This is a genomic window from Domibacillus robiginosus, from assembly GCF_000966195.1.
In the GTDB taxonomy this organism is placed as follows: Bacteria; Bacillota; Bacilli; order Bacillales; family Domibacillaceae; genus Domibacillus; species Domibacillus robiginosus.
Genome location: NZ_LAHL01000034.1, coordinates 1 through 57,671 on the forward strand (window position 1 = coordinate 1; position 57,671 = coordinate 57,671).

The window sequence follows — 57,671 nt, forward strand, 5'->3', positions numbered from 1 at the left end:
GTTTCACTTGACAGTTACACACGGAGGAAAGCACAGTAGGCTTTGCGCAAAACGATAACCAGGCGTCTGCAGATATGTTTGATTTTTTATTAAAAAGCGGGGCGTATTATCTTATTGCACAGGAACATAACTTGATAAAAGGGTGGATTTTGATTGGTCAAGATTTCAGTACACTCAAACCTGTTCAAACGGCAGGCATATTCAGTTTGTACGTAAGTCCTGAATATCGGTCTTCAGGTATTGGAAGAAAATTAATAAACTATGCCCTTACGGAGTTAAAACAGCAAGGCTATCAACAAGTACAGCTATATGTATTCACTGGCAATCCGGCAAAACGATTATATGAACAACTTGGTTTTAAAGAGATTTGTACGCTGATGTCATTAGAGATAAAGTAAATTCCTTGTGGATGAAACAAAACTACCTGTAGATACCGAATTTAAAATGAAGAATTTGTCTACAATCTGAAGAGTCCATGTAAGGATTCTTTTTAGAGCGCCTGTCCCGAATTTAAATGTTCCCGCAGAATAATGGGGGAGAATACAGGAAATTGCAAAGCATAAGTTAGTCGGATTTCCAAAAAAACTTGATATAGCAATGTTTTTTGGTTCTTTCTTAGATATTTTACAAGCTGCTTTGACTATAGGTTATAATAGTAAAAAACATCTGTCTGTATAGGATAGATGTCTTTTTAAATGAAATACATAAAAGGATTGGTGAATAAAATGGCTATCGTCGATGTAACGGTTATTCCTGTCGGCACACAGACGCCAAGTGTCAGCAGCTATGTAGCGGATATTCAAAAAGTATTAAAGCAATATGAAGAAAAGGGGGACATTCGTTTTCAGTTAACACCGATGAATACGATCATTGAAGGTGACCTACCTAAATTATTTGAAGTGATTCAGGCAATGCACGAAGTACCTTTTGAAAAAGGTCTTGCCAGAGTTTGCACGAATATTCGAATTGATGACCGTCGTGATAAACAACGTAAAATGGAAGATAAAGTAGAGCGGATAAAAGGTTTGCTTGAGGAATAAGAATTTCTCGGCAGAGTGTATAGAAAGACAGGAGAACGAAGCAGTTCTCCTGTTTTTATTTTACCGCTTTAATGGCTAAAGCAAAGAAAAGCGGGTCCCTTACGATTCGTTTAAAATTCTTCATATACCGCAGGATCCTGATCGTTAATTCTGCCGTCAGGACGGGTTAAACCTGAAATCAGGCTCAATTCCGTTTCGTCAAGAGAAAAATCAAAAATAGAGATGTTTTCAAGCTGCCGCACCGGGGAAGCGGATTTTGGAATCGAAACGGCTCCCAGCTGATAATGCCAGCGTAACACAATCTGCGAAATAGACCTGTCATGGCGACGGGCTATTTGTTGAATGGTATCATCCTGCAAAAGATCCTTCCCCCGGAATAACGGACTCCACGATTCTGTTACAATATTATGCTCCTGATGCCACTTTCTTTGTTGTTCCTGATTAAAAAATGGATGCAATTCAATCTGGTTGACGCTTGGCTTAACGCCCGTTTCTTTTTTTAAACGCTCAATGTGCTCGGGCAAGAAATTGCAGACACCAATGGAACGAATAAGGCCCCATTTCCTGGCGTCAATTAAGGCCTGCCAGGCTTCTACATATTCATCCTGTTTCGGGTTGGGCCAATGAATCAAATATAAATCATAGTAATCGAGGCTCGCGCGATATAAGGATTCCTGGATTGTCGTCACTGCTTTGTCATAACTATGATAGCGGCCTGGTAGTTTAGAAGTAATTCTCAATTCTTCTCTGGGAACGGAGCTGCGTTTAACAGCTTCCCCTACAGTTCCTTCATTTTCATAATTATAAGCAGAATCAATAAGTCGGTAACCTGTATGAATGGCATTTTGAATCGCACTGGCACCCGCATTTCCGTTAAGCGCGTATGTACCTAACCCTATCACTGGCAATGTGAGTCCGTCATTCAATGTAATATCCGGAATTTTGACCATTATCTATCACTCCTTTAAATATTATTATACTACCATTATTAGGAATAGGCGTCAGTGATTTGGGGTGAAGCAGCCACACTCTTTTTCTTTTCAAAGAGAGGTGAGTGGAGGCAGCTTTATCAATAAATACTCTAACCTTATTTTGTTACCCATATATGTTTTAAGGAAACTATTTTATTAATGTCAGGTCTTTTGCTTATGCGCTGCATAATCAGTTGATTGAATCGCTCAACCATCGTCGTCCATGATTAACGGTCCTCATCCTAATAAATACCATAGTTAATTAAGCTTTTAATATAAGCATAACCGCAGTATTCATAATAGCAGCTTTAAATATGGATATTTTTTATTTTGAAATAAATCTTCTTTTCTTTCTGTTATACTGTATCATATATCAATTATTGGTAAAATTTGTTAATAGGAGTAAAGGGGGATAACAGATATGAAAAAGCTTTACAGCATACTAGCTGCAGCTTTACTTACAGGAGCGGTATTTGCATCCGCCAGCCCATCAGCGGAAGCAGCGAGCTTCGATCCCATTTTAGCAAAGCCTGTAAGCTCATTTCCTTTTACGGATGTGTCTGCAGAAAGCAAGGAAATGGTTTCGGCTCTTTATCAAAATAAATTTTTTAATGGAATCAGCGCCGATATGTTTGAGTGGAACCAGACGATCAAGCGGGTGGATGCTGCCGTGATCGCTGCACGAGGGATGGGTTATAGAAAAGATCAGCGTCCTTTACGAGAGGAAACATTGACGTTTACAGACATTCCAGAGCGTGCCCAGAGCGCGCGGTCGCCCTTCTTCAATTTTATGGAGTAGTAAATGGCAAAACGAAAACCATTTTCGGGTCCAATGATACGATTACAAGAGGTGAAGCAGCTATCATTCTTTCAAGAGCTTATAATGATGTATTGCTGCGTCCGACTGAAACAGTGCATCATTTTAAAGATGCAACAGGCCGATACGTGGAGGCTATCAACAGGCTGGTCGCGACAGGCATTACGCATGGAAAAACAATTGGCCGGTTCGGCACCAATGACCCGGTAAAACGAGGAGAGTTTGCGGTGATGGTAGCCCGGCTGAGTGATCCTGCTTTGTCTCCGCCCTCTTCTTACAGTGATCTGCTTTCTACACAAGGAGGCTTGACCATGAAAGCAGAGAAGGAAAACAATCGTTTATTGTTTGATTCAGCTGTTCGCCTGACGCTTATTCATACTGCTGATTTCAATTATATTTACAATCGTATTTATATCCTGGAAAAGAAACAGGGGAACCAATGGCTGGAGATAAAGTATAACAACGGGCTATCTTTTTTTGCCGATATGCTGGCAGTAGAAGCAGGTAAAAGCCAGGAAGTTACCATTTCGTTTGACCAATTTAAAACATTGATGACACCAGGGAAATATAGAGTAAGGCATACATTTTATCCCTCAAAGAATGGAACGGTGAAAGAGCGTGCGTTTATAGCGGCAGAATTTACTATTACTGAATAAATTATCGTTTATACATTGCTTATAATCAATCTGTAATGATAGATGCACTCACCGGTGTTTTTTCTATGCAGAACATAAAAAACTTATAGACTGTCTTTTTCTAATAGCTTGTTTTAAAGTTAGGGAGAAAAAGCTGCTTCTCCAACTGTCAGTTGTTCAATGTGGAGACGCAGCTTAACTTACCATAGTCATTAATAGTTTCTTTGTATACAGCTTGGCAAAGTGAAACGCTTCAGATCAAAGCGTGGCAGAGTAAAGAGTGCCCATAAAAAAGACCAGCATGAGCTGGTCAGAGAGTGGAGATAAAATAAAAAAGCAGGCTGATTGAAAACGTCTGTTCTTCCAAAAGCGTCGCCAGCTGAGAAGTGGCGTGACCTTTTTTTAGTTATGAGCATTCACAGCTGGCAAGTGACGCCGATAGCGTGCGTTTGTCAACAGCCTGAGACCAGCTAAAGCTGGTTATCCATGTTCAATAAGGCTGATCGGCAAGATGATGGTCTCTTGCCATCCCTCAAAATTAAAATCACTCTCGTTGCTCCACTTAAAGATACCTGGATCCCAGTCATCTTCATCAACAATAATACTTCTCATCATTTCTTCATAAGTCACGGCTTGCGTGACTTCTTTTCCTATGTTATTCCACAGGCAGTATAAATCTGGGGCATTTGTAGATCTGAGTACTTTCAATGAAACTAACTCCTCCCGCTTAAATTGCGTCTTCAATCTTTTGATAAGTTCGCCTTTCGGTTAGCTCAAAAATATTATACCAATAGCGATTTGGTTTAGTTTGTCGAAATTTGTCTTGGAAACATTTAATTACATACAATCCTGTTATATGTATGGGTATTCAGAAATAAATATGGCAAAAAGTTTGATCAAGCTAACAAGGAACAAATATCATTGGCGGGCAGTACGGGTCGTGTTGATAGGAGAAAGTCGAGTGCCTCAGCAGGTGCTGCAGTGATTCGTACAGCTTTATATACCAAGAAAAATAACGCAAAAGGGTTGAACGTTCATGAAAAATGCTACATAAGGGCTCTTTTGTTTTAAACGTCTGTCTTAAAATGAAAGGTTCGTCAAAAGCTTTCCAATTAACTGGGGATAGAATACAGGAAGCTGAAAAGCACAAATTGAAATAAAATAATGCGAACCTTTATACATCAATGTTCGGCGGTTCTTTCCAAGAGATTGTATATATCATTTGGCTTATTCGTTATAATCATCATAGAAACAAATAATTGATATGATGTAAGAAAGGTTAGTGAATATGAAAAAGGTTATAGTAGTCGGTGCTGGAATTCTTGGCGCATCAGCAGCCTATCAATTAGCAAAAATGGGTGCCGAAGTCTTGATTATAGACCGCAAAGATAAAGGACAGGCGACTGATGCAGCTGCAGGTATTATTTGCCCATGGTTATCACAGCGGCGCAACAAGGCCTGGTACCAGCTCGCAAAAGCAGGGGCACGTTTTTACCCTGAGCTGATCGAAGAACTGAAAAGGGAAGGCGAGACGGAAACGGGCTATGCCCGGGTCGGCGCTCTCAATGTTCATCACGACATAGAGAAAATCAAGAAAATGGCAGAGCGTGCCGAAACACGAAGGGCAGATGCACCGGAAATCGGTGAGATTGTTTTGCTTGATGAAAAAGAAACCCGGGATCGATTTCCACATCTTTCTGAACAATACCAGTCTGTTTATGTGAGCGGAGGCGCCCGTGTGGACGGCCGTGCGCTGCGCGATGCGCTGTTGCGTTCTGCACAAAGAAACGGTGCCGTCCTTGTAACGGGGAATGCTGTACTTCAATACGAGGCGAGCCGGGTAACAGGAGTCAAGGTCGGTAATGAAAGCTATTCAGCTGACGAGTTGATTGTTTGTGCAGGTGCCTGGGCAAATCAGCTGTTAGCGCCTTTGGGCATCGATTTCAAAGTAAGCTTTCAAAAAGCACAAATTTTGCATCTGGAGGTTCCAGACGCGTCGGACACAAGCACATGGCCTGTCGTCATGCCACCTTCTAATAAATATCTTTTGGCTTTTGATTACCAGAGGGTTGTTATAGGGGCGACGCATGAAGATCCTGTAGATGGCTATGATACACGCATCACGGCAGGCGGGATGCAGGAGCTCCTGGAAAAAGGCTTAGAAGCAGCGCCTGGTTTATCGAATAGTACATTTCAAGAAGTAAGGGTTGGTTTTCGCCCCTACACGGCTGATTTTCTCCCAGTGATAGGTCCTATTCCGGGATGGGAGGGCCTTATCGTGGCAAATGGTCTTGGAGCGTCTGGTTTAACGACAGGTCCATATCTCGGGAACCAGCTGGCAAAGATAGCGCTCGACATGGATGTAGAGATCGATATCAGTCATTATGATATTCAAAAAGCAATGGAGAACAATTAAGCCTCCATTGCTTTTTATCTTTCAAGAGAGATACCTGATAGAGTGAACGCGTAAGCTGATCGGAACTGACATATATTCAGCCAGAATAAGCTTTTTGTGTTGGGATTTGCAAGGACAGCGGTTGAAAGGTTTAATACAACGTAGGAATTTATGTAATGTTCAGTGAAAACCATCCACTTCTTCTCAAAGTGGATGGTTTTTTAATTTTATTTGTTTATTAATGAATACCTAACAAAAGGGAAGACTACACAAAACAGTACATCTTTAAGAGGGGTAATTATGAAAACATTGTCAAAGAAACTCGGGAATATACAATGCAACAATGAATATGAGGAATTGCGCCGGGTGATTTTATGCGAGCCTCAATTTATGACTATACGGGATGTGATTAATGAAACGCAGGAATATTATAAACATGAAAATATTAATATTAACCGTGCAATACAGCAGCATACTCAGTTCTGTCAACTTCTTAACGAACACGGAATAGAGGTGATTAAGCTTTCACCTTCTCCACAGTATCCGGAGCAAGTCTTTACTAGAGACATCGGGTTTACAATCGGCCAAAATATTTTTATTGCTGAAATGGCCGCGGACATCCGGCAGGGAGAGGAACATGAGCTGAAAAAATGGCTTGAATCGGAGCAAATTTCTTATCACGCCCTAAGCGAAAATTCGATTGAAGGCGGGGATGTCATCGTTGATGGACACAATCTCTATGTCGGGATCAGCAGTCGAACAAATAAAGCATCCATTCAAGAACTTACACGTTTATTACCGGAATACGAGATCCTCCCTATTTCTTTAAATCAAAGATATTTGCATTTAGACTGTGTTTTTAATATTATTTCGCCGGAAGAAGCATTAATTTTCCCGGAGGCCATTGATCAAATTACAGTAAATATGCTTTCATCACGATTCGATTTAATCGAAGTGACTGAAAAAGAGCAATTTACACTTGGAACAAATGTACTTTCAATTGGACGGAAAAAGGTGTTTAGTCTAATGGGAAATCATAATGTAAACACTCGGCTCAGGGAGCGGGGGTATCATGTAATTGAGGTTGATATCACAGAGATTATTAAATCCGGAGGCTCTTTTCGCTGCTGTACATTGCCGATTCTGCGTGGATGAGACAAAAAGCTTTAACGGATAACAAGCAGGTACGGTAAAGTCACTTATCATGGCAAATGGGCTTGGGCGCGTCTGCTTTAAGGTTGGGTCCATATCTTGGGAACCAGCTGGCAAAGATGGCACCCGAAATGGATTTAGGAATAAATATAAATCATTATGATATTTAAAAAGCAATGGGGGTAGTGAATCCTCCATTGCTTTTTGTCAGTTCAAAAAACTATTTCCTTATTTAGGAGAGGGAGCTTTCTTTTATCCAAGTTTTCATATGGAGTTTGTTACTGCGATCCTCTTATATATCCGTATTTAATAGAGCAAGCTGGTCGTCGGGCAGGGCCTTGGTTTTACCATCACTGTTGAGAACATGGCGCCATGTATAACGCGGCTCATAGCCAAGGACCTTCCGGGCTTTATCAATGGCCATAAGAGTCTCATGTCCTTCTACAGGCCTCTTTAAAGAAACATCCGGAAAAAATTTATCCACCAGTTCCTGACTTGGTTCTGGAAATATGGTGTCCGGCGCCGTTATATGAAATATGTCAAATCCTAAATTATCCTTTTCGATCGCAAGCAGGCAGGCTCTTGCAGCATCTCTGACATCACAATAAGCCCATGCATTTTTCTTTTGGACATCTCTTTGTCCTTCTTCACTCCAATGCATGATAGGGATTTTCTCGTATTCATCCGGCTCATACATATTGGCAAAGCGAAGCGCCACAATTTGTGTGTTCGCAAGTTTGTGGAACATTTCGGAAAGAATTTCAGTCAGCCGTTTTGCCATTGCGTATGAGGACTTCACGATGGACGGGTGTTCTTCGTCCACAGGCAGGTAACTTAAATCTTCCGCCACGAAAGGGTATCCCAGAACAGTCTCACTTGATGCCCACACAACCTTGGGGATTTTAAGGTCTTTACAAGCTTCAAGGATATTAAAATTAACGAGCATATTATTTTCAAATATGGCCTGGGATGTATTCCGTACATCGGTAGGAATATTCCCCAGGTGCACGACTGCATCACACCCTGCTAAAAGCTGGCAGACCTGGCCATAATCACGTAATTCGGCCTGGATAAATTTTTTTGATTCAGATTCTTCCCTTAATTTTCTATCTGTAGCAATAACGTCATGACCAGCTTCTAATAAGGTTCTTACAGTCCATCGGCCAACTTTTCCTGCTGCACCTGTTACCACTACTTTCATCATTCCACGCTCCTGTTTTTACATTTCGATATCAGTGTAATACAGTAAAATTTTGTTGTAGAAATGTGATTAGAACACAGTAAAAAATACCGAAAAGCGGCTGTCTCCTCAGCAAGTTACATCCAATATCTTTGTTAGAATTCCCTGTTGCCACTGTTTTATTAGCAGGAGGTCTATATAGAAAATAATGGTGAGCAGGTGCTTATCGTACAGACTGGAACCGGTATCTGAAAATGCAAACCACAGCGAAGTGCTTCTGCTGCGGTAACATTAACCGTTAATAGCCGGAATCTTCTGAGGCAAGATTGTCCAGCATGCGATGATCGTCTCGCTGTAATGGTTTTTCAGCTGGACCTTCAATTACTTTTCCTGTATATGAAAACCTGGAGCCGTGACATGGGCAATCCCAGGTACGGTCACCGTTGTTCCATTCGACTTCACATCCTACATGGGTACAGGTGGTATCTACAATATATAGTTTTCCTTCCTCGTCTTTATAAGCGCCTTTTCTGTGTCCTTTGACAGTAATTACGGCACCTTCACCGTTAGATAAGTCTTCAGCACTCTTAGCAGGCAAATCAAGTTTTCCGTTGATTAAATGAGTGGCAACACCAGCGTTCTCTACCAAGAAATTTTTGAGACTTGGATGTGCATGGAATCGCGAGGGTGTATATAAATCTTGATAAACATTCTTTTTGTCCAAAATCATATCGCGAAACAGCAGAGCTGCAGCAGTGCCATTGGACATCCCCCAGTTTCTATAACCGGTGGCGATTAAGATATTTGGCTGGCCGAGGGTGATTTGTCCGATATAAGGAATGTTATCTAGTGTGATCAAATCCTGTGCTGACCAGCGGTATATCATTTTATCAAGTCCGAAAACCTGCTGACCGAAAATCTCTAAAGCTTTATAATGTTCCAGCGTATTCCTTCCCTGGCCAGCCTTATGACTCTGACCACCAATAAGCACGATTTCCTCTCCGTTAATGGTTGCAGAACAGAGTGAACGTGTAGGCTGGTCGGCACTGATATACATTCCGCCAGGATATTCTTTCTTTGTCTTAATGGCAAGAACGTAGGAGCGAACGGCATGCATTCTTGCAGAATAAAATCCCAGGCCTTCGTAAAATGGAAAATGCGAGGAGACAAGAACGTGGCTGCCTGTGGCACGCAATCCCTCACGAGTAAGAACGGCTGGCTGCTGCCCGGTTTTAATATTAACTGCCGTTGTGTTTTCAAAGAGAAGCCCACCTTTTTCCATGATAATTCGGATAAGATGGGCCAGGTATTTAATCGGATGAAATTGAGCCTGGTTTTTCATAACCAGCCCATTTTGTATGTCTATTCCGAAAGGAACCTTGTTAATCAGTGAACCGTCTATACCGATATTTTTATAAGCTTCTGCTTCTTTTTCAATCCTGCGGGCGTATTGATCCGTAGCAGCATATATACAAGCATCCTGAAGGCTGAAATCACAAGGGATTTGATGTTGTTCTACAATTTTTTTTATGAAATGAAGGGCTTCTATATTGGCTTCATAATATAACCTCGCCTTACTCCTTCCGAAATGGCGAATGAGTTCATCGTATATGAGCTCATGCTGGGCAGTAATTTTAGCCGTAATGGTTCCCCTTGGGCCGTTCAGCAGTTTCCCCGCCTCTAAAACGGCAACCTTCAGGCCTTCGTTTGCTAAAAGGTAAGCGGATGTGATTCCAGTAATACCGCCTCCTACAATAATCACATCTACATGAATATCTTTTTCTAAAGAAGGGAAATCCGGCAAATCAATAAAACCTCTCCAATCTGGCTCAGGAACCTGCGGTAGTTTTCCGCTCTCCTGATCGTTGTCAGTCATAGAAAAAATCCTCCATACGGTATTTCGATTATAGTAGGATTTCCTTGGATGAGAGAAGTATACATGGGCTATAATCAGCGAAATGCAGCTATGATCAGGTCAATGAGATAAGCACGATTTTTGTGATAAGATGGATTGAACAAGGTGGTGTATGGATTGTTAACGCTGGAGGACACTATTCAAGAAGCGCTGAATAAGTTAACGGAAAAAAAGTTGGAATCGATTGAAATTGTCGATGAGAATCAAACGGTCATTGGCATGATTACAATAGAAGAAATACGAGTAGCGATTCGGAATGGGCATGTACTGATGAAATTGAGAGAATTTTTTAAGCAGCCTTTTTTACATCAATTTCTCCGGGAACAGGAGCCGGGCGGGTTTCATGAACTGCTGATGGGCAAAATGTTTTCGGACATGATCAACTCGTTGTATGACGGTGTATACATAACAGATGGGAATGGCTTTACAGTAAAAGTAAATACGGCGTACGAGCGTATTACAGGGATTTCGTCAGAGAAAGTAATAGGTTTTCATATGAAGGATGTAGAAAAGGCCGGCTATATATCAAAATCGGTTTCTATTCAGGTTATTCAAGAGAAAAAAACGCTGACGCAAATGCAAGAGCTGGCGAACGGGCGCAAAGTGATTGTCTCGGCAAGTCCTGTATTCGGTCAAGATCAAACCATTTTATATGTGGTTAGCAGTGTACGCGATATTACTGAACTGATCCGGTTGAAAAATGAAGTGGACGAATTAAAAGATAATCGATTGGAAACGGTGGACGTAGAAACGGATCATATTCCATTTTTGGCCGAAGAAGCGGAAACGTTTTTCACACTCGCACGCAAAGTAGCCCGCAAAAATGTAACGGTCTGTTTGACAGGTGAAAGCGGCGTAGGGAAAACAATGACGGCTTCCTACATTCATTATCATTCTGCTCGGAAAAATCAGCCGTTTATTGAAGTGAATTGCGGCGCACTGCCGGCCAATTTAATTGAAGCAGAATTATTCGGCTATGTAGGCGGTGCTTTTACAGGGGCACTTTCCAAAGGCAAAAAAGGGCTTGTAGAAATGGCTCATCGCGGAACACTATTTTTAGATGAAATCGGAGATATGCCCCTTGAGCTGCAGGTGAAGCTATTAAAAGTGCTTGATGACTTCACATTTACACCGGTTGGGGCAACGGAGGCCAAACAAGTAGATATTCGGGTAATCGCAGCAACCAATCAAAAATTAGAGGAACTCGTGAAAAAGGGACTGTTTCGGGAGGACTTGTTTTACCGGCTGACAGTAGTGCCAATGCACATTCCGCCGCTTCGTGAGCGTACAAAAGAAATCCCCAAATTAATTACACATTACTTGGATCAATTTAATACAGCACATGAAACAGCTGTAGAGTTTTCAGATGAAGCTCTCCGCTGCCTGAGTTCATATGAATGGCCGGGTAATATTCGTGAGCTTAAAAACGTGATTGAATACATAGTCGTCACGTCATCTTCTTCTAGCATAGAAGTGGAACAGCTGCCGGTTAAAATTCGCCGCGCTCCATCGTTTGTAAGTTCGTTTGGAGAAGATGAAATTATTCCATTGAAGGAAGCAACCGATATAATAGAGAAACAATTGATCAAAAGAGCCATGCAGCTTCATAAAACAACTCGAAAAGCAGCGAAGGCACTTGGCGTAAGTCAATCTACGATTGTAGCAAAAATGAAAAACTGGTCTGATTATAATTCTGATCAACATTGAGTAATTTATCGATCAATAGAGCATTCAACGCCTTCTTTTTCGGCTTTTTCTTATTGGCACGGTTCTTGCAATAAGAAAAGAGAAAAGAAAAAGGAGGATTTTTTATGACAATTTCAACATTTAAGATTGCCAATAAATTAATTACTGGTGACGGGGCGACGAGTGAGCTGCGAACTGAAGCGGCCCGGTTAGGAATAACGAAACCACTTATCGTGACGGACCATATCATTCAGCAAACCGGAATGCTTGATCAAATCCAGGAAAAATTGGAAGGGCTTACAGTTGGTGTGTTTTTAGGTGTAAGGCCGGAGCCGGAATTTTATGTGGTGGAAGAATGCCGGCAAATGTTTTGTGATGGGGGCTATAACGGACTGATTGCCATCGGGGGCGGCAGTGCGATTGATACAGCGAAAGCGGTATCTGCTTATGCCAAGTATGAAGGTGCGCTTACCGATTTAGTAGGCACGGATCGAGTGGAAGAAAAAGGATACCCGCTCATTGCCATCCCAACCACTGCCGGTACAGGATCGGAAGTCACTAATATTTCTATTTTATCGGACAAAAAAGAGCAAGTGAAAAAAGGGGTTGTAAGTGACTACCTGCTGCCGGATGTTGCGATTGTTTCTCCAGAAATGACGTTAACGATGCCAGCCGGTGTTACGGCAGCAAGCGGAATTGATGCGCTCGTTCATGCAATTGAAGCGTATATTTCTGTTCATGCGTCTCCCATTACCGACGCTTTAGCAATAGGTGCAATGAAAATGATTGCAGTGAATTTGCCCAAAGCATATGCAAATCCAAGTAACGTAGAAGCACGCGAGCAAATGGCTACAGCCAGTTTAATGGCAGGCATGGCCTTCGGAAACGCCGGGGTCGGAGCGGTCCATGCGCTGGCGTATCCGCTCGGAGGCCGTTTTAATATTCCGCATGGTGTGAGCAATGCTCTTCTCCTGCCATATGTCATGGAGTGGAATAAAATCGCATGCCTTGAGCGTTTCAGAGATATAGCGGAGGCGCTGGGAGAAAAGGTCGATGGTGCAACAGACAATGAAGCAGCTGAAAAAGCGATTCAGGCAATGAGCCGGCTTTGTAAAGCGGTTCGGATTCCAGATAGTTTAAAAGAGCTGGATATTGAAGAAAATGATTTAAACCGGATGGCAGAGGATGCAAGTAAAATTGACCGTCTGCTGAAAAACAATCCGCGGCTTTTACATAAAGCCGATATTTTAAAGATTTATCAAGCTGCTTATAAAGGAGGAGAGAGCGATGCCGTGGAAAAATAGAGCACATGGCGAGGAATCGCCATATCTGCCCTTGGGGCCATTTAAACTGCGGCTTCCTTTTATTCATTATCGTTTTGAATGGCCGGATTATGTGCAGGGCCTGTTAATGTGTGCAGTTGACCTGGCAGCGATTCCATTATTGATAGAGCTGCTTGGCATGCCGTTTGAAGCGGCACTGGCTGTTGTTATGTTAAACGGCCTTTTGTATTTGACCCATCACCTGCTGGGAGACCCGGTCGTTCCTGGGTGGATCACACCGGCGATCCCGCTTATTATGGCATATGTGCAGCAATTTCCAGAAGGGGAACAGCGGGTATATGCCCTGATCGCTTTTCAGTTAACACTTGGGATCTTTTCAATTTTTCTCGGTGTTACAGGACTTGCCGGAAAAGTAGTCAGCCTTGTACCCAGTGCAATTAAATCAGGAATTATTATCGGGGCCGGAATTGCGGCTGTTACTTCGATCTTTGCAGTCGGAGGCCGATTTGAATCGTTTCCTTGGACAATTTCGATTGCAGTCGGGATTGCGTTTTATTTAATCTTTTCAAAACACTTCCAGGTGATAAAACAGCGAAATGCATTTTGGGCGTTCCTTTCAAAATTAGGCATATTCCCGATTATTATTTTAGCCGTTGTGATTGCGCCTTTGTTTGGGGAAGCGCCATGGCCGAAAATCGAGTGGGGCTTTACGAATCCGGATTTCGCTACTTTATGGAATGAATACACCGTATTTGGCCTTGGCATGCCGCCGCTTGCTTTATTCATCAGTGGACTGCCTACTGTTCTCGCAACTTATATTGTATTATTTGGCGATATTTTGCAAAGCAAGGCGATTATTGATGAAGCAGATGATATTCGCCAGGACGAGAAAATTGACTATAATCCGAACCGTGCACATTTAATTTTTGGTGCAAGAAACTCGGTCATGAGCATTCTTGGTCCGGATGTAACCATGTGTGGCCCGATGTGGGCAGCGATGCAGGTAGTTATAGTAGAGCGTTACAAAGAAGGCAAAAAAATAATGAACTCGATCTTTGGCGGGTCCGGGTCATTCCGCTGGGGAACAAATACAGGTTTGCTTTTAATGCCCATTGTGAGTTTGGTTGAACCGATTCTAGGCATTGCGCTTGCTCTGACTCTTTTAATTCAAGGGTATGTCAGTGTTCGCGTGGGGATTTTAGAAGCAAAAAGTCAGCGCGATTTAGGCATTGCTGGTATTATAGCAGCAGTACTGGCCATTAAAGGAGCCGCCTGGGCGTTTGCGGTTGGGATTATTTTATGCTTCCTGATCTACGGCAAAAATTTCTTTGTTGGTGAAAATGACGGAACATTTACAAAAGATGTGGAGGAGAAAATCGGATGAAGAATTGGCGTATGTATATAAATGGAGAGTGGCTCGATACAGAGGAGAAAATTGAGGTTATAAACCCGGCAACGCTTGAAGTCATTGCCACTGTTCCGAAGGCGGGGGCCAGGGAAGCGAAAGCAGCGGTTGATGCAGCGAGTGAGGCCCTTCCGGCATGGAAATCAAAAACAGCAGCAGAGCGCGGTGCCCTGTTGATGAACTGGTTTCGCTTAATTGATGAACAAAAAGAAGAAATTGGCCGGATTATGACAACAGAACAGGGAAAGCCGCTGGCGGAAGCCATTGGAGAAGTCGGGTATGCAAACAGTTTTATTTCCTGGTACGCAGAAGAAGGAAAACGGATTTACGGTGAAACCATTCCCGCTTCTGCACCGAACAAGCGGCTTTTCGTATCAAAACAGCCGGTAGGCGTCGTAGCAGCCATTACACCATGGAATTTTCCAGCGGCAATGATGACGCGTAAAGCGGCACCTGCTCTGGCAGCGGGGTGCACAATTGTGGTGAAACCAGCCGAACTTACACCGCTCACCGCATATAAACTGATAGAATTGGCAGAGGAAGCTGGTATTCCAAAAGGTGTTATTAACGTGATTACCGGTGACGCGGCAGCGATTGGAGAGGTGTGGATGGCCGACGGTCGCGTCCGTAAAATTTCCTTCACCGGCTCTACAAAGGTAGGAAAGCTGTTAATGAAACAAGCGGCGGATACAATGAAAAAAGTATCTCTGGAGCTTGGCGGGCATGCACCGTTTATTGTAACGGAAAATGCCGATCTCGATAAAGCTGTTGCAGGCATGATGGCTTCAAAATACCGCAATGCAGGACAAACATGTGTCTGTGCCAATCGTGTATTTGTTCATGAATCGGTTGAAGAGGAATTTGTAGGGCGTTTGAAAAAAGCGGTCGGTGAGTTAAAAGTAGGCAATGGTCTGAGTGATGGTGTCCAAGTTGGGCCGCTGATCAATCAAGCCGCTGTTGATAAAGTGAGAAGCCAGCTGGATGAAGCGATTGAAAAAGGAGCACGACTTGAACTGGGCGGTGAAGGGTTTCCGAGTGAAAAAGGATACTTTATTACACCGGCGGTTTTAAGCAATGTATCGGATGATATGGTGTGCATGAATGAAGAAACATTTGGGCCGCTTGCACCGGTGTCAACATTTAAAACCATTGAAGAAGTAATCGAGCGGGCAAACAACTCGCCATATGGACTTGCTGCATACGTTTTTTCAGAAAATATCTCCGAGGCCATCACGATTTCGGAAGGTCTTGAATACGGCATCGTCGGATTAAACGATGGACTTCCTTCTGTTGCCCAGGCTCCTTTTGGTGGAATGAAAGAAAGCGGCCTTGGCCGTGAAGGCGGACATTTTGGAATGGAAGAATTTTTAGAGATAAAATATATTTCATTGGGTATGTGATAAGAAGCTGTCCCGGCGGATGCCGGGGCGGCTTTTTCGCTTTATACAGTTTGCCTGCAACAGCGAAAAGGCTATGCTGTCTCATTTTATCAGTATCCTTTCCATTTAGCAGTGGGAGTGTCGGGAAACATTTAAAATATGATTGTGACAGGCTTTTTTTGATCCTGCGTTTTGACAAGGTGAAAATTCGGGTATGCGGAAAAGAATAGAAATGGAAATCAGGGATAGCATGTGCTTTTTTCTGTTATCATCTGTTTCTTATTTTTTGTGTCAGGAGGGAAATCCGCTTATGCCATATGCTCCTATCCGTGAAGGTCTTTCACTGTACTATCATATAAAAGGGGAAGGACTCCCAATTGTCTTTATTCATCCATTTGTGATGGGCCACAATGTGTTTAAACATCAGGAACTCCTCGCTGACAGATATAAAACCATCTTTTATGACCTCGCAGGTCATGGCCAGAGCTCGAAAGGTACAAGTCCTTTATCCATCGAGCTTCTTGCGGAGGACTTGAAGAAACTGCTCGATCAAATCGGTATTGAAAGGGCGGTGGTCTGTGGATATTCACAAGGCGGCCTGGTTGCCCAGGAGTTTGCTTTAACATATCCCGAACGGACACTGGCAATAATCTTGTCCGGCGGTTTTTCTGAAATAAATAGCCTCACGCCGAAAATTTTTATTAAATCGGTGATGGCTCTGGCGAAAATCCGGCAAATCGGCCTTGCTGCAAAACTCCAGGCAAAACTAAATAAATGCTTTCCGGAAGATGAGAAAGAGATTTATGAGCACGCCCGGAAATCAGATGCTGCGCGTTCATATGAATTTTGTAAAGCAGGGCTGCATTACAAATCAACAAACGCCCTTCATCGATTAAACATGCCGATCCTGCTCGTCTACGGATCTCTGGAAAAGCCGATGCATCATTACCGGATTCCTTTTCAGCAGGCGGTGCCTCAAACTGAAGTGGTATACATACAAAACGGAACCCATCAGATTCCGCCAAGATCTTTTTCGGAGTTTAATGCAGTCGTGGACCGCTTTTTACAGCCGATCAAAGAAAGTTACGTGGAGGAGCAGAAAAGGGAAGAAACGGAGTCCTCATAAAAGGAAGGAAGATAAAACAGCTCCAAAAGAATTAAAAAGGATCTGTTTTTATCCATCAGACAGCTGGCCTTTTGGTGAAATAGGAATGTCAGCAAAGCAAATACAAACCAAAAACAGCCTTGGGGGTTGCAATGAAGAATTTCGTGCGCTTAATAGGACCGTCTTTAATGATTTTAATTGGACTGCAACTGCTCGAAAGTGTCGTTATTACATTTGTGCTGTTTTACAGCTGGCTGCTGGCTATGCCGCTCATTGACAAAGCTTTTCCAAGAGAAAGAGTACAGGTAACAAAACAAGCGGTTATTTTAGGGCTTGGAAGCGGGCTGCTGTTTTTCCTGTTTATTTTCGGAGGCCTAAAATGGCTGCATACCTACCTTCTCAATATTGGTGAGCTCCGTACTCTGCTTATGGAATGGGGATTTTCTGGCCCTGGAGAGATCGGACTGGTCCTGGTGCTTCTCCTTGCAAATCCAATCCTGGAAGAATTGTATTGGAGAGGGTATGTGTATGAAAAGCTGAGAGCAAACGGAAAAGCGATATACACAATTTTGATAACTGCCTCGTTCTATACGCTTTATCATCTTCTTTCAGTAATCCCGATATTTCAGGGAGGATCCAGCGTTGCAGCCATTCTACCTGTTTTGATTGCTGGACTTTTCTGGGGATATACAAGAGAAAAAACAGGCTCCATTGTCGCAGCCATGATTGGCCACATATTGGGAGACCTCGGTATTGTCACGTCTTACTGGTTTATTATAAGGTAAAGGAGGACAACAATATGGCCAATTTGAACTGCGGCCCAGCTATGCAGCGGCTGACTGGGAGGTGTCTTCCTTTGCTGGAGGCAGCTGTCTTTTGATTTTTAAATCCTGAGCCAAAAAAGGGATCTAAGGTCGGTTTTAGTCTGTGGTCAATGTTTGCTTTAAAAACTTCTACAGACCCAGACAAAAAGGTTCACAGTCCTGTAAATGGAAAACCGCCTGCTGATCAAATGGCAGACGGTCGCGGCTTAGAAAAATATGTCCTGTTTTTTTCAAGAAGGCCCGAGTCAAGCTTTGTGATAGGCTCAGGATTCTTCAAAGGCCACGGATACTTTGCGAAATTCTTCTTCATCTTCAATAACGGAAAATTGCTCTTCGTCCTCTATTTTAAGAAAAAAGACGTTGATTTTTTCTGTCGTATTTTCCTGAATATCTTCTACAAACCCGGCGGCTGCGTAATCTGTTCCTTCAAGACTTAATGTTTCGAATACTTCAATTTCCCGCTCTTGATCATTTTCATCTACAAATGTAATGATATCGCCGGCTGCAACTTTTTCCATCGCTGTTTCTCCCCCTTGGTATTCTTTTACCTTCATTGTCTCTGTTATGTTACCCAATGGTTATCAAAAAAATCTTCTGATGCACCAACAAATCTTAAAGCGCCGTTTCTTTTTTTATTTTTCAGCTTTATCTGATACGCGCAAAGTTCCTTTTGCCCAATGGCTTTTAAGCATTCTTTTGCAAGATGGGTAAATCCTTAAGCTGCGTGGCTGTTATCCAAATTAAAAGCAATATTCATCTGCGTTGCAAGCGGAAGTACATGAGTGGGACAAATCGCAGCTTGCTTTAAACTCCTCTGTGGCTAAACCATGGAACAAGCATATTGCTTGGCAGATTTAGCTAAACCATCTACTCTGTAAGAAGAGGATATCCAGCTTCAAGCTGGAGAAGTGAAATAAAGGAGGCAGCAGGATGAAAATTACATACCATGGACAGTCAACCATCTTAATTGAAGTAAACGGAAAATCTTTGATTATTGATCCATTTATTAGTGGAAATGCTGCAGCAAAGGTGAAGGTCGAAGATATTAAAGTAGAAGCTGTTCTTTTGACACATGCTCACGCTGACCATATTCTGGATGCAGCACCGATTTCCAAGGCCAATCATGCACCAGTCGTGTCCAATCCTGAATTGGCTGCGTACATGTCCTGGCAGGGTGTTGAAACAATTGGGATGAATATTGGCGGTACTCTGGATCTTGACTTTGCAAAAGCAAAAATGACCCATGCTTTCCATAGCTCGGGTATTATTGATGAAGAAAACAAAAATATTCTTTATGGCGGCATGCCGAGCGGGTTCATTATTGAAGCGGAAGGAAAAACGATCCTTCACGCTGGAGATACAGGGCTCTTTGGGGACATGAAGATGATCGGAGACAGACATAATATCGATATTGCTTTCCTTCCAATTGGCGATCACTTTACAATGGGGCCGGAGGATGCAGTGCAGGCTGCTGAATGGTATAAAGCTAAATTGATTATTCCGATCCACTACAATACTTTCCCTGTTATTGAACAGGACGGGGATGCATTTGTCAGAGCTTTGGAAGAGCGCGGTATAAAAGGAAGAGTGCTTGAGCTCGGGGAAAGCATAGAATTATAATAAAATAGGGAAAGCTGCTTTCATTGAAGGCAGCTTTTTTCTTTTAAAAATATGCCAGTATGTAATCCTCTCAAATGCTAAAATATTAATTTTAATGCTTTTTTCATTTTGCGTATGTTTTTGTAATCCCAGGCTCCAGAACGCTTCAAAAAGAATTTTCTGCTGTTCTTTGTTGCCTGGTGACATCTGGTATATTCCTGCTCCGTACTGTTCCCCTAATCGTACTATTTAATACGTTCCTCTCTTAGCAAAAATGGATAACCCATACACAAGTTGTCCAAGCACATATTGTCGTTTTCTTATTCCTGCCACTGAGCAGTGAGCATTCATTTCCTGGTCATCCGGAAGTGTTCCGGAAGTTTTATCCCATTTATTGGTCTGCCTCATCATAAGCAACATGCTTTCCACATGAGTACGGTCAATCCATATTTTGAAATCCTTTCATGGATGGATTTTATTGATTGATGCAGTCTAATAAGCGGAGGTGATTTGAATGCTGAAAAACAGAAGCGGAAAAGGCGGCGTGCCGACTGGAGGCAATACCGGTGGCATTGGCGGCGGCCATACTGGTAAAATGGGCAAATCGGACACGGAGTTTTCTGCTGAAAACATCGTGAAAGAAGAAAAAAAACAAAAGAAATAACGGTGGTATCGAGAGCTTTGACATTACACACAATAAAGGGGATGTAAATATGCCATTCGGTGCTCACGAAACGTTGGAAGTACATGAAATTCTATTAGAAAAAGTTAATATGATTACCCATTTTAACCTGTATCTGCAGGAAGCACAGGATCCTGAATTAAGGGATCTTATTATGCGCCACCGGCAGGAGGAAATCCGGTCATATGACGAAATTGTAGCTTATACACATGATTACAACACGGCAGCGCCAGTGTCTCCGATGGCACATGTGAAGAGCGTATCTCCGCAAAACATTCAATATGGATTAAATAATCCTCCGCAGGTTGAGCCGCGTACCGGGGCTGCATTAGGCGATACAGAAATTGCTTCGGCTGTGCTTTGCGCGCACAAAAATGCCGGAAAAAATGGAATGTGGGCTGCCCTTGAAACGGCAGATCCTAATCTGCGCCATATGCTGCTTAACAGTGCGACAAACTGTGCAAACCATGCGTATGAAGTCTTTTTATTCATGAACAAGCAGGGGACTTACCAAATTCCTAAAATGAGCAGTCATACGGCGAAGACATACCTGCATGCATACCAGCCTGCCGGCCAGACTTTCCAAAATCAATATTCCGCTCAACCAGGCTTTAGCGGCCATACACCAGGTACAGGCGGAGGGATAAATCAACACTTTAACACGGCTTCCCAGCAGGGCACTGTATACGGGGGATTACAAGGTAACAGAAATGCGCAGTATGGCATGAACGGAAACCTCCCAAATCAAGGCATGCAAGGTTATAGTAAATAGCAATAACAAAAAATTGCTAAACAACCCTGCAAATTCAGGAGAAACGTTTCGCCATTTCGCAACAACTTTTATATAGATGACATAATATAATAAAATGTGGGAACAGAAGGCCACTCATCAGTCACTATTGCGACTGGCGAGTGGTTTTTTATGTAGTCTATTGCTTCAATGTTCGCTCGGTCACGTTCCAAACAAATATATCACTAGCTGCAACACTGCCAGCAGGATATTTTGTTGGCTGTTATAAAAACAATAATTCCGTTAATAAGACTTGATATTCAATTAGCAGCTACTTAAGTAGAATAAACATTTTAAAGATTGATTCTCTACTTCAGGAATTAGCTTTTTTATTTCGATGAATCACAAGTATGAAAGCGGAAAGTTCAAGAAGCTGGATTGCTATTGAGATAACTCCCTTCAGATGAATTCTAAACAGAATACTCTAGGTTATAACAAATATTGGGTGAAAATGAATTTTAACTTTTTGTTTGTGCTGATAATTTAACTGAATTTTCACTTTTTATCTCTACAATCAATTCATCAAGTAATTGAGAGGAGAGATAAAAAGGTGAACGCAAAAACAGAAAAAGCCCTTTTATGGGCAGCTGTAACCCTTTCAACTTTTGCGGGGATCGGCTTTTTTCTAAGCCTTTTTGAGAGCCCTGAACGACATGAATATTCTCATCAAATGGGAAGGGGACATAGAGGAGGGGCAGAATTCTATCCAGCGCATCATGGTAGTGACTTTTCATGGATCGGAATATGGCTGTTCCTGGCTGCGGCAGGAGCGGTAGTCATATTTGTATTTAGATGGTTTAAGAAAAAGGGCAAGGTGGATGCGTTTCAGAAATTTGTGACAGATGCTCCTGTTTCAAATACAAGCCCGCCGATAAACAAAAGTAATGCTGATATTTTAGATAACTGGGAGAAAGAACAAACAGTAGAGGAAGGAAATAACGAGCATGGGGATGCTTAAACGAATAAAAATGATTGGCAGGGCCCGAATAAACGGGTTACTCGACAGCATAGAAAATCCCATTGCGATGTTAAATGAATATATAAGGGAAATGGAGCAGGAACTTCAAAAAGGAGAGCCGGTATTAGCACATCAAATTTATCTTGAAAAAAAACAAAACGCGTTAATTGGTGAAACAGAAAGCCTGATTGCCAGGAGAAAGGCTCAAGCAAGGCTGGCGGTGAAGCAGGGTGAGGACTTTATAGCAAAACTGGCTTTGCAGGAAAAGCTCATTCATCAGGAACAACTTAATCTGTATACTGGGCAGCTGGCCATTCTTCAATATCAGACGCAGACACTTTATGAGCAATTGGATGAACTAAAAAGGCTCTATCACGAACTGCAACATAAAAGATTGCTGCTGATTTCCAAGGCAAATACAGCTCAGTCAATCAAGCAAATGCAAAAAACGATTGTAGCGTTCCACTCCGAGACAATCGCTAATGGGGTGTCCCGGGCAGAAGACCGTATCTTCATGATAGAGGCTGAAGCGCAGGCAAGTAAACAGTTTATGGCGAATCCCTATACAGCTGTAAAAGGATATATTGATCCAGGGCTTGAACATGAATTGGAGCAAGTACTGCAAGTCGTAAAAAAAGAAGCCAAACCTATAGAAGACGCCCGTTAATAAACATCCTATCAGGAGCTTGCTTGGTACAGCAACCGCCTTTAAGCAAACACCTTTTTTTTAAAAAAGAAGCGGTTTATTGAGCCGGTTTTCTATAAAAGAATGAAGCCAGCTCTTCACATTAAAATATTTTCATCGATCACCTGAAGTCGATTCCATTCGTTGGAAATCGGCTTTTTACTTATGCGAAATAAAAATTTTCTATAACTTATAGTTATGATTTTTCAAAAAATATTGAATGATAAGCCAATAAGGTAGCGCATGATTGTTTAAATGTTATATAATTATCAGATAATACTAGATATTTTACCCTTTAAATAATTATAATAGATTATGAAAAGATTATAATTGAGATAGAAAAGGTGTGCTTTCATGTGGCGCCTGCTTTTTGTAACACCGAAGCTTTTGCAAATACAAGGGGATAAGGAAGGTTATAATGAGCAATACACAGAAAAAAACAGACGTTATCTTAATTGGTGCCGGAGTTATGAGTGCGACTTTGGGATCTTTATTAAAAGAGTTAGCACCGGAGTGGGAAATAAAAGTGTTTGAAAAACTCGCAAACGCAGGAGAAGAAAGCTCGAACGAATGGAACAATGCGGGTACGGGCCACGCTGCATTGTGCGAGCTTAACTATACCTCCGAAAAAGCTGATGGCTCTATAGATATTAGCAAAGCAATAAACATTAATGAACAGTTTCAAGTTTCCATGCAATTTTGGTCTTATCTTGTAAAAAGCAATTTGATTCGTAATCCACAGGACTTCATTATGTCATTGCCTCATATGAGCCTGGTGCAAGGAGAACAAAATGTAGCATTTTTGAAAAAACGTTTTGAAGCGCTATCAAAAAACCCTCTTTTTCAAGGAATGGAGTTTTCCGACGATTCGAAAAAGCTGATGGAATGGATACCGCTTATTATGCAGGGCCGTACCTCAGATGAACCAATAGCAGCAACAAAAATTGATTCTGGAACAGACGTTAACTTTGGTGCTTTAACACGCATGCTGTTTGACCATTTAAAGAGTAAAAATGTTGATATCAACTACAAGCACAGCGTAAAAGATATTAAACGTACGAGTGACGGCTTGTGGGAAGTAAAAGTTCAGAATCTTGACGGCGGCACTATTGAACATCATACAGCCAAATTCGTCTTTATCGGGGGCGGAGGAGGAAGCATACATTTATTGCAAAAATCCGGTATTCCTGAAGGAAAACGTTTTGGCGGGTTCCCGGTAAGCGGCATATTTATGGTGTGTAACAACCCAGAGGTAGTAGCGCAGCACCATGCAAAAGTATACGGAAAAGCGAAGGTGGGTGCTCCACCAATGTCTGTTCCGCATCTTGATACACGATTCATTGACAATAAAAAGTCACTGCTGTTTGGCCCATTTGCCGGATTCTCGCCTAAGTTCTTAAAAAATGGTTCAATGCTCGATTTGATTACGTCCGTAAAACCGGATAATCTCTTAACCATGCTTTCGGCAGGGGCTAAAAATATGCCTTTAACAAACTATCTAGTCCAACAAGTAATGTTATCAAAAGAAAAGCGCATGGAAGAGTTACGTGAGTTTATCCCGAACGCTAAAAGCGAGGACTGGGATTTAGTCGTAGCAGGCCAGCGTGTGCAAGTAATCAAAGATACAGAAGCAGGCGGAAAAGGGACTCTTCAGTTTGGTACAGAAGTGGTTAGTGCCGCTGATGGTTCAATCGCAGCCCTGCTTGGCGCTTCTCCAGGTGCATCTACAGCTGTTCACGTTATGCTTGAAGTCATATCAAAATGTTTCCCTGGATATGTGAAAGAATGGGAACCGAAAATCAAAGAAATGATTCCTTCTTACGGCATGTCTCTGCTGGAAAATCCAGCACTTCTGCACGAAGTTCATACTTCTACAGCGGAAACGCTCGGGTTAAGTGAAAAAGAGCCGGTCTTTAATTAACTCTGCGGGTATAGAAACAAATAAAAGGGTTCGTCAACACCTTTGTGACTGGACAGTCGGTTCTACGGTAAGAGGCTGCAAAAGCAAGGACTAAACAAAATAATGAAATGAAAAATTATGTAAGGAATTAGGTAAGCAAAAGAATGTCATTCGAACTAAAACACTGATCCTTCAATCTATCTTTGGGTTGAAGGTTCTTTTTTTTATAATTCTTTTAGTTATAGTTTTACTTGTTTCACTTTACAGGGGCAGTTCCTTAAAGCTTTTATAAAGTACTTTTTTCTAGAAACACTAAATAGCATCCACCTTTCGTTTCATTCATTTCCAGCATGTTTGTATTTGTAGCTTCATTTCATGCTGGTTGCCGATTTGTTATGCTTCCTCAGCATATGAGCAATTAACATTATAATGATAAAATAAATCAAATTGTTTCAACCTTTCTTAAAGCTAATTCGTATTTGATTAATGATCAATAGCTGATTGAAATTATAAAGTAAGATGTTTAAAAGGTAAGCTGAGTCATGCTAGTCTTACTCAGCAGCTTGCCGAACCTGTTAGATAAAAGTAACTAATTATATTGTACAATGTCCCAGAACTTTAGAATCCGGGACATTTTTTGCTTGATTATACTTTCGATCAAATTTTTTAGATAAATAGAAGAGGCACTGAAGAAGGTAGACAAAAGAAGTGTATCAGCGTCTCAAGGACAAGGCGGCTTTTGCGTTTTTTAAATCTTCAGCAAGCAACTGATCTAAATGGTAGGCCGGGTAATAGTTTCTCTCAAGCATAAAATTAAACGACTTGGCGTGCAGCTCGATCGCTTTTTGTAAATGTTTTTGGAAGATTTCACGCAAAGATGGAGTTGCGGTTTCTGTGAGAGCGACCGCATAGTTGCGTACAGTGTTTTTGGAAAATATGAGCAGTTTCCGTCCATAGAAGGCATTCAAGTTCACTCCGGTTGGCGCAGGGCTAAATGTTTCAACACTGTCATTATGCATCATTGGAATCGGTGCTTTCTCATAAAAAGGAAGTAAATCCCGCGTGTTTTGCTCAAGGCTACGGATTGTCTCCATATACAGACCTCGAAGTGTCGGGTTCTGTACATTCGCAAGCTGCATTTTAAATTCAGCTAGGAAATGAGAGGCCGTAGCGACTACTTCATGAAGCTCTAACGTCTCATGCCAAGCCAGATGCTGCGGTACTTTCAAATTTTTAGACAATCGGAGTCCCTCCATTCTAATGATGCCATAATTATATGCTATGTTTTTTAAATGGAACTTTGTCCCTTGCAGGGCTTTTTTGTTTTTATCTGTATGATACAGTTTATAGAAATCAAGGTGACCTGGGGCCTAGGGGGACATACAAACATAAAAGTTGTGTAAGACATGGTTTAACTTTTGTCTAATTACGAAAACATTCCCGCTGTAGACTACCAAGAGAAAGTTTTTCCCTCTTCGTATACTGACTGAACAGCCTGTTTGATTCAAAAAAACAAAAACAGCCCTTAAGTATTACCTGCTCGGTTAAAATCAAAATTTCAACAAAGTTTTTGACCATTTCTTTCGAGAGGTTAATCTCGGAATGTACATTTTTCCGCACAAGCTGAATGTTAGAAACGGTCTGGTTCGGTTGGCTCTAGATTGCCGACACAAGCATATGAATGTCGTATGCAGATTGATTCGTTTGATCGGCTAATTTGCTGTCTTCTTTTACAGCGTGTAGCGATAGCAAATCCGTCACTGTACTTTCCTGCTCTAGTTGCCTCGAGGCATATGAAGTACGAATAAATTTATTTGACTAAATATCTAATCTCGCTTTAAGCGTTTAAACAAAAAATTTTTTGAAAAATCAGTAGACAAACGCTTTCAATCATTGTATAGTGTTCACATAAGCTAGTTGTCATACAAGTACACAAGTGAACAAGAAGTTAAGTTAACATCTTAAATAATGACTGAGGTGATTGTAGTGAAAGAAGTAAGTGTTGCAGAACTACAAGAAAAAGCGATAGAGCTTAGGAAAACAGCGATTACGATGATTTTTGAAGCCCAGTCCGGGCATCCAGGGGGTTCATTATCCGCTGCCGATATCATCACGGCCCTTTATTTTAAAGAAATGAATATAGATCCCCAAAATCCGAAATGGGAAGACCGAGACCGTTTTGTTCTCTCAAAAGGTCATGTAGCTCCTATTCAATACGCTGCCCTGGCGCTGCGAGGTTTTGTCTCTTATGAAAACGTATACAAACTAAGGCAGTATGGATCGCCATTCCAGGGTCATCCTGATATGAAGAAATGCCCGGGCATCGATATTTCAACCGGTTCCCTAGGCCAGGGCCTCTCCTGCGGTGTCGGTATGGCACTTGCAGGTAAACGGGATGAAAAAGATTACCGGGTATTCGCTATGGTAGGCGACGGAGAGTGCCAGGAAGGGCAAATTTGGGAAGCAGTTCAAACGGCTGTAAAATACAAACTTGATAACTTAATTGTTTTTGTCGATAATAACCGTCTACAAATTGATGGTTTCTGCGAAGAAATTATGCCTTTGCAGGACATTGAGAAAAAGTTTGAAGTATTCGGCTTTGAAACGAAACGAATTGATGGGCATTCGATGGAAGAGATCGTGCAGACATTAGATGAAGTGACAAAAGCGAAAAATGGAAAGCCGAAATGTATTATAGCCGACACAATTAAAGGCAAAGGCGTTTCCTACATGGAAGATATTTGTTCATGGCATGGCGTAGCACCGAATGAACAGGAATACGAGCAAGCACTAGAAGAACTAGCAGGAGGTTTAAGATAATGAGCCTAACTGAAAAAGCAGTGATCACGAAAAAAGCGACACGGGAAGCTTTCGGTGATGAAATCGTTAAATTAGGGAAAGAAAATAAAAATATTTACGTCGTTGATATCGATATCGGTAAATCATGTAAAACAGGAGAATTTATTAAGCAGCTTCCTAACCAGCATGTGAACGTTGGAATTGCCGAACAAAACGGTGCGGGTCTTGCTGCAGGTCTTGCTACCACTGGTAAAATCCCCTTTATCAGTACTTATGCGGTGTTCGGTTCACTTCGCATGGCAGAACAAATTCGTCAGGAAGCATGCTATCCAAACTTAAACGTAAAAGTTGCCTGCTCACACGGTGGATTAACACCAGGAAGTGACGGCGGAAGCCACCAGGCAGTTGAAGATATGGGTGTGTACAGAACAATGCCAAACATGACGGTTATTATGGGGGCCGACTATCATTCCACACGCAAATTGATAGAACAAGCAGCTAACACATATGGACCTATGTACCTTCGCTTTACTCGAGATGCTGTGCCAATGATCTATGACGAAAATGAAGAATTTGAGATTGGCAAAGCGAAGCAGCTTAAAGACGGAAATGACGTAGCCATTATTGCAAATGGTGACACAGTATATCTTGCCTTGCAGGCAGCCAAACAACTTGAAGAAGAAGGAATTTCTGTGAAACTTCTTGATATGCATACCATCAAGCCGCTGGACCGTAATGCGGTTGTAGAGTGCCTGGAAATCGGAAAAATTGTCACAGTAGAAGATCATAATATCTTAAATGGTCTTGGGAGTGCGGTTTCTGAAGTTGTTGCGGAAGAAGGAAAAGGAAAAGTAAAACGCATTGGTATTCAAGATCGTTTTGGTGAATCAGCACCTTATGAAAAGCTAATGGAGCTGAATGGCATTACGATTGAAAATATTGTTACCTCAGCAAAAGAACTGCTTAACTAACAGATAACTTATCAATTTGAGAAAAGACAGGAGATAAAACAATATGTTTGAATTAACGAACCAGGTAGCAATCGTTACAGGCAGCGGATCTGAAAAAGGAATTGGCCGCGTTATTGCGATGACGCTGGCAAAACAAGGAGCTTCTATTGTTGTAGCGGATATGAATCCTGCCGGAATTTGGGATACCGTTGAAGCTATTCAAGAACAGGGCGGCAAAGCAATTGGGGTTGAAGTAAACGTCACAAGCAAAGAATCTGTTGATAATATGGTTCAAAAAGCAATGGACGAATTTGGGCGCATTGATATTTTAGTAAACAATGCAGGCATTTCACAAAAAGTAACAGTAGAAGATATGACATTAGAAGACATCACACGTGTTTTCAATGTAAATATGTTCGGTTTGTTCCTCTGCACACAGGCAGTCCTTAGCACAATGAAAAAGCAGCAGTACGGACGTATTATTAACTTGTCTTCTGTATCAGCGAAACGCGGCGGCGGCGTTTTTGGTGGTGCACATTATTCTGCATCAAAAGCGGCTGTGCTTGGTTTCTCTAAAAACTTGGCTCGTGAAGTTGGAACAGATGGCATTACTGTCAATAGTGTAGCACCAGGTCTTGTCAACACGGATATCTGGAAGTCACTTCCGGAAGAAGATGCAAAAAAAGTCATCGACAGTATTCCAATGGGGCGTCCAGGTGAGACAAGCGAAATTGCATCAACCATTGCTTTCCTGGCGTCAAAAGAAGCATCATACATCACCGGGGAAGAAATTGATATTAACGGCGGATCGCATATGGACTAACAGGCAGAAGAAATTTACCTGTAAATATGGAAGGAAAACTGTTTTGTAAAAAGCAAAGCGGTTTTCCTTTAATCGTATTGACAAGTCGAATAACATTCTCTACAATCAACTTAATTCTTGTTAGACAAGTGTACAAGTCACTCAAAAGAAAGGAGCTTGAACAATGGGTACAATTGTTTGTTCATCCTGTCATAAAACAGTAGCTTATGTTAAAGACGAAAAAGTAAGTACGTTATATTGTAAATGCGAAAGGTGCAAAGCTAAACTCTAAACTAGTTGATAGATAAACTATACCTCTATTTGACATTATTTGAAAGTGCTTACAATCTAGATTGACTAGTAGTCTTCCTTTCTTATATATCAGCTGTTTAGCAGGAGGAAAGTGGAATGAAAATAATTCGAAATATTATGATTGTGCTCGTTTCTTCATTGGCAGTAAGTTTAATCTGGATTTTCGTTTCAACAAATGATTTGGCTGAAACTGAAGAGGTTACACTGATCCGCTTTGGACATGGGGCTGCGGAAACAAATGAACGCCATTTGGCAGTTATGCATTTTAAAGAATTGATAGAAGAAAAATCAAATGGGAGCATGCAAGTACAGGTGTATCCAGCTGAACAGCTAGGGTCAGAAGCTGAAATGATTGAGAGTGTTTCATTTAACGATTTGCAGATGGTTGCAGCGAGTGCATTCAGCCAGTATGATCAGCGCATCAGTGTATTTGAATTGCCGTATTTGTTTGATTCCTATGAAGAAGCATGGCATACGTTAGATGGAAAGATTGGCGAGGAAGTGGCAAAGCCATTTTTAAAGGATAATTTGCGCATTATCGGCTATTTTGAAAACGGATTCCGCCATGTGACGTCTAATGTACCGATAGAAAAGCCGGAAGATTTGCAGGGGATCAAGATCCGAACACCGGAATTTCCTTTATCTATCAGTACTTTTCAAGCATTAAAATCCAATCCCACACCTATGGCTTTTGGAGAACTGTATATGGCTCTTCAGCAAGGCACTGTAGATGCTCAGGAAAATCCAGTTGCCAATGCATACTCTAACAAATTTCAGGAAGTGCAGAAGTACTTGAATTTAACTGCGCATCAATACATGCCGCTTCCTGTAGCAATCAGTGAAGAATTCTGGCAAACGCTTTCTCCGAAAGAACAGCAAATTATCAAAGAAAGCACATTGGAAACAGCTCAATTTCACCGTGATCTACTGAGAAAAAATGAAGAGAGCATGATTGAGGAATTAAAAGCAGACGGGATGCAGATTATTGAACCAGATTTAGAGCCATTTAAAGAGGAAACAGAAGAGGTATATGAATCTTTCAAACGGCAGTTTGGTGAAGAGCTTGTCAACAGCATCTTAAAAGAAGTGCAATAAAACGCTTCAGCATTCAACAGAGTAAAGTGTGATGGAGGAGTGTTATGAAAGCGATTAAATGGCTGGATGATCATTTAGAAGAGTATATTTTAGTGATTTTAAGTATATTTACAGTCGCTATTGTATTTATACAAGTATTTATGCGTTATGTGCTTGGCGACTCTCTTGTCTGGTCGGAAGAAGCAGCAAGATATGCGTTTATTTGGATGATTTATATTGGTGTAAGCTATGGAATCAAGCGGAACAGTCATTTAGGCGTTGATGCCTTTTCCATGCTGTTTGAGCAGAAAGGGCAGCTCATTATCGGCTTGATCGCAAATATATTGTTTTTTGTATTTGCCGTGGTAATGGCGTTTTACAGTTTTGACATTGTCGAACGCGTAACCAGAACATCCCCAGCTCTGCAGCTTCCATTAACATGGGTTTATGCTGCTCCGGCTGTTGGAATGGTTTTAACAACTATTCGATTAATTCAAAAAATGACAGCACAAGCAAGAGCATTAAAAAAAAGCGGCAATCAGGATAGTGAAAAAACGATCGATTTGGGTGATGGAGCGAAGGAGGAGGTCATATGACACCAGTTATTTTGTTTGGCAGTTTCTTTTTATTCATGTCTCTCACCATTCCAATTGCGATTTCACTTGGACTGGCAGGTCTCGTCACCGCATTGTATTCATCAAACATTTCGATTGCGTTTTTAGCCCAGGGATTTATTACATCAACGGATAACTTTGCATTGATGGCCATTCCATTTTTTATACTGGCCGGCGAAATTATGGGACGAGGCGGTATTTCACAGCGCTTGTTTGATGTAGCGAACGTTTTTGTTGGACGAATGACAGGCGGATTTGCGATTGCAGCTGTTGTTACATGTATGTTTTTTGCAGCCATTTCAGGTTCTGGTCCTGCGACAGTTGCTGCGATCGGCGGAATCATGATTCCAGCTATGGTCGCACAAGGATACGATAAAAGGTTTGCGACGGCAATCATCGTCACAGCGGGGTCGCTCGGTATCATCATTCCGCCAAGTATTCCAATGGTTCTGTTCGGTATTTCAGCGAACCAGTCAATTGGTGATTTGTTTATCGGCGGGATTATTCCAGGTATTTTTATTGGCTTGTGTATTATGGCTTGGACGTACTTTTATTCCAAGAAAAAAGGCTACAAAGGAACACAAGAAGCATTTACGTTTAAGAAAATGTTCAATGCTATTAACCGCGCGAAGTGGTCTTTACTCATTCCGGTAATCATTTTAGGCGGAATTTACGGCGGTATCTTTACGCCGACAGAAGCTGCCGTATTTGCGGTAGTGTACGCGGCATTCGTTGCACTTGTTCTTCATCGGGAAATTAAACTGAAAGAGTTTTGGAGCATCTTAGCGGATGCGGCAGTCAGCTCTGTGGCGATCTTGATCATTATTGGAACCGCGAACGCATTTGGCACTATTTTATCAATGGAACAAATTCCACAGAAGATTGCAGATGTATTCCTGTCACTTTCCAGCAACCCTACAATGATTATGTTATTAATTATCGCTTTACTGTTAGTTGTTGGTTGCTTTATTGATACTTCAGCAGCTGTAATTATATTCACGCCAATTTTATTTCCAGTGGCGCTTCAAGTGGGGATGGACCCGATCCATTTTGGCATCATTATGATCGTCACGCTTTCTATCGGTTTTATTACTCCGCCTCTTGGCGTAAACTTGTTTGTCGGTTCAGGAATTTCAGGGCTTGGTATGCCGACACTTGTGCGGGCAGTGACCCCATTCTTTTTCGTGATGCTGATCAGTCTGCTTATTTTAGTTGTACTGCCACAGCTTACAATGATGCTTTTAAGTTAAGGAAATGTTTTTACGATTCCAGAGTGATCGGTAACCCGGACTTCTGGAATTTTTTAATTAAAATAATTTTTTATCTTCTATAAGAGGTGACAAAATGAATAGATTGGCTATTTTAACAAGTGGTGGAGACGCGCCAGGTATGAATGCGGTCATTCGCGCTGTTGTTAAAGCAGCAGAACATCATCAACTCTCCGTTTTTGGTGTTCAAAATGGATATGAAGGTCTGATAAACGGCGATTTTTATGAACTGATATATGAAAAAGTAGAAAACATTGCCTCAAAAGGCGGAACGATTTTAAAAACGTCAAGATCAGCGGCTTTTATGACGGAAGAAGGCAGACAGCAGGCAGTCCATCAATTAAGAGAACAGAAAATAAATGCCGTTATTGTAGTTGGGGGCGAGGGTTCGTTTAAGGGAGCACAAAAACTCCAACAGCTTGGCGTACCAGTAGCAGCCATTCCCGGAACGATTGACAATGATTTAGCATATACAGAATATTCTATTGGCTTTGATACAACCTTGAATACAGTGCTGGATTGCGTGCGCAAAATTAAAGACAGCGGCTGTTCTCATAACAAAACGACGATTGTTGAAGTTATGGGACGGTATTGCGGAGATTTGGCCCTGCATTCAGTGCTGGCTGGTGAAGGTGAAATCATTTCAATCCCGGAGTATAAGCTTTCATTTGATGATATTTGCAGGCAGTTGAAAAAGAAAGTTCAAGATGGGAAATCTGATAATCTAATTTTGGTAACCGAGCGAATGTATGACTTGCAGGAGCTTCAGCGCTACATTGAAGAAAACATGCAGATCAGTACTCGCACGACCGTCTTAGGATTTGTTCAAAGAGGAGGAGAACCTTCTGCCTTTGACAGGGTACTTGCTGCGAAAATGGGAGTGGAAGCTGTTAGACTTTTGATAAACCATCAGTCCGGTGTAGCAATCGGCATACAGAATAACCGAATCATGCATGTCAGCCTTGCTGAACTGGATGAGAAAACAGCCGATAAAAGCGCAAATGAATCGCTTTTACATGTGCTGCTTTCTTAAATAAAAATCACCTGGAATCATGAATGATTTTTATTACGCATTTCTTTAGCAGTCAAAGGATTCATAAATAATTAACAAAGCGGAAATTTAAATGAGGCTTATCTGGTTTTGTTGATAAGCCTGCTTTCTTTCCTTATTTTATGCTCTTAAGTCTGGCTGCTGGAATCGCTGGAAAAATAGCCGGCATACCCTAAAAAGAAACCCTCTTTCACTTTTAACATAAGTGGAAGAGGGTTTCTCTGTTTTATACTTTCCAGTAACGATTGAATAAGTTTTTCATATGGTATTTCATTCGTTTTACCGCTTCTTTTTCGTCATGATTCTCGATTGCTTCAATCAATGCCTTATGCTCTTGAAAGTTCACATCGCGATAGTCAGGCCGGGTCACCGTGCGGTCACGGATAAATTTCCACATCTCCTGCTGCTTCATTGCATCGGCAATGGCACTCATGAAGGTGATATACAATTCATTATGAGATGCCCTGGCGATGCTCCGGTGCAATTGTTCATCAGTTTCTGGTACATAAATGCCATTCGCTGTTTCTTCTTCCATTTGATTAATTGTTTTTTTGAGTTCCTGAATATCTTCATCTGTTGCGCGTAAAGCGGCAAACTTTACAATGAGTGGTTCAATATTCATCCTCGCTTCCACGATGTCTTCTGGAGAAACAGAGTCCAAGAGGAACGAAGGTTTTGACTCGCTTCCCATGACCTGTGTGCTTTTAATAAAAGCTCCCTCCCCTTGACGGGAGTAAATAATACCGTTCATTTCAAGGGCGCTTAGTGCCTGGCGGACGGGGGCTCTGCTTACACCGAAATGACTGCATAGCTCGCGTTCTGATGGCAGTTTGTCTCCCACTTTTAACGACCCGGACTGGATTTCCGCAAGAATTTGATTATAAATTTGAATATATAGTTTTTTATTTGAAACTGGATTAAAGTTAATGAGGATCACTTCTCTCAACATGTTTTAAACTTTATGAATATTATATAGCTTTCTTTTTTTGAAGGCAAAGCAATAAAATAAATTTTCTCTCGAATTTATTAGCAAAAAAATATTAAATTTTACTTTATATGTTTGCGATGCAGGTACACAAATACAGGAAAATAAACAGAAACGAATAATATGAACAGCGTAAATATCTCTGATCAAAATGACAGCTGTCTTTGTAAAGAAACCATCAGCTTATGAGAAGATTTGGTTATCGTATAAGTGGATTCCGGCTATGAATGTGAAGCATCTGCTGAGTATCCAAACTAGGTCCCTGCAGCTGAAAAAGCAACAAAGGGCGAATTGAATCGCTGTATTTAAAGTTGCGAAATCAGTATAGCATGAGCCTCGCAGCAAATACAGCCAAAAAGGGATTGCTGGTATTGGTTAATGATATAGGAAGTGCTCAGAGCAACGAATAATAACTCGGGTTTACTGACAATACGGTAATGGGTCATCGAACCAGGATTTATATAACATTGCGTCAATCGGACTTGAAGCAATGGTTGAACAAGGCGGATGCCATGAAATGCATATCAATAAAGTATTGAAATTTAAATAAAACAGCTACCCATAATGAAAACAGCGGGGAAAAATAGTCCGCTGTTTTTTTAGATTAATTTGCCTCTTTTGCAGCCTGGAGTGCTGAGTCGTAATTGGGATGATTGGTTCCCTCTGATACATATTCTGTATATGTAACGGTGTCATTTGAATCAACAACGAATACAGAACGGGCAAGAAGGCGGTTCTCTTTCATGCCAACCCCATAGCTTTTAGCAAATGAAAAATCACGGTGATCTGAAAGCGTTTTTACATTTTCTAAACCGGAAGCTGCACACCATCTTTTTTGAGCAAATGGAAGATCTGCCGAAATCGTTAAAACTTCCACATTACTAAGCTTTGCTGCTTCTTCATTAAAACGGCGTGTCTGAGCATCGCATACGCCTGTGTCAATAGAAGGTACTACACTAAAAATACGTACTTTGCCTGCTGTATCAGCTAATGAAACTTCTTTTAAATCGTTGGATAAAACAATAAAATTCGGTGCCTTATCCCCTGGCTTTACCTCTTTTCCTACTAGTGTCACAGGGTTGTTAATGAATGTTACACTGGTCACGCCTTTTCCTCCTAACTAAAAATTAATAGTTTTATTATAATAGTTGTATACTTGTATTACAAGAATGAAAGCGATTTATTTAAGTATAAAACTAATATATTCATAAGATTAATTTAACTGGGGAAAGAATTCAAATTCTCGAAGCCATGTAGCAAATAAAATGGATAGAGGCGATGAGGCATAGACAAGGAATAAAAAGTGCAAGATACAATTGTATACCGAGTTTGGAAAGAAGGATCAATACAGCGCGCAGCCAAAGCAGCTTTATTCTTTGCACAGGGAAGCGAAAAGGACGACTGGCTTGCAACCTGAAGCTCTGTGCAACAGGCGCCGAGCCTATTTCCACCGCGAGCCTGCCGCCTGTTTGGTTACATAAGTATTGAAACTATTAAATAAACTCATTCTACCATCGCCGCTTTTAAAAGCGGATAAAGCAGGATGATGAAAACTTTTGCGGAGTACAGAGTAAATCGGGGTACATCCGTGCACTCCTAGAGTTCAAGAGGTTCGATAAGATTCAATTATCGGCGCCTCGTAAAAATTGAAAGCAAAATAGAGAACAGTTCAAAGAGAAATAACAGTTGTAAACATTTAATGCTATTTGACAGCGCTTTAATGTTTCGTTATACTTTAACCGTGGTAAACATAGTAGACAAGTATACAAATTAATGGGAGGAGAGAACAAGATGGGAATCTTAATCTGTCACACTTGTCACGCAACGATTGATCATTTTGAAAGTGAAAAAGTTACATTTCTTTATACTAAATGCGAATGCCAGCACTGCAGTCAGCAAGATGAAGAAAAATAAATATAGATAATAAAACAAAGTAAAACATTATTTTTTATCCCTTTCAATGTAAGGGATTACACGGGGCGGGTCTGATTGTTGCAATCAGGCCTGCTCGAAAAATGTTGAATGCACCTGAGAAATCAATTTTTTTGAAATAGGACAGCTGCAAGAAAACATGCAAGGGAAAAGAAGAGAAAAGGAGTGTATTTAGTGAAAATTGTTATTGCATCTGACCACGGAGGGATTGGGATTCGGAAAGAGATTGCGACTCTTTTAGATGAAATGAAGGTAGAGTATAACGATCTTGGATGTGACTGCAGCATATCTGTTGACTATCCTGACTATGCACGCCTAGCAGCTGAAAAAGTTGCGAAAGGGGAAGCAGATAGAGGCATTTTAGTATGCGGCACAGGAATTGGAATGAGTATTGCGGCCAACAAAGTAAAAGGAATCCGCTGTGCACTTGTGCATGATACTTTTAGCGCCAGGGCAACAAGGGAACACAACAATTCCAACATGCTTGCTATGGGTGAACGGGTTATTGGGGCAGGGCTTGCTCGCGATATTGTGAAGATCTGGCTGGAAACACCATTTGAATCGGGCAGCCGGCACGAAAACCGAGTGAATAAAATTAAACAAATCGAACATGTTTGGTGAAAAATTGAAAAAATGATGATTAACATAGCTCCTTTTATTCTACTGACTGACCTTGCTCGACTGGTAGATGGGATTAAGGACGCAGAAGCTTGAGGTGCTGTTACATTCACGGGGGTGTGATGGATGGTGATTTTGCGCTAAATATGACAATTAGCTTCCTTATAACAGAAACGATTCGGCCAGCGACAAACCTCCCACTGGATGTTCATCTTATGATTGACAATCCTGATATACATAAATGTTTTGCTAAGCCAGGTGCTGATATCATTTCTATCGATGCAGAAGCAGCTCCTCATCTCCATGGCACGATTCAAACTATTGAAGGATAACCATAAAAAAGCAATAGAAGGGGATAGGAGGCTTCAAACCTCCTTCTTAAACCGAAAGCAAGCAGAGGTCCGAAGGGGCCTCCGCTTTTTTATATGCTGAAAGGTTGCTGCCCTTGATAAATGTAAGAAGCGAAAGGTTAAAATATCGAGATTTTTTAAATTGTCCGGGTATTAATTCATTTAGACATTCTTTTTACATAAGGAAAGCGGCTTTGACGAATGTCAAAGCCGCATTTGCCATACAATTAGTTTGCCGCTTTTGCTGCTTCAATTGCCGCATCGTAGTTTGGATGATTGGTTGCTTCAGAAACATATTCTACGTATGTAACATTATCCTTTGAATCTAAGACAAAAACAGAGCGTGCTAACAAGCGGAGCTCTTCAATACCGACCCCATAGTTTTGCGCAAAAGAAAAATCACGGTGGTCAGATAAAGTTTTAATATTTTCAAGACCAGCTGCTGCGCACCATCTGCTTTGAGCAAATGGAAGATCAGCTGAAACAGTTAATACATCTACATTTTCTAGCTTTGCTGCTTCTTCATTAAAACGGCGTGTCTGTGCATCACATACACCTGTATCAATTGAAGGTACTACACTGATAATCCGTACTTTTCCTGTTGTATCAGCCAGTGTAACTTCAGAAAGATCATTTGCTAGCAAAGTGAAATCAGGAGCTTTATTACCTGTTTTCACTTCATTCCCAATTAGCGTAATTCGATTTTCTTTAAAAGTAACATGTGCCATATTTATTTTCCTCCTTTAGTTTTATATACCTTTATATTATACACAGTTGTATGCTTGTTCTACAAGTGCGAAATTTATATAAGTTTTTATAGAACTGCTAGCATTTGTTGTTCAGATTCAAGACTGAAGAAACCAATTTCTAAAAAAGGTACCTTATCAGGATTTTTCCACAGGGACTAAGAAGCGTTTATAAGTCTTTTCCTACGGCAGACGGTTCAGAAAAAGGCTGTACGATTGGAGAGAAACTTCCGCTAATAGTGCCTCTACTGAATCATTCCATGACTTGCTAAAGTCTAGAATGTTCTATCTCACCACATTTTAAAATATAACATCGTCATTGTTTGGCATACTGTTGAAAATGAAACGATATTCGTATTAATAAAACTAAGTCGTAAGCTGTCAGTGATATATTGGCAGCTGCTAGAAAAAGATGTTTTGATCTTTGTTTCGAAAGCATAGTTGAGTTCCCCTAATATATAAGCTTTTTATTTTGCGATATGTTATATATAAATGTAAAGAAAAGTTTACCAAAGCACTTTGCAAGGAGTTATTTTATGACGATAGGTTTCCTGATCTGTACAATCGGTCTTATTCCCATTGTACTCGCTATTACGGTTCATCAAATTTACAAGGGATCAAAACTGTCTCCCGGTTTGTTTATCTATATGATATTGATTACTCTTTGGCAGCTAAATATAGGTGTCCTCTACTTTAGAGAGATACTACCCGAAAGTTTAGCACTATTTTTATTTCGGCTTTTTCGAGCGGGACCCACATTTTCCGTACTGGCAGTATTTTATATAGCACACGTTACGATAGAAAACTATTCTTCGATTTTCAAAAAATATACAGCAGTGAGTAAAATTTTAAAATTTGTTTTTAATAAAAAAACTTTTGTTATTTTAATGATTTGGAGCCTTATGATTTATATTATCAATTGGACTACATTAGGGATCATGGGTCTAACAAAAGAAGACTTGGGACCACAGATGAGTTTTTACTTTCCAGAGTATGGATTGCTGGGCTGGCTGTATAAACTGCATGTGAGCAGCTTTTTGTTTTTTCTAATTATTGTATACTTTATTGCGCGGCAGATCCAAAATTCTCGTGTGCGAAGCTTTTTATCGGCTCTTGCCCTTTATTCTGTTTTCCTGTTTATCACGGGGTTCCTAAACTTCAATCCAGAAACAGGCGCATTATCGAGCAGCATAGGAGTCATTTTCTTTTCAACAATGATTATGGCTCGATTTGTAAAATTAAACATCGATATTGAGTTGAATTACCAGCGATTGATGGAAAGACAAAAAAAGCTAGACTTTACAGGCAACTTGACAGGGAGTTTAGTTCACGAAGTAAAAAATATAAATACGATCATAAAAGGATATTTACACATCCTCACAAAGGATAAAGCTTCCTTTAATGAGCGGCAAAATAGGGCCTTGGAGATGATTACTCAGGCAGCTGAGCACTTAAATGGTTTAACGAATAATTATAAATAATATATAGGAAACCATAAAATAGATTTTGAGACAGAGGACCTAGTCTTAATTATTAAAAGTGCCATCGTGCTTTCGAAAGAAATTGCGAGGGAGCATAATGTAGAAGTTGAATTTCATAATAACTACAATTCACTTATGCTGTTTGCGAATAAAGCATACCTTCAGCAAGCGTTTATCAACCTGATAAAAAATAGTATAGAGGCAGTGCCGGAAGATAGACAAAAAAGAAAAATCGAGATTCAGACCGGTATAGACGGAGATTTTATCATTATTGATTTAATGGATACAGGCAGAGGAATCCCCATTGAAAACAGGGACAGTATTTTTGATCCGTTTATCTCGTTTACATCACAAGGCATGGGAATGGGACTGCCATTCGTAAAAAAAGTTGTATTTGAACACCGAGGGGATATTAATATCATTCACAGTTCCCCAGAAGGCACACAATTTCAGATAAAGTTCTCTCAGTTTTAAGGGAAAGTTTTATGATTGTAATTACAGCTAGAAGCCTGCATGTTAGTATGCAGGCTTTTATTTTTTAAAGCTTTTAGTAATAGTATGGCATTCGTACGGCTGCATATTTCAGTCGAATGAAACGGGCAATGGAAAATAATATCAGACAAACATTCACTTTATTTATTTCTGAACCAGATACGATAAAAATTTTGTGACCGAGAGCTGTTCCGGTCAGTCTAATTAATGTATTGAAAAAATGAAGAGAAGGTAGTGGAGAAGGGTGGATATCGCAAAAGAAGTAACAAAAGCGAAACGCGGTGATCGGGAAGCTTTTGTTCGACTGGTTAAACATATAGAGAGCTCCTTGCACAACACGGCGCGATCCATTGTGAAGAAAGAGGAAGATGTAGCGGATGCCCTGCAGGAAACGATCTTAAAGGCATTTAAGTCTCTGGATAGCCTACGGGAGCCGACTTTTTTTAAGACATGGATATTTAGAATTTTGATTAATGAATGCCGTTCGATTTTAGCGAAACGCTCCCGGATAGTTCCAGTATCGGATATCCCTGCCGCATCGTCTGTCTCAAAGGACTACGAAAATGTAGAGTTAAGAGAGCTTGTCGACGGGCTCGATGAGCAGCAGCGCATTGTTGTTGTGCTTTATTATTTTGAAGATATGCCGTTAAGACAGGTTGCAGAAACATTAAACGTATCGGAGAGTGCGATTAAAATGCGGCTTAACAGAGCACGGAATGCGTTGATGGGAAAAATGAAACTAGTTCAAGAAGGGAAGATGGATTATGGATCACTTTAAACTAGAAGATCAATTGAAAAAAGTGCAACAAAAAGAAGAGAAGCCGATGTCGCCTCTTGTCCGGTCTCGTCTGGATGAAACCTATGATTTTATATTGGAAACGGGGAATGAAGGCAGCAAGACAGCACCATGTTCATGGATGTGCCGCCCGGCTTCTCTTACAGCAGCGGCTGGATTACTGGGTGTGAGTATTTTTGCCTCCGGCTTTGTCTCACCTGCAATGGCTGATTCAATAAAACAAATTCCATTGGTAGGCAGCATTTTCAGTTCAATTGAAGCTGACTTAGGCTTGCAGTCAGCAGGAGATTTGGAACTCACCTCTAATGTAAATAGCCATGTTTCTTATCAAGACATCCAGTTTAAAGTGACCGAAACCGTCTATGATGGAACGCGTGCTGCATTTGTAGTAAATGTATCAGCTCCAAGCTTAAAAGAAGGTATGCTTGATACAGGAGAAGGCCAAGTAGAACTAAGCAACTCGATTGATTCGTTGGTCGCTGAGATCAATGGTCAAAGGTCCGATGAAGCGGATGCTCCGGTTCAAGGTGTATCCTATTGGTCTGCAGGAGAGGCAAATCCAAATATGCTCGTCTTCGAGATGACAAGTGAAGCGGAAAACCCACTTCCAGAAACGTTCAATGCGGCTGTATATGTTCGGCTGACTGGGGTCGACCACGAGTTTAAGCTGGATGTTCCCTTGCAAAAATCCGTAAAAAATGTTATCAGCCTGCAAAAACCGAACAGTGAGTCAAACGGAGAGATGATATTCTCCGTGTCGGAGCTCAGTCTGACACCAGTAACGATCCGTATAAGGTTTACATTAGGAATGGACAAAAATGAAAAATTGACAAAGGAAGAATCCAATCAGTTACTTTATAGTAAAGTGGCAGTGTTTGATGATAAAGGCAATTTACTGCCGGGTTTATCAGGGGAAGCAGAGGCCGATGGCAAGACGATAACATGGGATTATCGGTTTGGCACTACACAATCGAAGCCTGAATATTTAATTCTGAAACCTTTTGTTCAAGAGGATGGAGATTTTCCGAGATCTATTCGGGATCACCAATATATAGAGGGACTTGAAATGAAAGTGAACCTTTCTGCTCAAAAGTAATTCTATACCATATAAAAGCAGCCTTTTTCTCTTATTGAATAGTCTTTAGGAAAAAGCATCAATATGAGATAAGGACTGTTTAACAACGAATTTAGATGTAATGATGTTTTGATCATAAAAATAAATTCAATAATTCTCCAGCCTTCTGTAAGAGTGTTGTTATCCTATGAAACTTCTATTAGGAAGGTTGAGGAGGTATATGGTAAGTACATTGATTTTTCCGATCAACAACTTTTTGGGCTTGTGAAAGGGAATAATATAATCGGTTGTATCGGAGTGGAAATAAACCTTAAAATAGGTGAAATAAAACATATCGCCGTTTTTTCTGAAGAGAGAGGTAATGGTGTAGGGAGTATAATGATTCATTTTTTGTGTGAGAGATTTCTACTAACAGACATTGTTGCCGAAACTGGTAGAGATGCAGTGGAATTCTACAGGAAAGTCGGTTTTAAAATAACTGCATTAGGTGAAAAGTATGCTGGAGTTGAAAGATTTCTATGTGAATTTAAACCAAAATAAATGCCAAATTCAAAGACCGAAATCCCCCTTTATTAAAAGAGGGTATTTCGGTTCGTCTTTTCTATAAATATCGTAATTTTAATTGAAACATCGTTATATTTTAAAATTACATATGAGATCAGCGGGAAGAAACCGGATTTTCCTAGAGGAATAGCATGCGGCGTCGAGGGCTGTTAACCAAATATGACCCATTTTCAAAATAAGGGAAGGGCCTTCTCATATTCCTCTTCAATACTTCATACAGCAAACTTTCTGATAAATATAATAGCTGTCCCTCTATTATTTAATAATGATAAAAGTAAGAGCAGGGCAAAAGAAAAAAGCCGCTGTACTGCTTAATTGGCAGCAGAGCGGCTTTCGTATTGGGAAAGGAAATCTCGTACACTTCCGTTCCTTAATTTCGGATAAGGTAATCGAATGCACCTAAAGAGGCAGTGGCACCTGATCCCATTGAAATAATGATCTGCTTATAAGCGCTGTCTGTACAGTCGCCTGCAGCAAATACACCAGGGACATTTGTTGCGCCGTGTTTATCGACTACGATTTCACCCATGCGAGTGCGTTCAACCGTATCACCTAGCCAGTCAGTGTTCGGTACAAGTCCAATTTGAACGAATACACCTTCCAGATCGATGTGGTGAACTTCTTCCGTTTCACGGTCGATGTAAGAAATACCGTTCACTTTGTCAGTACCGGTAATTTCTTTTGTTTGCACGTTCTTGAGGACCGTAACGTTAGGCAGGCTGTACAGACGATCTTGAAGTACAGTATCAGCCTTCAGCTCTGGCATAAATTCAAGAACGGTTACATGCTTCACGATACCTGCCAAGTCAATGGCTGCCTCAATACCGGAGTTGCCGCCGCCGATAACAGCTACGTGTTTTCCAGTAAATAATGGACCATCACAGTGAGGGCAGTAGGCTACACCTTTATTCTTGAACTCCGCTTCGCCTGGTACGCCAACGTTACGCCAGCGGGCACCTGTTGAAAGGATGACCGTTTTACTTTTTAAAACTGCACCGTTTTCAAGTTCAAGCTCGATCAGGTCTTTCTTTTCTAAGCGCTTGGCACGCTGTAGGTTCATGACATCAATGTCGTATTCTTTCACGTGTTCTTCAAGGCTCGCGGCAAGCTTAGGACCTTCTGTGTATTTCACACTGATGAAGTTCTCAATACCCATTGTGTCCATAATCTGACCGCCAAAGCGTTCGGCAACAAGACCTGTACGAATGCCTTTACGTGCTGCGTAAACAGCCGCACTAGCACCCGCTGGTCCACCGCCAACAACAAGCACATCGAATGGCTCTTTGCCTTCAAATTCTGAGGCGTCCGGAGCACTTCCCACTTTAGCAAGAATTTCTTCAAGAGTCATACGGCCGCTGCCGAACGATTCTCCATTTAGGAATACCGTTGGCACAGCCATGATGCCTTTGCTTTCCACTTCTTCCTTGAAGGCTGCTCCATCAATCATCGTGTGCGAAATACCAGGGTTTAAAATACTCATCAAGTTCAAAGCCTGCACAACATCAGGGCAGTTGTGGCAAGTTAAGCTGATGTAAGATTCAAAATGATATTCACCTTGAATGTTTTTCACCTGGTCAATAGTGCTCTGGTCAACTTTCGGCGCTCTTCCGCTCACTTGCAGGAGAGCCAGTACCAGCGAAGTAAATTCGTGGCCTAGTGGGATACCGGCAAAAGTGACGCCGGTATCTTCGCCGATACGGTTAACGCTAAAGCTTGGCGTTTTCGGCAGTTCTGTTTTCTCTACTTTAATGTGAGAAGACATAGTAGCCAATTCATCCACTAATGCCAGCATATCCTTTGATACGTCATCGGATCCTGCGCTCACTTTTAGGAGCACATCGCCTTCCATCATTTCAAGATATTGGGCCAATTGTGCTTTGATATCTGCGTCTAGTATCATCAGTTAAGCTCCTTAGATTTTGCCTACAAGGTCAAGGCTTGGCTTAAGTGTTGCAGCACCTTCCTGCCATTTAGCCGGGCAAACTTCACCTGGATTGTTGCGAACGTATTGTGCTGCTTTGATTTTGTTTACGATTGTGCTTGCATCACGGCCGATTCCGCCTGCATTGATTTCAACAGTTTGGATAACCCCGTCTGGATCGATGATGAACGTACCGCGGTCAGCTAGACCTTCTTCTTCGTCTAATACATCAAAGATACGAGAGATTTTTTGTGAAGGGTCACCGATCATAATGTATTCGATTTTGCCAATTGTTTCTGAATTGTCATGCCATGCTTTGTGTGTGAAGTGTGTGTCAGTTGAAACAGAGTAAACTTCTACGCCAAGGTCTTTAAGTGTTGCATATTCGTTTTGCAGGTCTTCAAGCTCAGTAGGACATACGAATGTGAAATCTGCAGGGTAGAAGCAAACAACACTCCATTGACCTTTGAAGTTTTGTTCAGAAACATCAATAAATTCACCTTTTTGGAAAGCTTTTGCTGCGAATGGTTGTACTTCTTTTCCGATTAGAGACATAATAAAATTCCTCCTATGTAGTGGTTGTAGGATTATAGCCAGCCTGTTCAATCCACATTGTGACTGTGTCAGGTAACTATAATAATTCTAATTCAACATTAATTATTATATAGGACTTGTTTTTTTGTCAAGGAAAATGTATGGATTAAATTTCTTTTTTCTTTTATGAAACGTATCCAAAAACACCCGCGTAAGGCGCGGATCTAAAAATAACTGGAGAAAATTGATTCAGAAAACCTATAGCAGCAGAGTGTTGTGAGCGCTTTCTAGCATGCTGAGGAAATAAGGATATAGATTTTCAATAGCATATTGTCTTTCTCAATTATTTGTTTTTTATTCTTTCTATGTTGCCGTTGCAGACTGTAATATATGCATGAAAAATATGTGAAATTAGTCATCGTGCGAGTCATTGGGTCGCTTTATTTTTGCTGCTATTTTCATTCTTAAACGGAATATCTGAAATAAACCACCCTGGTTAGAAAAGAACCCGGTAAGCGGGCAGGAGCGATGGAAGAAACCGGGTTAAAGATCCATCAATATAAGAAGGTTTTATAATGGGAAATTCTGCTGCTTCTGGGTTCATATAAGCTGTAATGGTTGTTCTTGGTGATTCATTTTGTTATCGATTTTTCATAGTCAGGTACAAAAAATTTCCCTGGCGCCAATGAACATCAAACCGTCTCCGTAATCCTCCCGGGTTTCAAAAATTGGAAAGTCGTAAGGGTATTTCGTAAGAATATTTACTCGCATATTTTTGGCGCAAAAATGAATTTGAATACTTTACTTATTATTCAGCCGCTCAGCCACTGAATCCTTTGTTTTAACTGGAAGTATCTCATATATTTTTGCAGCCACTGATTTGGGAGATTCTTTTGACCCTTCTTTAATCCAGTCTGTAATGATATTAAATATACCACCTGCCAGGAATAAAACTTGCGCTCTGCTTATGTGATTGCTAAGAGCAGGATCGGATTGAGAAATTGCTTCCACTGCATAGTTGAAATAATCCAACAGTACTCCTGACATATTTGAATCTATTAGTTTTTTTAACACTGTACGTGCAGGGACAACTCCTTCTACAGCATATTCAATCATAAGCTGGAGATCTTCGTGAGGATTTAAATCAGCAATCTTTTCTAGAAAGTGTTCAACATTTGCTTGAACAGATGCATTCATCACATCGTGAATAGTGTGATAGTACTTATAGAATGTGACTCTGGCAACTCCAGCCCTTTTGCAAATGTCTGTTACGGTTATATCCTCAAAGTTGTGATCATGCAGCATCTGGGTCACTGCTTCCATGATATATTTCTGGGAATATATACTATCCTGTCTGGATTTTCTCAAAGCTAACACATCCCTTCATTTTGTTCGTTTTACGTTCAGATTATCACATAATACTTGAAAGAGAAAAATTCATCTTTATACTTACAAATGTAAGTACAATTGTTAGTGATAATAACCCTGCCATTCTAAAAAACAATTGCATACTTGTCAACTTGCAGTACCTTCTTAGCTTCCTGCTGGTGACCTACTGTAAAAGTCATTTTCTAAATTTCAAATAAGGGGGATATGAGGAAAGAAGTTACAAGAGATACGATTGATAAGCAATTTCGATTAAAGAGCTGGTTTTAAATTCTGTTGAAAATAGATATAAGGAAGAGCAGCCTTCGTGCAAAAGGGATGGCTTGAAGAAGAATATCCTTACGAATAAGTTAATTCATTACTAATCAATAAACCTGAAATGACTTAACTGAATGGAAAAAATGTACAATTAAGATTCTTGAACAAGAAGCTATGATATGCAGGTCGTTCGGAACTCCCTTACCCTTTCTGCTTCTCGGCAGTTAAATGATAAGGACATAAAAAATTTACAATATTAATTTGGAGGAGATTCAAATAGCAAAGTATCTTTATCAGTTAGGACAATGGGCAGCAAAGCATAGGAAAAAAGTGGTTTTCAGCACGCTGGGAATTCTGATCGCATTAGCAGTCCTTGCCGTGAATATGGGTTCCTCGTTTAATGAGGATTTGACTATTCCCAATACACCGGCAGACCGTGCAGGCGAAGTCATTAGTGAAGAGTTTGAGCAGGCAGGAAGCCAGGGGGCAAAAGTACAAATCGTATTTAAAGCGCTAGAAAATGAAACGCTGGAATCAGCAGAAGTACAGCAATCAATCACAGATGCTTTAAATGAAATCAGCAAAGATTCGGATGTTGCATCCGTAGCAACGCCCATGCAGCTTATGAATATAAGCGAAGACAGGAAGACCGGTTACGCAGAAGTTACGTTCAAGGTCAAAGCGGAAGAGGTTACGGAAAATTCCAGGAATGCGATTTTGGATCAAATTGAAACAACAAGAGATGCAGGCATTCAAACAGAGGTAAGAGGAGATAATATTGCGTTCTCAGAATCACCGGCCCATCTTGCCGAGGCAGCTGGAATCGTGATTGCCTTCTTTGTACTGGCTGTTACCTTTGCATCATTTATCGCAGCCGGACTGCCGATTCTAACGGCCGTTCTAGGATTAGGCATTGGTCTGATCGGGATTGTTATCGGAACCAATTTTATCGATATCCAGTCCGTCTCCATTTCCCTGGCAGCTATGTTGGGGCTGGCAGTGGGAATCGATTATGCTTTATTTATCATGTCGCGGTTTAAAGAGCAGCTTGCCAAAGGATATTCCGTTCAGCAATCGATCGCAATCGCAAATGGAACAGCCGGAAGCGCCGTCGTGTTTGCGGGCATCACGGTTGTCATTGGGCTCTTAGGGCTCGCTGTTGCACAGATTCCGTTTTTAACCATGATGGGGATTACCGCAGCCATCAGCATTTTAACAGCTGTTTTAGTATCCATCATCGTATTGCCAGCGATTTTAGGAATGATTGGCCATAAAATTGGGCCATCAAAAGAAAATGAATTCCTGCAAAAACTGACAGGCATGGATAAGAAGAAAGAAGGCTCCAATAAATGGGGCAAATTCGTTACAAAACGCCCTTTGGTCGTTTCTATCGCTGCAATTGCACTGCTCGCAGTTATTACAATCCCTTTTTTCCATATGAACCTCGGGCTGCCTTCTGATGGAACTGCAAAGTCAACGGAAACAACGGAAAGAAGAGCCTATGATTTGCTGGCAGACGCATACGGAGAAGGATTTAACGCCTCTTTGGTTGTGGCAGCAAAAGTAGAAGAAGCAACAAGTGAAACGCCGCAGACAGTCAATGAGATTGCAAAAGAATTGAGCGAGCTGCCTGGTGTTCAAAGTGTTACACCAGCTTTTCCTGGACCTTCTGGAGAATTGTATGTGATGAATGTTATACCGGAAACAGGACCGGATGATACAGAGACGAAGGGCCTTGTAAAGACGATTAGAGAAAAATCGGACCAGACGGAAAAAGTAAGCCAGATTGAACTAATGGTAACAGGTACAACAGCGATGAATATTGATATTTCACAAAAGTTAAATGATGCCCTGCCAATTTTCGCTTCTCTTGTAGTAGGGCTTGCCTATGTCCTGCTGGTCCTCGTATTTAGATCTTTATTGATCCCATTAAAAGCCGTATTGGGCTTCCTGCTTTCCCTGGGTGCTACGATGGGATTTGTTGTTTTTGTCGTGCAGGATGGAAACTTGCTTGAACTCTTTGGTTTTCCGGCTTCAGGTCCTATCTTAGCGTTCCTGCCTGTGATCTTGATCGGAATATTATTCGGGCTGGCAATGGATTATGAAATCTTTCTGGTCAGCAAGATGCGTGAAGTATATGTCCATACAGGAGATCCTGATAAAGCCATTTTAGATGGAATGCGGGACAGCGGCAGAGTAGTGACAGCAGCAGGATTAATTATGATGGCTGTATTTATCGGCTTTATGATGACACCTGATGCGATGATTAAAGTAATGGGGATGGCCCTTGCATTCGGTGTGCTCTTTGATGCATTTGTCGTCAGAATGACCATTGTTCCTGCCGTTATGAAGTTGATGGGAAAATCAGCATGGTATTTGCCAAAATGGCTGGATAACATTCTGCCAAACATAGACGTTGAGGGAGAAACGATTATGAATCATATTGAAAATAGCAGTAAAAAAACGGGCTGACGTGAATAAAGAAATGTGAGTAAACTCTTAATTAAATAAAGGTAAAAATCCGCTATTCCATAAAGGAAAGCGGATTTTTTTAGTTAGGGGCTGTTTGATGGAAACAGCTCATTAAAATGATCAATGTAAATCTGCCCAAAACAACAATAGCTGGTATCAAGAAGAACTCTTCTCATACCGTTTATATTTAAATGAAAAGGGGCCAACCTCGAAAGCAGCCTTATCTTAAGTGTATCTGGCTGTTTAGATCATACAGCTTTTAGTCGAGCTGATTGGAGTTTATGGCCAAACCCTACACTGCCTGCTCAAAAATATCGATAAAGGAATGGCGTAGTCTTTCTTTATATCCTCAAATTAAACCTTCTCGTTAGCAGGGAGGTGACTATCTGTGAACTCTCTGGAGCAAACTTCTGGTTTGCAAGCTTATATGACTTTTTAAGTTTTTTGGTAGAAAAGCGTCAATTCCTTCTTCTTTATAACACGTTGCATAGCTATCCTTCTTCTTTTACTTCTCATCATAATTAAGAACCTTGCGGAATATTTAATTTATGCAGGATATAAATTTTTCAACAACTGTATAAAAAGGGACAAGCAGGGCTATCTTATGGAAAAGATCATATGAATAGGGGAGGAAAGACTCTATGAAAGTAAGACAAGATGCCTGGTCAGAGGACAATGACTTATTGCTTGCAGAAACGGTGTTACGCCATGTGCGCGAGGGAAGTACACAGTTAAAGGCATTTGAGGAAGTAGGAGATATCCTGAACAGAACAGCTGCAGCATGCGGCTTTCGCTGGAACGCGGTGATTCGAAGTCAGTACGAAAAAGCATTGGGTCTTGCACGTAAACAAAGAAAGCAGCATTTTCGCCATCTTCAAAAGAAAGAAAGCACCCGAAATCTTCATGTGGTTCTGGACAACGATCCTGCAGACCAAATCATTATAGAGGATACAAGTCCATCTTTGCTTACGATGAGAGATATTATTGCTTTCCTGAAAAATATGGATGCTTCACAAGCTGATTATGAAAGCCTTCGACAAGAGCTGGATACGGTAAAACGTGAAAAAGCAGCGATAGAAGTGAAATACGCAGAACTAGAAAAAAGAGCTGTTATGATGAAAGAGGACTATGAAGAGATCGTCAAGATTATGAACCGGGCGCGAAAAATGGTTATATTCGAAGAAGAAATTTCAAAAACACCTTTGTCGCAGCAGGTAGAGAGCAGTCAGGAACCAGAAAAAATAGCCGAGTAGAAAAAGTACAGTCCTGCCACTGTACTTTTTTTAATATACAGCTTGAAGATCATGTAATAAACCCAGGCCAGCTATGACCAGCCTGAGTTTAGACAAGAGATTACGCTTCTACCTTCTGAAAGAATTGTGGAAGGTGCTCTTTGTGCGCTTCAAGCATTTCATCAACAATCTCTTTTGCGATCGTATCTGTCGGTGTTAAAGGATTAATGGTTAGCGCCAATACTGCTTTTTCATAGTCACCTGTAACAGCTGCCTCCGCTGCTATACGCTCAAAGGATTTAATTTGCTGCACTAAACCGCTGACGGCTACTGGAAGTTCTCCCATTACAATAGGCTTTGGACCGTCTTTCGTAATAATACAGCTTACCTCAACAGCAGAATCGTCTGGAATGCCTGCAATAGCACCGTTATTGCGCGTATTCACTGGCTGGATGTCTTTTTTATCTGTATAAATAGAAGTGATCAAACGAACAGCTGCATCTGAATAATAAGCACCACCCCGTTTTTCAAGCTGAGGCGGCTTGATGTCAAGCTGAGGATCTTTGTACAGTTCGAACAGTTCTTGTTCTAGCTTTTGTACCACTTCTGCCCGTGTACCTTCTTCTTTTGCATTTTTTTCATCTTTTTCGATCATGTCTTTCGTTTTGTAATAATACATGTGATAAGGGCATGTTAAGACATTCAATGATCGTATAAATTCAGGCTCCCAGCCAAGACCTTCAATGTTTTTCACAAAGCTGCTGTTATTTGGGTCTGTTAAAAGCTCAATGACTTTGTTTTTAACACTCTCTCCATCAACAAATACATCAAGTCCATATACCATATGATTTAAACCGGCAAAGTTAATACGAATGCGCGAGTGGTCAACATCAAGTAATTTTGCAATACCCATTTCCATTCCGATCGGTACGTTGCATAAGCCAACCACTTTTTTGATGTTTGAGTAACGCAGGACGGCTTCCGTCACCATACCAGCTGGATTTGTAAAGTTAATCAGCCAGGCATTCGGGCAAAGTTTCTCCATGTCATTGCAAATATCTAAAATGACCGGAATCGTCCGAAGGCCTTTGAACAAGCCGCCAGGTCCATTCGTTTCCTGGCCAAGTACACCATATTTCAGTGGAATGCGTTCGTCTTTTGCCCTCGCATCAAGCAGCCCTACACGGAATTGTGTTGTGACAAAATCGGCATCCTTTAGGGCTGCTTCGCGATCTAATGTTAAGTGGACTTCAATAGGCAGACCGGCTTTTTCAATCATACGCTTTGCAAGTGTGCCGACAATTTCGAGCTTTTCTTTTCCTGCTTCTATATCCACGAGCCATAGTTCACGCACAGGCAGTTCATCGTATCTTTTAATAAATCCTTCAACCAGTTCAGGGGTATAGCTGGACCCGCCGCCAATTGTGGTAATTTTAATTCCTTTTGTCATCTCTTGCACCTCCCGATTTAATACGTTTATCGTAGCTTGATCCATGCAAGCGGTAAAGGTGTTCAAGCAATTGCGTTTTTTATTCCGGGAGAAGGTGATTGTTACATATAAAAAACATCCTGTTACATAAATAACGATAAAAGTTTTTTAATGCTTCTGCGGCCTTTAAAAAGCAGCGATCAAATCACAGAAACGGCAGTGAAAAGATCAATTCTAAATCAGCTTTTCATAAAAAAATAGCAGAATAATAATTGGATAAGGAAAAATATACAGCTAGCTTGAATAAGAAATAAAGAAAGAAGAATGAAATGGGGTGTCAGCAGCCACTTCCATCTGGAAGTAGAAAATCAAAAATGAACCCTTTTTCATGTTATAATTTTTTAAAGTTTACGCGGTGGAGGGATGAGGTTGTTTACCCATGAACACATTGTATCATTCAATGAATTAGAAACGATTATCTATCAATATATTACAGCCCACAGCGAGCAAGTCGTTCATATGCGTGTTCGTGATCTTGCTGACGCAGCGCATGTTTCGCCTTCGACTATTTTACGTTTCTGTCGAAAAGTAGACTGTGAAGGGTTTGCTGAATTAAAAGCTAAGTTAAAAATCAGTATGGAGGCGCGCGAAAAAAAGAGCCTGAATAATGCGCATTCCACTTTTGCCGAATTTGCAGAAAAAACATTTGAAGGCCGGTTTGATTCAGCCATTAAAGAGGTTTCTCGGCTGGCTGCTTCGTCCAAAAGCATGATTTTTGCAGGCAGTGGAAGCTCAGGCATCCTGGCCCAATACGGTTCACATTACTTTTCCGGCCTTGGCAAGTTTTCTACTTATATAAATGATCCTTTTTTTCCTGTATATGATGATTTGCGGGACACCGTGACGATTGCGCTATCGGTAAGCGGTGAAAACAAGCACACTGTAAATTTAGTTAGAAAGCTGAAAAAAGAGGGCAGCCGTATTGTCAGCATTACCAATCATAAGCATTGTACGCTGGCTAAAATATCTGAAATTAATATTGCCTACTATATTACCGAAGAGCGTCATCATTATACAAACATCACAACGCAATTGCCTGTACTTTATTTAATGGAATCTATTGCTAAAAATATGTATTCTCTTTCGAATTCAAGATAAAAACCTGACTTTTATAACAAAAGATAAATAAGAAAAATCGGATAACAGATGTTATGTTGAAGGAACCGAAAAAGCTGGCGGTTTCTGGGAAGTAATTTCCGCTGACATTTCAATAAAAATCAGTCTTACAAGAAAAGAATATAGCGCTTAAAGTGTCAGGAGGCATTTTTGCAGAACCAGTAATTCAGCCGGGTCTGGTTCTGCTGTATTCATGAAGAATTCGAATGTTCAAGCAAGATCTAACAGATTTTACTGAAAGAATACTTTTGTTCAATGTAGAAAGGGCGTAGCCTAAAAATAAGTTGACAAAAAGTTTATCAATGTACAGGAAGCCTGTAGTAAAGCAGCCAGGCTCTTTCTCTGTGTTTGAATCTTTTTTCAACAGGAGCCGGAGAAATGGAAAAAAGTTTTTAAATAACTAATATTTCTAAATTTTCATATTGTTTAAAGTTTAGCGTGGTGATATAATCAAGTCCATAAAAGCGCTTGCTTATATGCCGAGTTGTTAAAAAGAAATCAAACGGGCCGCTGCAGTGTGACACTATCAACTAGCAGACGGAGGTGAAGGCAAAAGCCGGTACAAGCATAGTCTAAAATAAAGTAAGCCATGAACAGGAAATGACATTATACTGGTTACTTCTTAGTTTTTATAAGCGGTAACAAATAACAGAAAAAGTATTTATATAAAATCGATTCACCAATGATAAAAGGTATGAAAACCAATTGGTGTAAAAGAAACGAAAGCAAAATACGGAACCTGAAATGGGTTCTTTTTGTTTAAGAAGCATACACAATAATGTTAACGTGAACATAACGGTAAAATAATTTTAAAAAAGCAAAAATATTTTTCTTATTTTGAATGAAGAGAACTACAAAAATTTGTAAATATGTAGTCGGCATTATGGATCAAAACACAAGGTGAAGAGATGAAAAAATCATCAATGGAGTAATAAATGAGATATTGTTCACGTTAACATTTGTATGACAGATACAGGTTCGCCTGGTGAGTGACATGAAATTATTCCCAAAAATGATGAGTGGGCTTTCTGTGGAGAAGGCTTAACAGGAGGAGCAAAAGCAGGCAGGTATCATATATTGACTGCTTCAAACCAGAGAGAACCTATTGAGGTGCTGGGAGGAGACAATACAACAAACGCAAAAAAGGATACTCCTAAAATTATTTATGTTAAAGGTGCAACCGCCTTGAATGATGAAGAAAGCGATAAGCCTGTTACTGCCGACCATTATGCTGATCCGGAATATGGTTTTCAGTTTTGCTTAGTCACTTATTCACCCTATAATTGGGGCTGAGATGCTGAAGTGACAGACCCGATGAAAGAAGCGCGAGCACGGGAATGAAACCATCGTGTTTGCTTTTCCACATCTAGTACAGTGATAGGAGGAACAGACACTTGCAAAACACCGGCAGACCATTTTCTCTTGTACACATGCTCACTTTTTTTATTCCTTTAGGGTTTTCAGCGAGTTTAACATCGATTACTCATTTAATTATAAACGGAACGTTGGGCAGGGCTGACCATGCCGAAATTGTCATTGCCAGCTATGCCATAGCGCTTTCCTTATTCGGCATCATTGAACGCCCCGTTCTGGTTTTTCGCCAGACCTGTTCAGCACTCGTTAAATCTGAAACTTCCTTCAAGACTCTAAGTTCTATTTTTATTCAAGTCACACTCTTGATTTTTATCGTTTGTGCGCTAATAGGATATACACCGATTGGAAGCTTTACATTTGTACATTTATTTAATGCCGACGAAGAAATGGTTGCATCTGTTACGTCTACATTTAGAGTGATCACATTTGTGATTTTTTTCTCCGGCCTCCGCTGTTTATATCAGGGTGTGATAATCAATCACTTTGAGACAAAATGGGTTACGATTGGCGTAATCGCTAGGCTTGGGGGCATGTTTTTAGTTGCTTACTATTTTATTTGGTCGGACCAGATTAATCACAGCATTGTTGGAGCAATTATTTTTTTAACAGGCATGGCCATTGAGTGCTTAATCAGTGTTTGGAGAGGGCACCACATTATTAAAAGTGAGATGTCAGAGGAAGAACCGGTACTAGCAAAAAAAGAAGTTTACAGGTTTTATACGCCTCTTGTTTTTTACTTATCTTTTCAAACAGTGATTATTCCAGTTGTTTATGCGTTTCTTGGAAGCGTTGAGGATGCCCGCTTAGGAATTGCGTCTTTTGCAATGGCTCTCAGTATTACAAACCTGGTTCTCAGCTTTTTTATGTATACGCATCAAATTGTCCTGCAATTTTTTGAGAAAAACAGAAAGGAAGTCATTAAATGTGTGGCCGTCTTCAGCTTTATACCGTCATTTTTACTGGCTGTCCTTTGCTACACTCCGGTTGGTATCAGGTTTATGGTAAATGTTATGGGTACAGATCTGGCTTTAGCAGAATCTTCACTGACAGTATTACAGTTTTTTATTATAAAAACATTCCTGTTTCCATGGGTTGACTTTTTTGGCGGTGTGCTTATGCTGAACAAAAATACAAAGAGCATGGTAAAGCCCCAGGTCTACAATTTAATTGCTGTGACGATCAGTATTTTTCTGCTTGTCCAGTTAGCTCCGCATTTAAATGGCAGCGTTGGTGCAATGGCAGCTTCATTTGGGGAATTGATAGGTCTTCTTATTGTGATGAAGGTTGTTTATAATTTAAATAAAAGAAAAGTCGATAATCCTCAAACAGTTACTTAATCATCAAAAGGAAAAGGGGGTGTTAACCGTTCAGCAGTTTTTGCGTCCTTTAACGTTAAATGCATTTGCTGCTTACATAAACTAATTTAGCTTCTCGGAAAGGACACTTCATGAAGAAGATTAAAAGCGCTTACAATAATTCGAGTATTCGGGATAAGTTTTTTGCGGCGACCATTTTTCTCGTTTCTATTTTTTGTTTAATAAGCATTTTAATTGTCAGCTGTGTGATTGATTTGTATGAAAAAAAATATATCAGGAATCTGGAGAAGTTTTGCATTTATCCTCTACTATTTTAAATCAGGAGCTGAAGAAGATTGAAAATATTTCTTTCCAAATCAGCACTGACACCAGGGTGTATTTTTGTACAGTATGCTAAAGCTTTCTGAAAAAACAGCGGATGAAAAATACTTGCCTTATATTCAGGCATATGTGGACAGTATAATCGATCAGCATGGAAATTTTCTTTTCGATCGAAAAGAGCTTGATTCGATTCAAGCAGGACTTTTGTTATTTAAGCTGGATGAACTTACGGGTGATAAACGCTATAAAAAAGCGGCAGACAAACTAATCAGCATGTTTCCGGCGTTAAATCAGACATCTGATGGAGGCTACTGGCATAAAGACCGCTATCCATATCAAATGTGGCTGGATGGCTTATATATGGGTGGTGTTTTTGCTCTCCACTATGGAAGAAAATATGGAGATACATCCCTGTTGAATATGGTGCTTGAACAGGAACGCTTAATGAGGAAGCATACAAGAGATACGGTTACCGGCCTGCTGTACCATGCATGGGACGAAAGCCGAAATATGCCATGGTCTGATCCTGTAACAGGAAAATCACCTGAATTCTGGGGGAGAGCCATTGGATGGTACGGGATGGCTCTGCTCGAAATATTAGAATTTTTACCTGGAGATCATTCTAACCGCGAGGAGCTGGAGCAAGTAGTACGGGAGCTGGTGCAGGGCCTTGTGTCATTCCAGGATCAAGAGACAGGATTATGGTATCAAGTAGTGGACAAAGGAGACCATTCGGGAAACTGGCTGGAAACGTCTTCTTCCTGTCTTTTCGTTTATATTATTATGAAAGCAGTTAAAGACGGTATTCTGAATAAAAATTTTATCGAGAGTGCGAAAAAAGGATACGAAGGCTTACTTGAAGTGGTCAAGTATACAGAAGAGGGACTATTTGTCCTGCCTGACATTTGCATAGGAACAGGTGTAGGGGATTTTGAGCACTATATTAATCGACCTAAAACAGATAACGACCTGCATGGTATAGGAGCATTTGTGCTCGCTTCCGTAGAAATGAGCGATTATTTATAAAATATAGGCAGAAAAAGGAGTGATCTAAATGCGCAAATATGCCGTCTGCGGCGTTAGTAAACGTGCAATTGGAATGTTTATCCAGCCTTTGATTGAAAATTTCTCAGAAGCCGGTCAGCTTGTCGGTTTGTTGGATACGGATGCAAAGCGCTTTTCAGTTTGTAAGGAGCAGTATCCTCAAACAGCTGGGGTTCCAGAATACCGAGAAGACCAGTTTGATAAAATGGTCACAGAAGCCCGACCAGATGTTGTGATTGTGACAGGAAGAGATGATACACATGTACACTATATTTTAAAAGCACTTGCGCATGGCCTGGATGTGATTACTGAAAAACCAATGGCTACCACAGCTGAAGACTGCAGAAGAATAATGGATGCCGAGAAAACGAGCAAAGGGAAAGTGACAGTAACATTCAACTATCGTTACAGCCCGTACCACACAAAAATTAAAGAACTGATTTTGTCAGGGAAAATTGGTCGGGTTACCTCTGTTGATTTGAATTGGTACATCGATACGTACCACGGGTCGAGTTATTTTCAAAGATGGAATCGATTAAGAGAGTTTTCAGGAGGTCTTTCCATTCATAAAAGCTCTCATCATTTTGATTTAGTGAACTGGTGGGTTGATCAAAAGCCTGTAGAAGTTTTTGCATTTGGAGCTTTGAATTACTATGGCGCTGACAGTGTGCTCAATCCGAAGAGTAAGCCGGAAGACGGCTACTATTGCGGAACATGCACGGTTAGAAATAGATGCTCCTATTACACAAGGTGGAACGCTAGAAGCAAAAATGTCACGGTAAAAGACGACCATATAGACTTAAATACGAAAAGTACTGAAGCCTATACAAACTATCGCCCGGACCAATGTGTTTTTGATAAAGAAATCCAAATCGAAGATACGTATACAGCCACGGTT

52 protein-coding genes and 2 pseudogenes (1 of these 54 running past the window's edge) are annotated in these 57,671 nt (G+C 40.8%); 41 read left to right on the forward strand and 13 right to left on the reverse strand.

Translation table 11 applies throughout. The annotated features are described in order from the left end of the window. Positions 1-50: 50 nt before the first annotated feature. Together VP97_RS15545 and VP97_RS15550 are read left to right on the forward strand one after the other, a co-directional pair. Positions 51-398: pseudogene (locus tag VP97_RS15545) on the forward strand (N-acetyltransferase family protein); the annotation flags it as partial. A gap of 327 nt (positions 399-725) precedes the next feature. Beyond that, positions 726-1,040 (forward strand): MTH1187 family thiamine-binding protein, encoded by a 315-nt coding sequence (locus VP97_RS15550; RefSeq protein ID WP_050182909.1) that lies wholly within the window; start codon positions 726-728, stop codon positions 1,038-1,040. Between the two features lie 110 nt (positions 1,041-1,150). Here VP97_RS15550 and VP97_RS15555 read toward each other — a convergent pair whose 3' ends face one another. Further along, complete coding sequence (locus VP97_RS15555) at positions 1,151-1,990, reverse strand: aldo/keto reductase (protein ID WP_050182836.1); 840 nt, start codon at positions 1,988-1,990, stop codon at positions 1,151-1,153. 442 nt (positions 1,991-2,432) lie between these two features. On the opposite strand from VP97_RS15555, the gene VP97_RS24550 reads away from it, so the two are divergent. Together VP97_RS24550 and VP97_RS15565 are read left to right on the forward strand one after the other, a co-directional pair. Next, on the forward strand, positions 2,433-2,810 hold the full coding sequence (locus tag VP97_RS24550; RefSeq protein WP_050182837.1) for an S-layer homology domain-containing protein: 378 nt from the start codon (positions 2,433-2,435) through the stop codon (positions 2,808-2,810). Continuing rightward, positions 2,741-3,484: an S-layer homology domain-containing protein gene (locus tag VP97_RS15565; RefSeq protein WP_082220390.1), complete on the forward strand. Its 744-nt coding sequence runs from the start codon at positions 2,741-2,743 to the stop codon at positions 3,482-3,484. The genes VP97_RS24550 and VP97_RS15565 overlap by 70 nt, the downstream gene beginning before the upstream one ends. Before the next feature lie 459 nt (positions 3,485-3,943). Here the strand turns inward: VP97_RS15565 and VP97_RS15570 are convergent, their stop codons facing one another. Beyond that, positions 3,944-4,171: a hypothetical protein gene (locus VP97_RS15570; protein WP_050182839.1), complete on the reverse strand. Its 228-nt coding sequence runs from the start codon at positions 4,169-4,171 to the stop codon at positions 3,944-3,946. Positions 4,172-4,751: 580 nt separating this feature from the next. Between VP97_RS15570 and VP97_RS15575 the strand changes: the two genes are divergently transcribed. Next, positions 4,752-5,879 carry an NAD(P)/FAD-dependent oxidoreductase gene (locus VP97_RS15575; RefSeq protein ID WP_050182840.1) on the forward strand — a complete coding sequence of 376 codons (1,128 nt, stop codon included), beginning with the start codon at positions 4,752-4,754 and terminating at the stop codon, positions 5,877-5,879. Positions 5,880-6,158: 279 nt separating this feature from the next. Beyond that, on the forward strand, positions 6,159-7,013 hold the full coding sequence (locus VP97_RS15580; RefSeq protein ID WP_050182841.1) for a dimethylarginine dimethylaminohydrolase family protein: 855 nt from the start codon (positions 6,159-6,161) through the stop codon (positions 7,011-7,013). A gap of 289 nt (positions 7,014-7,302) precedes the next feature. Here VP97_RS15580 and VP97_RS15585 read toward each other — a convergent pair whose 3' ends face one another. Next, positions 7,303-8,214, reverse strand: coding sequence for an NAD-dependent epimerase/dehydratase family protein (locus VP97_RS15585; protein ID WP_245629905.1), 912 nt, complete (start codon positions 8,212-8,214; stop codon positions 7,303-7,305). Between the two features lie 274 nt (positions 8,215-8,488). Continuing rightward, positions 8,489-10,066, reverse strand: a complete 1,578-nt coding sequence (locus VP97_RS15590; protein ID WP_050182843.1) for an FAD-dependent oxidoreductase — start codon at positions 10,064-10,066, stop codon at positions 8,489-8,491. A gap of 156 nt (positions 10,067-10,222) precedes the next feature. On the opposite strand from VP97_RS15590, the gene VP97_RS15595 reads away from it, so the two are divergent. The 6 genes from VP97_RS15595 (at position 10,223) to VP97_RS15620 (ending at position 17,748) form a co-directional block, all read left to right on the forward strand. Next, positions 10,223-11,812, forward strand: a complete 1,590-nt coding sequence (locus VP97_RS15595) for a sigma 54-interacting transcriptional regulator (RefSeq protein WP_216594931.1) — start codon at positions 10,223-10,225, stop codon at positions 11,810-11,812. Between the two features lie 104 nt (positions 11,813-11,916). Next, on the forward strand, positions 11,917-13,095 hold the full coding sequence (locus tag VP97_RS15600; protein ID WP_050182844.1) for an iron-containing alcohol dehydrogenase: 1,179 nt from the start codon (positions 11,917-11,919) through the stop codon (positions 13,093-13,095). Then, positions 13,079-14,458 carry a hypothetical protein gene (locus tag VP97_RS15605; protein WP_050182845.1) on the forward strand — a complete coding sequence of 460 codons (1,380 nt, stop codon included), beginning with the start codon at positions 13,079-13,081 and terminating at the stop codon, positions 14,456-14,458. Before VP97_RS15600 ends, VP97_RS15605 begins: the two co-directional genes overlap by 17 nt. Before the next feature lie 11 nt (positions 14,459-14,469). After that, the gene (locus tag VP97_RS15610) at positions 14,470-15,879 is read left to right on the forward strand and encodes an NAD-dependent succinate-semialdehyde dehydrogenase (RefSeq protein WP_172656791.1); all 1,410 of its coding nucleotides are present in this window, start codon (positions 14,470-14,472) and stop codon (positions 15,877-15,879) included. A 289-nt stretch (positions 15,880-16,168) separates the two neighbouring features. Next, positions 16,169-16,984, forward strand: a complete 816-nt coding sequence (locus VP97_RS15615) for an alpha/beta fold hydrolase (protein ID WP_050182847.1) — start codon at positions 16,169-16,171, stop codon at positions 16,982-16,984. A 131-nt stretch (positions 16,985-17,115) separates the two neighbouring features. Next, on the forward strand, positions 17,116-17,748 hold the full coding sequence (locus tag VP97_RS15620; RefSeq protein ID WP_050182848.1) for a CPBP family intramembrane glutamic endopeptidase: 633 nt from the start codon (positions 17,116-17,118) through the stop codon (positions 17,746-17,748). 302 nt (positions 17,749-18,050) lie between these two features. On the opposite strand, the gene VP97_RS15625 is transcribed toward VP97_RS15620, so the two are convergent. Next, the gene (locus tag VP97_RS15625; protein WP_050182849.1) at positions 18,051-18,305 is read right to left on the reverse strand and encodes a DUF1292 domain-containing protein; all 255 of its coding nucleotides are present in this window, start codon (positions 18,303-18,305) and stop codon (positions 18,051-18,053) included. A gap of 412 nt (positions 18,306-18,717) precedes the next feature. Between VP97_RS15625 and VP97_RS15630 the strand changes: the two genes are divergently transcribed. From VP97_RS15630 to VP97_RS15655, 6 genes are all read left to right on the forward strand, one after another. Continuing rightward, positions 18,718-19,407 carry a metal-dependent hydrolase gene (locus tag VP97_RS15630; protein WP_050182850.1) on the forward strand — a complete coding sequence of 230 codons (690 nt, stop codon included), beginning with the start codon at positions 18,718-18,720 and terminating at the stop codon, positions 19,405-19,407. A 493-nt stretch (positions 19,408-19,900) separates the two neighbouring features. Beyond that, a complete protein-coding gene (locus tag VP97_RS23940; RefSeq protein ID WP_156153524.1) occupies positions 19,901-20,050 on the forward strand; it encodes a hypothetical protein in 150 nt (49 codons plus the stop codon). Between the two features lie 49 nt (positions 20,051-20,099). Beyond that, positions 20,100-20,840 (forward strand): spore coat protein, encoded by a 741-nt coding sequence (locus VP97_RS15640; protein ID WP_082220392.1) that lies wholly within the window; start codon positions 20,100-20,102, stop codon positions 20,838-20,840. A gap of 568 nt (positions 20,841-21,408) precedes the next feature. Then, positions 21,409-21,816, forward strand: coding sequence for a hypothetical protein (locus VP97_RS15645; protein ID WP_050182852.1), 408 nt, complete (start codon positions 21,409-21,411; stop codon positions 21,814-21,816). Positions 21,817-21,826: 10 nt separating this feature from the next. Next, on the forward strand, positions 21,827-22,483 hold the full coding sequence (locus VP97_RS15650; RefSeq protein ID WP_245629909.1) for a PspA/IM30 family protein: 657 nt from the start codon (positions 21,827-21,829) through the stop codon (positions 22,481-22,483). Positions 22,484-22,919: 436 nt separating this feature from the next. Next, on the forward strand, positions 22,920-24,422 hold the full coding sequence (locus VP97_RS15655; protein WP_050182855.1) for a malate:quinone oxidoreductase: 1,503 nt from the start codon (positions 22,920-22,922) through the stop codon (positions 24,420-24,422). Between the two features lie 692 nt (positions 24,423-25,114). Here VP97_RS15655 and VP97_RS15660 read toward each other — a convergent pair. After that, positions 25,115-25,642: a spore coat protein gene (locus tag VP97_RS15660; RefSeq protein WP_245629906.1), complete on the reverse strand. Its 528-nt coding sequence runs from the start codon at positions 25,640-25,642 to the stop codon at positions 25,115-25,117. 727 nt (positions 25,643-26,369) lie between these two features. Between VP97_RS15660 and VP97_RS15665 the strand changes: the two genes are divergently transcribed. From VP97_RS15665 to pfkA, 8 genes are all read left to right on the forward strand, one after another. Continuing rightward, positions 26,370-27,221 carry a transketolase gene (locus VP97_RS15665; RefSeq protein ID WP_050182857.1) on the forward strand — a complete coding sequence of 284 codons (852 nt, stop codon included), beginning with the start codon at positions 26,370-26,372 and terminating at the stop codon, positions 27,219-27,221. Beyond that, the gene (locus VP97_RS15670) at positions 27,221-28,171 is read left to right on the forward strand and encodes a transketolase family protein (protein WP_050182858.1); all 951 of its coding nucleotides are present in this window, start codon (positions 27,221-27,223) and stop codon (positions 28,169-28,171) included. Before VP97_RS15665 ends, VP97_RS15670 begins: the two co-directional genes overlap by 1 nt. 43 nt (positions 28,172-28,214) lie before the next feature. After that, positions 28,215-28,973, forward strand: coding sequence for an SDR family NAD(P)-dependent oxidoreductase (locus VP97_RS15675; protein WP_050182859.1), 759 nt, complete (start codon positions 28,215-28,217; stop codon positions 28,971-28,973). A gap of 163 nt (positions 28,974-29,136) precedes the next feature. Next, positions 29,137-29,244, forward strand: a complete 108-nt coding sequence (locus VP97_RS23385; RefSeq protein WP_082220393.1) for a GapA-binding peptide SR1P — start codon at positions 29,137-29,139, stop codon at positions 29,242-29,244. Between the two features lie 116 nt (positions 29,245-29,360). After that, complete coding sequence (locus VP97_RS15680; RefSeq protein ID WP_050182862.1) at positions 29,361-30,359, forward strand: TRAP transporter substrate-binding protein; 999 nt, start codon at positions 29,361-29,363, stop codon at positions 30,357-30,359. Positions 30,360-30,403: 44 nt separating this feature from the next. Beyond that, the gene (locus VP97_RS15685; protein ID WP_050182863.1) at positions 30,404-30,934 is read left to right on the forward strand and encodes a TRAP transporter small permease; all 531 of its coding nucleotides are present in this window, start codon (positions 30,404-30,406) and stop codon (positions 30,932-30,934) included. Then, positions 30,931-32,202: a TRAP transporter large permease gene (locus VP97_RS15690; RefSeq protein WP_050182867.1), complete on the forward strand. Its 1,272-nt coding sequence runs from the start codon at positions 30,931-30,933 to the stop codon at positions 32,200-32,202. The genes VP97_RS15685 and VP97_RS15690 overlap by 4 nt, the downstream gene beginning before the upstream one ends. A 94-nt stretch (positions 32,203-32,296) precedes the next feature. After that, positions 32,297-33,253 carry a 6-phosphofructokinase gene (pfkA, locus tag VP97_RS15695; protein WP_050182868.1) on the forward strand — a complete coding sequence of 319 codons (957 nt, stop codon included), beginning with the start codon at positions 32,297-32,299 and terminating at the stop codon, positions 33,251-33,253. 244 nt (positions 33,254-33,497) lie between these two features. On the opposite strand, the gene VP97_RS15700 is transcribed toward pfkA, so the two are convergent. Next, positions 33,498-34,220 (reverse strand): FadR/GntR family transcriptional regulator, encoded by a 723-nt coding sequence (locus VP97_RS15700; protein WP_082220394.1) that lies wholly within the window; start codon positions 34,218-34,220, stop codon positions 33,498-33,500. A gap of 640 nt (positions 34,221-34,860) precedes the next feature. Continuing rightward, on the reverse strand, positions 34,861-35,361 hold the full coding sequence (gene tpx / locus VP97_RS15705) for a thiol peroxidase (RefSeq protein ID WP_050182869.1): 501 nt from the start codon (positions 35,359-35,361) through the stop codon (positions 34,861-34,863). Between the two features lie 686 nt (positions 35,362-36,047). Here tpx (VP97_RS15705) and VP97_RS15710 point away from each other — a divergent pair. The 3 genes from VP97_RS15710 to VP97_RS15720 all read left to right on the forward strand — a co-directional run bounded on the left by VP97_RS15710 (position 36,048) and on the right by VP97_RS15720 (position 37,138). Continuing rightward, complete coding sequence (locus VP97_RS15710; RefSeq protein WP_050182870.1) at positions 36,048-36,170, forward strand: GapA-binding peptide SR1P; 123 nt, start codon at positions 36,048-36,050, stop codon at positions 36,168-36,170. A 192-nt stretch (positions 36,171-36,362) separates the two neighbouring features. After that, complete coding sequence (gene rpiB / locus VP97_RS15715) at positions 36,363-36,809, forward strand: ribose 5-phosphate isomerase B (protein ID WP_050182871.1); 447 nt, start codon at positions 36,363-36,365, stop codon at positions 36,807-36,809. An 89-nt stretch (positions 36,810-36,898) separates the two neighbouring features. After that, complete coding sequence (locus VP97_RS15720) at positions 36,899-37,138, forward strand: hypothetical protein (RefSeq protein ID WP_425388480.1); 240 nt, start codon at positions 36,899-36,901, stop codon at positions 37,136-37,138. Between the two features lie 245 nt (positions 37,139-37,383). Here the strand turns inward: VP97_RS15720 and tpx (VP97_RS15725) are convergent, their stop codons facing one another. Further along, complete coding sequence (gene tpx, locus VP97_RS15725; RefSeq protein WP_050182873.1) at positions 37,384-37,884, reverse strand: thiol peroxidase; 501 nt, start codon at positions 37,882-37,884, stop codon at positions 37,384-37,386. A 665-nt stretch (positions 37,885-38,549) separates the two neighbouring features. On the opposite strand from tpx (VP97_RS15725), the gene VP97_RS15730 reads away from it, so the two are divergent. The 5 genes from VP97_RS15730 to VP97_RS15750 all read left to right on the forward strand — a co-directional run bounded on the left by VP97_RS15730 (position 38,550) and on the right by VP97_RS15750 (position 42,286). After that, positions 38,550-39,383 (forward strand): hypothetical protein, encoded by an 834-nt coding sequence (locus VP97_RS15730; protein WP_156153526.1) that lies wholly within the window; start codon positions 38,550-38,552, stop codon positions 39,381-39,383. A 66-nt stretch (positions 39,384-39,449) separates the two neighbouring features. Next, positions 39,450-39,857, forward strand: a complete 408-nt coding sequence (locus VP97_RS15735) for an ATP-binding protein (protein ID WP_050182875.1) — start codon at positions 39,450-39,452, stop codon at positions 39,855-39,857. 262 nt (positions 39,858-40,119) lie between these two features. Beyond that, positions 40,120-40,653, forward strand: a complete 534-nt coding sequence (locus tag VP97_RS15740; RefSeq protein WP_050182877.1) for an RNA polymerase sigma factor — start codon at positions 40,120-40,122, stop codon at positions 40,651-40,653. Next, positions 40,640-41,767 (forward strand): DUF4179 domain-containing protein, encoded by a 1,128-nt coding sequence (locus VP97_RS15745; RefSeq protein WP_050182878.1) that lies wholly within the window; start codon positions 40,640-40,642, stop codon positions 41,765-41,767. Before VP97_RS15740 ends, VP97_RS15745 begins: the two co-directional genes overlap by 14 nt. A gap of 108 nt (positions 41,768-41,875) precedes the next feature. Further along, the gene (locus VP97_RS15750; RefSeq protein WP_245629907.1) at positions 41,876-42,286 is read left to right on the forward strand and encodes a GNAT family N-acetyltransferase; all 411 of its coding nucleotides are present in this window, start codon (positions 41,876-41,878) and stop codon (positions 42,284-42,286) included. Between the two features lie 394 nt (positions 42,287-42,680). Here the strand turns inward: VP97_RS15750 and ahpF are convergent, their stop codons facing one another. The 3 genes from ahpF to VP97_RS15765 form a co-directional block, all read right to left on the reverse strand. Continuing rightward, positions 42,681-44,210, reverse strand: a complete 1,530-nt coding sequence (gene ahpF, locus VP97_RS15755; protein ID WP_050182880.1) for an alkyl hydroperoxide reductase subunit F — start codon at positions 44,208-44,210, stop codon at positions 42,681-42,683. Positions 44,211-44,222: 12 nt separating this feature from the next. Further along, positions 44,223-44,786 carry an alkyl hydroperoxide reductase subunit C gene (ahpC, locus tag VP97_RS15760; RefSeq protein WP_050182882.1) on the reverse strand — a complete coding sequence of 188 codons (564 nt, stop codon included), beginning with the start codon at positions 44,784-44,786 and terminating at the stop codon, positions 44,223-44,225. Between the two features lie 780 nt (positions 44,787-45,566). Then, on the reverse strand, positions 45,567-46,142 hold the full coding sequence (locus VP97_RS15765) for a TetR/AcrR family transcriptional regulator (protein ID WP_245629908.1): 576 nt from the start codon (positions 46,140-46,142) through the stop codon (positions 45,567-45,569). A gap of 543 nt (positions 46,143-46,685) precedes the next feature. On the opposite strand from VP97_RS15765, the gene VP97_RS15770 reads away from it, so the two are divergent. Together VP97_RS15770 and VP97_RS15775 are read left to right on the forward strand one after the other, a co-directional pair. Beyond that, positions 46,686-48,881 (forward strand): MMPL family transporter, encoded by a 2,196-nt coding sequence (locus VP97_RS15770; protein WP_050182918.1) that lies wholly within the window; start codon positions 46,686-46,688, stop codon positions 48,879-48,881. A 641-nt stretch (positions 48,882-49,522) separates the two neighbouring features. Beyond that, on the forward strand, positions 49,523-50,134 hold the full coding sequence (locus VP97_RS15775) for an RsfA family transcriptional regulator (protein WP_050182883.1): 612 nt from the start codon (positions 49,523-49,525) through the stop codon (positions 50,132-50,134). A 100-nt stretch (positions 50,135-50,234) separates the two neighbouring features. Here VP97_RS15775 and VP97_RS15780 read toward each other — a convergent pair whose 3' ends face one another. Beyond that, positions 50,235-51,563: a 6-phospho-beta-glucosidase gene (locus VP97_RS15780; protein WP_050182884.1), complete on the reverse strand. Its 1,329-nt coding sequence runs from the start codon at positions 51,561-51,563 to the stop codon at positions 50,235-50,237. A 408-nt stretch (positions 51,564-51,971) separates the two neighbouring features. Between VP97_RS15780 and VP97_RS15785 the strand changes: the two genes are divergently transcribed. From VP97_RS15785 to VP97_RS15805, 5 genes and pseudogenes are all read left to right on the forward strand, one after another. Beyond that, on the forward strand, positions 51,972-52,700 hold the full coding sequence (locus VP97_RS15785) for a MurR/RpiR family transcriptional regulator (RefSeq protein WP_050182885.1): 729 nt from the start codon (positions 51,972-51,974) through the stop codon (positions 52,698-52,700). Positions 52,701-53,795: 1,095 nt separating this feature from the next. Then, positions 53,796-54,011, forward strand: coding sequence for a hypothetical protein (locus tag VP97_RS15790; RefSeq protein ID WP_050182886.1), 216 nt, complete (start codon positions 53,796-53,798; stop codon positions 54,009-54,011). Positions 54,012-54,112: 101 nt separating this feature from the next. Further along, on the forward strand, positions 54,113-55,429 hold the full coding sequence (locus tag VP97_RS15795; RefSeq protein ID WP_050182887.1) for a hypothetical protein: 1,317 nt from the start codon (positions 54,113-54,115) through the stop codon (positions 55,427-55,429). 357 nt (positions 55,430-55,786) lie between these two features. Continuing rightward, positions 55,787-56,755: pseudogene (locus VP97_RS15800) on the forward strand (glycoside hydrolase family 88/105 protein); the annotation flags it as partial. A gap of 28 nt (positions 56,756-56,783) precedes the next feature. After that, on the forward strand, positions 56,784-57,671 hold the 5' portion of the coding sequence (locus VP97_RS15805) for a Gfo/Idh/MocA family protein (protein ID WP_050182889.1). The gene runs 411 nt beyond the window's last position; the window shows 888 of its 1,299 coding nt (coding positions 1-888); its start codon is at positions 56,784-56,786; its stop codon lies beyond the right edge, outside the window.

Coding starts and splice junctions, on each gene's coding strand:
- VP97_RS15655 (WP_050182855.1), top strand. CDS start 22,920: ATGAGCAATACACAGAAAAAAACAGACGTTATCTTAATTGGTGCCGGA.
- VP97_RS15625 (WP_050182849.1), bottom strand. CDS start 18,305: ATGGAAAAAGTTGCAGCCGGCGATATCATTACATTTGTAGATGAAAAT.
- VP97_RS15775 (WP_050182883.1), top strand. CDS start 49,523: ATGAAAGTAAGACAAGATGCCTGGTCAGAGGACAATGACTTATTGCTT.
- VP97_RS15665 (WP_050182857.1), top strand. CDS start 26,370: ATGACTGAGGTGATTGTAGTGAAAGAAGTAAGTGTTGCAGAACTACAA.
- VP97_RS15580 (WP_050182841.1), top strand. CDS start 6,159: ATGAAAACATTGTCAAAGAAACTCGGGAATATACAATGCAACAATGAA.
- VP97_RS15730 (WP_156153526.1), top strand. CDS start 38,550: ATGATATTGATTACTCTTTGGCAGCTAAATATAGGTGTCCTCTACTTT.
- VP97_RS15590 (WP_050182843.1), bottom strand. CDS start 10,066: ATGACTGACAACGATCAGGAGAGCGGAAAACTACCGCAGGTTCCTGAG.
- VP97_RS15575 (WP_050182840.1), top strand. CDS start 4,752: ATGAAAAAGGTTATAGTAGTCGGTGCTGGAATTCTTGGCGCATCAGCA.
- VP97_RS15615 (WP_050182847.1), top strand. CDS start 16,169: ATGCCATATGCTCCTATCCGTGAAGGTCTTTCACTGTACTATCATATA.
- VP97_RS23940 (WP_156153524.1), top strand. CDS start 19,901: ATGCTGAAAAACAGAAGCGGAAAAGGCGGCGTGCCGACTGGAGGCAAT.
- VP97_RS15550 (WP_050182909.1), top strand. CDS start 726: ATGGCTATCGTCGATGTAACGGTTATTCCTGTCGGCACACAGACGCCA.
- VP97_RS15745 (WP_050182878.1), top strand. CDS start 40,640: ATGGATCACTTTAAACTAGAAGATCAATTGAAAAAAGTGCAACAAAAA.
- VP97_RS15605 (WP_050182845.1), top strand. CDS start 13,079: ATGCCGTGGAAAAATAGAGCACATGGCGAGGAATCGCCATATCTGCCC.
- VP97_RS23385 (WP_082220393.1), top strand. CDS start 29,137: ATGGGTACAATTGTTTGTTCATCCTGTCATAAAACAGTAGCTTATGTT.
- ahpF (WP_050182880.1), bottom strand. CDS start 44,210: ATGATACTAGACGCAGATATCAAAGCACAATTGGCCCAATATCTTGAA.
- VP97_RS15700 (WP_082220394.1), bottom strand. CDS start 34,220: ATGTTGAGAGAAGTGATCCTCATTAACTTTAATCCAGTTTCAAATAAA.
- VP97_RS15685 (WP_050182863.1), top strand. CDS start 30,404: ATGAAAGCGATTAAATGGCTGGATGATCATTTAGAAGAGTATATTTTA.
- VP97_RS15555 (WP_050182836.1), bottom strand. CDS start 1,990: ATGGTCAAAATTCCGGATATTACATTGAATGACGGACTCACATTGCCA.
- VP97_RS15670 (WP_050182858.1), top strand. CDS start 27,221: ATGAGCCTAACTGAAAAAGCAGTGATCACGAAAAAAGCGACACGGGAA.
- VP97_RS15610 (WP_172656791.1), top strand. CDS start 14,470: ATGTATATAAATGGAGAGTGGCTCGATACAGAGGAGAAAATTGAGGTT.
- VP97_RS15710 (WP_050182870.1), top strand. CDS start 36,048: ATGGGAATCTTAATCTGTCACACTTGTCACGCAACGATTGATCATTTT.
- VP97_RS15585 (WP_245629905.1), bottom strand. CDS start 8,214: ATGATGAAAGTAGTGGTAACAGGTGCAGCAGGAAAAGTTGGCCGATGG.
- ahpC (WP_050182882.1), bottom strand. CDS start 44,786: ATGTCTCTAATCGGAAAAGAAGTACAACCATTCGCAGCAAAAGCTTTC.
- tpx (WP_050182873.1), bottom strand. CDS start 37,884: ATGGCACATGTTACTTTTAAAGAAAATCGAATTACGCTAATTGGGAAT.
- VP97_RS15650 (WP_245629909.1), top strand. CDS start 21,827: ATGATTGGCAGGGCCCGAATAAACGGGTTACTCGACAGCATAGAAAAT.
- VP97_RS15680 (WP_050182862.1), top strand. CDS start 29,361: ATGAAAATAATTCGAAATATTATGATTGTGCTCGTTTCTTCATTGGCA.
- VP97_RS24550 (WP_050182837.1), top strand. CDS start 2,433: ATGAAAAAGCTTTACAGCATACTAGCTGCAGCTTTACTTACAGGAGCG.
- pfkA (WP_050182868.1), top strand. CDS start 32,297: ATGAATAGATTGGCTATTTTAACAAGTGGTGGAGACGCGCCAGGTATG.
- VP97_RS15640 (WP_082220392.1), top strand. CDS start 20,100: ATGCCATTCGGTGCTCACGAAACGTTGGAAGTACATGAAATTCTATTA.
- VP97_RS15630 (WP_050182850.1), top strand. CDS start 18,718: ATGAAAATTACATACCATGGACAGTCAACCATCTTAATTGAAGTAAAC.
- VP97_RS15690 (WP_050182867.1), top strand. CDS start 30,931: ATGACACCAGTTATTTTGTTTGGCAGTTTCTTTTTATTCATGTCTCTC.
- VP97_RS15620 (WP_050182848.1), top strand. CDS start 17,116: ATGAAGAATTTCGTGCGCTTAATAGGACCGTCTTTAATGATTTTAATT.
- VP97_RS15675 (WP_050182859.1), top strand. CDS start 28,215: ATGTTTGAATTAACGAACCAGGTAGCAATCGTTACAGGCAGCGGATCT.
- VP97_RS15780 (WP_050182884.1), bottom strand. CDS start 51,563: ATGACAAAAGGAATTAAAATTACCACAATTGGCGGCGGGTCCAGCTAT.
- VP97_RS15600 (WP_050182844.1), top strand. CDS start 11,917: ATGACAATTTCAACATTTAAGATTGCCAATAAATTAATTACTGGTGAC.